The sequence below is a fragment of the Mariniluteicoccus flavus genome, from assembly GCF_054776655.1.
This window is the reverse complement of record NZ_BAAHBN010000001.1, coordinates 224,849-279,585: the sequence shown is the minus strand read 5'-3', so window position 1 is coordinate 279,585 and position 54,737 is coordinate 224,849. Positions and strand designations below refer to the sequence as shown.

Annotated in this window: 58 protein-coding genes and 2 pseudogenes (2 of these 60 running past the window's edge); 31 read left to right on the top strand and 29 right to left on the bottom strand. The window is 70.4% G+C overall.

The features are described 5' to 3' along the window. Nucleotides 1–631, bottom strand: partial view of a type I glutamate--ammonia ligase gene (glnA, locus tag ACYVAG_RS01375; protein WP_460765483.1) — the 5' portion only. It extends 791 nt beyond the left edge of the window; the window shows 631 of its 1,422 coding nt (coding positions 1–631); its start codon is at nt 629–631; its stop codon lies off the left edge, out of view. A gap of 110 nt (nt 632–741) precedes the next feature. Between glnA and ACYVAG_RS01370 the strand changes: the two genes are divergently transcribed. Genes ACYVAG_RS01370 through lnt form a run of 3 tightly spaced genes read left to right on the top strand, consistent with a single transcriptional unit; the run spans nt 742 to nt 3,314 of the window. Beyond that, entirely contained in the window at nt 742–1,170 is a 429-nt protein-coding gene (locus ACYVAG_RS01370) for an RDD family protein (protein WP_460765481.1), read from the top strand. Nucleotides 1,171–1,197: 27 nt separating this feature from the next. After that, nucleotides 1,198–1,716: a hypothetical protein gene (locus ACYVAG_RS01365; protein WP_460765479.1), complete on the top strand. Its 519-nt coding sequence runs from the start codon at nt 1,198–1,200 to the stop codon at nt 1,714–1,716. Continuing rightward, complete coding sequence (gene lnt / locus ACYVAG_RS01360) at nt 1,713–3,314, top strand: apolipoprotein N-acyltransferase (protein WP_460765477.1); 1,602 nt, start codon at nt 1,713–1,715, stop codon at nt 3,312–3,314. Before ACYVAG_RS01365 ends, lnt begins: the two co-directional genes overlap by 4 nt. On the opposite strand, the gene ACYVAG_RS01355 is transcribed toward lnt, so the two are convergent. The 8 genes from ACYVAG_RS01355 to lpdA all read right to left on the bottom strand — a co-directional run bounded on the left by ACYVAG_RS01355 (nt 3,244) and on the right by lpdA (nt 12,923). Beyond that, nucleotides 3,244–5,073 carry an ABC-F family ATP-binding cassette domain-containing protein gene (locus tag ACYVAG_RS01355; RefSeq protein WP_460765475.1) on the bottom strand — a complete coding sequence of 610 codons (1,830 nt, stop codon included), beginning with the start codon at nt 5,071–5,073 and terminating at the stop codon, nt 3,244–3,246. The genes lnt and ACYVAG_RS01355 overlap by 71 nt on opposite strands. Nucleotides 5,074–5,076: 3 nt before the next feature. After that, the gene (locus ACYVAG_RS01350; protein ID WP_460765473.1) at nt 5,077–5,856 is read right to left on the bottom strand and encodes a DUF4191 domain-containing protein; all 780 of its coding nucleotides are present in this window, start codon (nt 5,854–5,856) and stop codon (nt 5,077–5,079) included. Continuing rightward, a complete protein-coding gene (gene lipA, locus ACYVAG_RS01345) occupies nt 5,849–6,814 on the bottom strand; it encodes a lipoyl synthase (protein WP_460765471.1) in 966 nt (321 codons plus the stop codon). The genes ACYVAG_RS01350 and lipA overlap by 8 nt, the downstream gene beginning before the upstream one ends. A gap of 52 nt (nt 6,815–6,866) precedes the next feature. Beyond that, a complete protein-coding gene (locus ACYVAG_RS01340) occupies nt 6,867–7,589 on the bottom strand; it encodes a hypothetical protein (protein WP_460765469.1) in 723 nt (240 codons plus the stop codon). Further along, a complete protein-coding gene (locus ACYVAG_RS01335; protein WP_460765467.1) occupies nt 7,586–8,500 on the bottom strand; it encodes an ATP-binding cassette domain-containing protein in 915 nt (304 codons plus the stop codon). Before ACYVAG_RS01335 ends, ACYVAG_RS01340 begins: the two co-directional genes overlap by 4 nt. A gap of 58 nt (nt 8,501–8,558) precedes the next feature. Continuing rightward, nucleotides 8,559–9,275 (bottom strand): lipoyl(octanoyl) transferase LipB, encoded by a 717-nt coding sequence (gene lipB, locus ACYVAG_RS01330; RefSeq protein WP_460766800.1) that lies wholly within the window; start codon nt 9,273–9,275, stop codon nt 8,559–8,561. Nucleotides 9,276–9,474: 199 nt separating this feature from the next. Continuing rightward, on the bottom strand, nt 9,475–11,421 hold the full coding sequence (gene sucB, locus ACYVAG_RS01325; protein ID WP_460765465.1) for a 2-oxoglutarate dehydrogenase, E2 component, dihydrolipoamide succinyltransferase: 1,947 nt from the start codon (nt 11,419–11,421) through the stop codon (nt 9,475–9,477). A 119-nt stretch (nt 11,422–11,540) separates the two neighbouring features. Beyond that, nucleotides 11,541–12,923 carry a dihydrolipoyl dehydrogenase gene (gene lpdA, locus ACYVAG_RS01320; protein WP_460765463.1) on the bottom strand — a complete coding sequence of 461 codons (1,383 nt, stop codon included), beginning with the start codon at nt 12,921–12,923 and terminating at the stop codon, nt 11,541–11,543. A gap of 56 nt (nt 12,924–12,979) precedes the next feature. On the opposite strand from lpdA, the gene ACYVAG_RS01315 reads away from it, so the two are divergent. Genes ACYVAG_RS01315 through ACYVAG_RS01305 form a run of 3 tightly spaced genes read left to right on the top strand, consistent with a single transcriptional unit; the run spans nt 12,980 to nt 14,450 of the window. Beyond that, the gene (locus ACYVAG_RS01315; RefSeq protein ID WP_460765461.1) at nt 12,980–13,582 is read left to right on the top strand and encodes a DUF305 domain-containing protein; all 603 of its coding nucleotides are present in this window, start codon (nt 12,980–12,982) and stop codon (nt 13,580–13,582) included. A gap of 20 nt (nt 13,583–13,602) precedes the next feature. Further along, nucleotides 13,603–13,938 (top strand): hypothetical protein, encoded by a 336-nt coding sequence (locus tag ACYVAG_RS01310; RefSeq protein WP_460765459.1) that lies wholly within the window; start codon nt 13,603–13,605, stop codon nt 13,936–13,938. After that, a complete protein-coding gene (locus tag ACYVAG_RS01305) occupies nt 13,938–14,450 on the top strand; it encodes a GNAT family N-acetyltransferase (protein WP_460765457.1) in 513 nt (170 codons plus the stop codon). Before ACYVAG_RS01310 ends, ACYVAG_RS01305 begins: the two co-directional genes overlap by 1 nt. Nucleotides 14,451–15,069: 619 nt before the next feature. Here ACYVAG_RS01305 and ACYVAG_RS01300 read toward each other — a convergent pair. Further along, nucleotides 15,070–16,557 carry a leucyl aminopeptidase gene (locus tag ACYVAG_RS01300; protein WP_460765455.1) on the bottom strand — a complete coding sequence of 496 codons (1,488 nt, stop codon included), beginning with the start codon at nt 16,555–16,557 and terminating at the stop codon, nt 15,070–15,072. A 175-nt stretch (nt 16,558–16,732) separates the two neighbouring features. Here ACYVAG_RS01300 and gcvT point away from each other — a divergent pair, with 175 nt between their 5' ends. Beyond that, nucleotides 16,733–17,836, top strand: coding sequence for a glycine cleavage system aminomethyltransferase GcvT (gcvT, locus tag ACYVAG_RS01295; RefSeq protein WP_460765453.1), 1,104 nt, complete (start codon nt 16,733–16,735; stop codon nt 17,834–17,836). Between the two features lie 7 nt (nt 17,837–17,843). Next, nucleotides 17,844–18,659 carry a hypothetical protein gene (locus tag ACYVAG_RS01290; RefSeq protein ID WP_460765451.1) on the top strand — a complete coding sequence of 272 codons (816 nt, stop codon included), beginning with the start codon at nt 17,844–17,846 and terminating at the stop codon, nt 18,657–18,659. Here ACYVAG_RS01290 and ACYVAG_RS01285 read toward each other — a convergent pair. Together ACYVAG_RS01285 and ACYVAG_RS01280 are read right to left on the bottom strand one after the other, a co-directional pair. After that, a complete protein-coding gene (locus ACYVAG_RS01285; RefSeq protein WP_460765449.1) occupies nt 18,629–18,805 on the bottom strand; it encodes a hypothetical protein in 177 nt (58 codons plus the stop codon). The two genes, ACYVAG_RS01290 and ACYVAG_RS01285, sit on opposite strands and share 31 nt — an antisense overlap. Nucleotides 18,806–18,838: 33 nt before the next feature. Beyond that, nucleotides 18,839–19,426: a DUF3043 domain-containing protein gene (locus ACYVAG_RS01280; protein WP_460765447.1), complete on the bottom strand. Its 588-nt coding sequence runs from the start codon at nt 19,424–19,426 to the stop codon at nt 18,839–18,841. A 120-nt stretch (nt 19,427–19,546) separates the two neighbouring features. On the opposite strand from ACYVAG_RS01280, the pseudogene ACYVAG_RS01275 reads away from it, so the two are divergent. Both ACYVAG_RS01275 and pspAA read left to right on the top strand, forming a co-directional pair. Then, nucleotides 19,547–20,344, top strand: a pseudogene (locus ACYVAG_RS01275) (PspA/IM30 family protein); the annotation flags it as partial. Between the two features lie 161 nt (nt 20,345–20,505). Continuing rightward, nucleotides 20,506–20,796 (top strand): PspA-associated protein PspAA, encoded by a 291-nt coding sequence (gene pspAA / locus ACYVAG_RS01270; RefSeq protein ID WP_460765445.1) that lies wholly within the window; start codon nt 20,506–20,508, stop codon nt 20,794–20,796. A 45-nt stretch (nt 20,797–20,841) separates the two neighbouring features. Here the strand turns inward: pspAA and ACYVAG_RS01265 are convergent, their stop codons facing one another. Continuing rightward, on the bottom strand, nt 20,842–21,366 hold the full coding sequence (locus ACYVAG_RS01265) for a hypothetical protein (protein WP_460765443.1): 525 nt from the start codon (nt 21,364–21,366) through the stop codon (nt 20,842–20,844). A 69-nt stretch (nt 21,367–21,435) separates the two neighbouring features. On the opposite strand from ACYVAG_RS01265, the gene ACYVAG_RS01260 reads away from it, so the two are divergent. The 6 genes from ACYVAG_RS01260 to ACYVAG_RS01235 all read left to right on the top strand — a co-directional run bounded on the left by ACYVAG_RS01260 (nt 21,436) and on the right by ACYVAG_RS01235 (nt 27,683). After that, the gene (locus ACYVAG_RS01260) at nt 21,436–22,344 is read left to right on the top strand and encodes a glycerate kinase (RefSeq protein ID WP_460765441.1); all 909 of its coding nucleotides are present in this window, start codon (nt 21,436–21,438) and stop codon (nt 22,342–22,344) included. Nucleotides 22,345–22,462: 118 nt separating this feature from the next. Continuing rightward, the gene (locus ACYVAG_RS01255) at nt 22,463–22,813 is read left to right on the top strand and encodes a HesB/IscA family protein (RefSeq protein WP_460765439.1); all 351 of its coding nucleotides are present in this window, start codon (nt 22,463–22,465) and stop codon (nt 22,811–22,813) included. 212 nt (nt 22,814–23,025) lie between these two features. Next, complete coding sequence (gene ctaC / locus ACYVAG_RS01250) at nt 23,026–23,841, top strand: aa3-type cytochrome oxidase subunit II (protein ID WP_460765437.1); 816 nt, start codon at nt 23,026–23,028, stop codon at nt 23,839–23,841. Nucleotides 23,842–23,915: 74 nt separating this feature from the next. Continuing rightward, nucleotides 23,916–25,622, top strand: a complete 1,707-nt coding sequence (gene ctaD / locus ACYVAG_RS01245) for an aa3-type cytochrome oxidase subunit I (protein ID WP_460766798.1) — start codon at nt 23,916–23,918, stop codon at nt 25,620–25,622. Then, nucleotides 25,619–26,032, top strand: coding sequence for a cytochrome c oxidase subunit 4 (locus ACYVAG_RS01240; protein WP_460765435.1), 414 nt, complete (start codon nt 25,619–25,621; stop codon nt 26,030–26,032). Before ctaD ends, ACYVAG_RS01240 begins: the two co-directional genes overlap by 4 nt. Nucleotides 26,033–26,510: 478 nt before the next feature. After that, nucleotides 26,511–27,683 (top strand): trans-sulfuration enzyme family protein, encoded by a 1,173-nt coding sequence (locus ACYVAG_RS01235; RefSeq protein ID WP_460765433.1) that lies wholly within the window; start codon nt 26,511–26,513, stop codon nt 27,681–27,683. A 56-nt stretch (nt 27,684–27,739) separates the two neighbouring features. Here the strand turns inward: ACYVAG_RS01235 and ACYVAG_RS01230 are convergent, their stop codons facing one another. Then, a complete protein-coding gene (locus tag ACYVAG_RS01230; RefSeq protein ID WP_460765431.1) occupies nt 27,740–28,006 on the bottom strand; it encodes a hypothetical protein in 267 nt (88 codons plus the stop codon). Between the two features lie 25 nt (nt 28,007–28,031). Here ACYVAG_RS01230 and ACYVAG_RS01225 point away from each other — a divergent pair, with 25 nt between their 5' ends. Further along, nucleotides 28,032–28,496, top strand: a complete 465-nt coding sequence (locus ACYVAG_RS01225) for a hypothetical protein (protein ID WP_460765429.1) — start codon at nt 28,032–28,034, stop codon at nt 28,494–28,496. A 68-nt stretch (nt 28,497–28,564) separates the two neighbouring features. On the opposite strand, the gene ACYVAG_RS01220 is transcribed toward ACYVAG_RS01225, so the two are convergent. Further along, nucleotides 28,565–30,046 (bottom strand): GuaB1 family IMP dehydrogenase-related protein, encoded by a 1,482-nt coding sequence (locus ACYVAG_RS01220; RefSeq protein ID WP_460766796.1) that lies wholly within the window; start codon nt 30,044–30,046, stop codon nt 28,565–28,567. A 53-nt stretch (nt 30,047–30,099) separates the two neighbouring features. On the opposite strand from ACYVAG_RS01220, the gene ACYVAG_RS01215 reads away from it, so the two are divergent. After that, nucleotides 30,100–30,456 carry a zinc-ribbon domain-containing protein gene (locus ACYVAG_RS01215; protein WP_460765427.1) on the top strand — a complete coding sequence of 119 codons (357 nt, stop codon included), beginning with the start codon at nt 30,100–30,102 and terminating at the stop codon, nt 30,454–30,456. A gap of 242 nt (nt 30,457–30,698) precedes the next feature. Here the strand turns inward: ACYVAG_RS01215 and qcrB are convergent, their stop codons facing one another. The 4 genes from qcrB to ctaE are packed head-to-tail and all read right to left on the bottom strand — an operon-like array spanning nt 30,699 to nt 35,135. Beyond that, entirely contained in the window at nt 30,699–32,483 is a 1,785-nt protein-coding gene (gene qcrB / locus ACYVAG_RS01210; RefSeq protein WP_460765424.1) for a cytochrome bc1 complex cytochrome b subunit, read from the bottom strand. A 6-nt stretch (nt 32,484–32,489) separates the two neighbouring features. After that, the gene (gene qcrA, locus ACYVAG_RS01205) at nt 32,490–33,599 is read right to left on the bottom strand and encodes a cytochrome bc1 complex Rieske iron-sulfur subunit (protein ID WP_460765422.1); all 1,110 of its coding nucleotides are present in this window, start codon (nt 33,597–33,599) and stop codon (nt 32,490–32,492) included. 23 nt (nt 33,600–33,622) lie between these two features. Next, nucleotides 33,623–34,426 carry a cytochrome bc1 complex diheme cytochrome c subunit gene (gene qcrC / locus ACYVAG_RS01200; RefSeq protein WP_460765420.1) on the bottom strand — a complete coding sequence of 268 codons (804 nt, stop codon included), beginning with the start codon at nt 34,424–34,426 and terminating at the stop codon, nt 33,623–33,625. Between the two features lie 52 nt (nt 34,427–34,478). Continuing rightward, nucleotides 34,479–35,135 carry an aa3-type cytochrome oxidase subunit III gene (gene ctaE / locus ACYVAG_RS01195; protein ID WP_460765418.1) on the bottom strand — a complete coding sequence of 219 codons (657 nt, stop codon included), beginning with the start codon at nt 35,133–35,135 and terminating at the stop codon, nt 34,479–34,481. Nucleotides 35,136–35,300: 165 nt separating this feature from the next. Here ctaE and ACYVAG_RS01190 point away from each other — a divergent pair, with 165 nt between their 5' ends. The 3 genes from ACYVAG_RS01190 to trpD are packed head-to-tail and all read left to right on the top strand — an operon-like array spanning nt 35,301 to nt 37,775. Continuing rightward, nucleotides 35,301–36,326, top strand: a complete 1,026-nt coding sequence (locus ACYVAG_RS01190; protein ID WP_460765416.1) for a cytochrome c oxidase assembly protein — start codon at nt 35,301–35,303, stop codon at nt 36,324–36,326. Then, nucleotides 36,304–36,732: a response regulator transcription factor gene (locus ACYVAG_RS01185; protein ID WP_460765414.1), complete on the top strand. Its 429-nt coding sequence runs from the start codon at nt 36,304–36,306 to the stop codon at nt 36,730–36,732. The genes ACYVAG_RS01190 and ACYVAG_RS01185 overlap by 23 nt, the downstream gene beginning before the upstream one ends. 2 nt (nt 36,733–36,734) lie before the next feature. Next, complete coding sequence (gene trpD / locus ACYVAG_RS01180) at nt 36,735–37,775, top strand: anthranilate phosphoribosyltransferase (RefSeq protein WP_460766793.1); 1,041 nt, start codon at nt 36,735–36,737, stop codon at nt 37,773–37,775. A gap of 3 nt (nt 37,776–37,778) precedes the next feature. Here trpD and ACYVAG_RS01175 read toward each other — a convergent pair whose 3' ends face one another. The 3 genes and pseudogenes from ACYVAG_RS01175 to ACYVAG_RS01165 form a co-directional block, all read right to left on the bottom strand. Next, on the bottom strand, nt 37,779–38,432 hold the full coding sequence (locus tag ACYVAG_RS01175; protein ID WP_460765412.1) for a prepilin peptidase: 654 nt from the start codon (nt 38,430–38,432) through the stop codon (nt 37,779–37,781). A 9-nt stretch (nt 38,433–38,441) separates the two neighbouring features. Next, nucleotides 38,442–38,999 carry a hypothetical protein gene (locus ACYVAG_RS01170; RefSeq protein ID WP_460765410.1) on the bottom strand — a complete coding sequence of 186 codons (558 nt, stop codon included), beginning with the start codon at nt 38,997–38,999 and terminating at the stop codon, nt 38,442–38,444. A 308-nt stretch (nt 39,000–39,307) separates the two neighbouring features. Next, nucleotides 39,308–39,469, bottom strand: a pseudogene (locus tag ACYVAG_RS01165) (sunset domain-containing protein); the annotation flags it as partial. An 868-nt stretch (nt 39,470–40,337) separates the two neighbouring features. On the opposite strand from ACYVAG_RS01165, the gene ACYVAG_RS01160 reads away from it, so the two are divergent. Both ACYVAG_RS01160 and ACYVAG_RS01155 read left to right on the top strand, forming a co-directional pair. Beyond that, nucleotides 40,338–40,856: a peptidylprolyl isomerase gene (locus ACYVAG_RS01160; RefSeq protein ID WP_460765408.1), complete on the top strand. Its 519-nt coding sequence runs from the start codon at nt 40,338–40,340 to the stop codon at nt 40,854–40,856. Between the two features lie 7 nt (nt 40,857–40,863). Then, complete coding sequence (locus ACYVAG_RS01155) at nt 40,864–41,763, top strand: rhomboid family intramembrane serine protease (RefSeq protein ID WP_460765406.1); 900 nt, start codon at nt 40,864–40,866, stop codon at nt 41,761–41,763. A gap of 425 nt (nt 41,764–42,188) precedes the next feature. Here ACYVAG_RS01155 and ACYVAG_RS01150 read toward each other — a convergent pair whose 3' ends face one another. Beyond that, nucleotides 42,189–42,464 (bottom strand): Lrp/AsnC family transcriptional regulator, encoded by a 276-nt coding sequence (locus ACYVAG_RS01150; RefSeq protein WP_460765404.1) that lies wholly within the window; start codon nt 42,462–42,464, stop codon nt 42,189–42,191. Between the two features lie 36 nt (nt 42,465–42,500). Next, nucleotides 42,501–42,770: an SRPBCC family protein gene (locus tag ACYVAG_RS01145; RefSeq protein ID WP_460765402.1), complete on the bottom strand. Its 270-nt coding sequence runs from the start codon at nt 42,768–42,770 to the stop codon at nt 42,501–42,503. Between the two features lie 95 nt (nt 42,771–42,865). Here ACYVAG_RS01145 and ACYVAG_RS01140 point away from each other — a divergent pair, with 95 nt between their 5' ends. After that, the gene (locus tag ACYVAG_RS01140) at nt 42,866–43,498 is read left to right on the top strand and encodes an arsenate-mycothiol transferase ArsC (protein WP_460765400.1); all 633 of its coding nucleotides are present in this window, start codon (nt 42,866–42,868) and stop codon (nt 43,496–43,498) included. 154 nt (nt 43,499–43,652) lie between these two features. Here the strand turns inward: ACYVAG_RS01140 and ACYVAG_RS01135 are convergent, their stop codons facing one another. Beyond that, on the bottom strand, nt 43,653–45,329 hold the full coding sequence (locus tag ACYVAG_RS01135; RefSeq protein ID WP_460765398.1) for a DEDD exonuclease domain-containing protein: 1,677 nt from the start codon (nt 45,327–45,329) through the stop codon (nt 43,653–43,655). Nucleotides 45,330–45,573: 244 nt separating this feature from the next. Between ACYVAG_RS01135 and ACYVAG_RS01130 the strand changes: the two genes are divergently transcribed. The 4 genes from ACYVAG_RS01130 to ACYVAG_RS01115 all read left to right on the top strand — a co-directional run bounded on the left by ACYVAG_RS01130 (nt 45,574) and on the right by ACYVAG_RS01115 (nt 49,439). Further along, the gene (locus ACYVAG_RS01130; protein ID WP_460765396.1) at nt 45,574–45,804 is read left to right on the top strand and encodes a hypothetical protein; all 231 of its coding nucleotides are present in this window, start codon (nt 45,574–45,576) and stop codon (nt 45,802–45,804) included. Between the two features lie 173 nt (nt 45,805–45,977). Then, nucleotides 45,978–47,141 (top strand): C40 family peptidase, encoded by a 1,164-nt coding sequence (locus ACYVAG_RS01125; RefSeq protein WP_460765394.1) that lies wholly within the window; start codon nt 45,978–45,980, stop codon nt 47,139–47,141. Beyond that, nucleotides 47,125–48,306, top strand: coding sequence for a hypothetical protein (locus ACYVAG_RS01120; RefSeq protein ID WP_460765392.1), 1,182 nt, complete (start codon nt 47,125–47,127; stop codon nt 48,304–48,306). Before ACYVAG_RS01125 ends, ACYVAG_RS01120 begins: the two co-directional genes overlap by 17 nt. A 2-nt stretch (nt 48,307–48,308) precedes the next feature. Then, nucleotides 48,309–49,439 (top strand): glycosyltransferase family 4 protein, encoded by a 1,131-nt coding sequence (locus tag ACYVAG_RS01115; RefSeq protein WP_460765390.1) that lies wholly within the window; start codon nt 48,309–48,311, stop codon nt 49,437–49,439. A gap of 293 nt (nt 49,440–49,732) precedes the next feature. Here ACYVAG_RS01115 and ACYVAG_RS01110 read toward each other — a convergent pair whose 3' ends face one another. The 4 genes from ACYVAG_RS01110 to ACYVAG_RS01095 form a co-directional block, all read right to left on the bottom strand. After that, complete coding sequence (locus tag ACYVAG_RS01110; protein WP_460765388.1) at nt 49,733–50,338, bottom strand: MBL fold metallo-hydrolase; 606 nt, start codon at nt 50,336–50,338, stop codon at nt 49,733–49,735. After that, complete coding sequence (locus tag ACYVAG_RS01105; protein ID WP_460765386.1) at nt 50,335–51,453, bottom strand: S-(hydroxymethyl)mycothiol dehydrogenase; 1,119 nt, start codon at nt 51,451–51,453, stop codon at nt 50,335–50,337. The genes ACYVAG_RS01110 and ACYVAG_RS01105 overlap by 4 nt, the downstream gene beginning before the upstream one ends. Nucleotides 51,454–51,532: 79 nt before the next feature. Then, nucleotides 51,533–51,934, bottom strand: coding sequence for a hypothetical protein (locus tag ACYVAG_RS01100; RefSeq protein WP_460765384.1), 402 nt, complete (start codon nt 51,932–51,934; stop codon nt 51,533–51,535). A gap of 19 nt (nt 51,935–51,953) precedes the next feature. Beyond that, on the bottom strand, nt 51,954–52,754 hold the full coding sequence (locus ACYVAG_RS01095; RefSeq protein ID WP_460765382.1) for an alpha/beta hydrolase: 801 nt from the start codon (nt 52,752–52,754) through the stop codon (nt 51,954–51,956). A gap of 194 nt (nt 52,755–52,948) precedes the next feature. Here ACYVAG_RS01095 and ACYVAG_RS01090 point away from each other — a divergent pair, with 194 nt between their 5' ends. The 3 genes in view from ACYVAG_RS01090 to macS are tightly spaced (each overlapping or abutting the next) and all read left to right on the top strand, a layout consistent with a single transcriptional unit that may run on beyond the window. Beyond that, on the top strand, nt 52,949–53,713 hold the full coding sequence (locus ACYVAG_RS01090) for a lysophospholipid acyltransferase family protein (protein ID WP_460765380.1): 765 nt from the start codon (nt 52,949–52,951) through the stop codon (nt 53,711–53,713). Then, nucleotides 53,710–54,594 carry a lysophospholipid acyltransferase family protein gene (locus ACYVAG_RS01085; protein WP_460765378.1) on the top strand — a complete coding sequence of 295 codons (885 nt, stop codon included), beginning with the start codon at nt 53,710–53,712 and terminating at the stop codon, nt 54,592–54,594. Before ACYVAG_RS01090 ends, ACYVAG_RS01085 begins: the two co-directional genes overlap by 4 nt. Further along, nucleotides 54,591–54,737, top strand: the 5' portion of a protein-coding gene (macS, locus tag ACYVAG_RS01080; protein WP_460765376.1) for a MacS family sensor histidine kinase. 1,062 nt of this gene lie beyond the right edge of the window; the window shows 147 of its 1,209 coding nt (coding positions 1–147); it begins with the start codon at nt 54,591–54,593; the stop codon falls past the right edge of the window. Before ACYVAG_RS01085 ends, macS begins: the two co-directional genes overlap by 4 nt.

Below are 54,737 nucleotides of genomic sequence, written 5' to 3'. Positions count from 1 at the left end.
GCTCGACCGAGAGGCCGAGGTTCTCCATGTGGCGGACGATGTCGTCGCGCAGGTCACCGAAGTGGTCGGTCGGGGCGACGGGGAAATAACCGCCCTTGTACTTGACCTTGTAGCCGCGGTTGCCGCCCTCCTCCTCGCGACCGGTGTTCCAGGCGCCGGCGACCGAGTCGATGTGGTAGTAACCCGCGTTCTGCTTGGTCTCGAAGCGCACGTCGTCGAAGACGTAGAACTCGGCCTCGGGCGCGAAGTACGCGGTGTCACCGATGCCGGTCGACGCCATGTACGCCTCCGCCTTGCGCGCGATGTTGCGCGGGTCGCGGCTGTAGGCCTCCTTCGTCAGCGGATCGTGGACGAAGAAGTTCACACACAGCGTCTTCGACTTGCGGAACGGGTCGATGTACGCGGTGGTCGGGTCGGGCAGGAGCGCCATGTCCGACTCGTGGATCTTCTGGAAGCCACGCACCGAGGAGCCGTCGAAGCTCAGGCCGTCCTCGAACACCGACTCGTCGAACGCGCGGGCCGGCACGGTGAAGTGCTGCATCACGCCGGGCAGGTCGCAGAACCGGACGTCTACGGTCTCGACGTTCTCGTCCTTCAGGTAGGCCAGCAGGTCTTCGGCACCCTGGAACATGTTTCCTCCATGTGTGGTTGGTTACGTCGTCGACCCTACGGGGTCTCGATTTCCGGATCTTTGCGCCCGTGTTTCGGGCTTGTTACATGGCTTCTCGTAGGATCGCTCCGATGAGTGCCACGGAGATCGAGGAGAGTTGGCCGGGGGAGACCCTCGGCCTGCCGGAGACCGGACAGGGGTCCCTGGCGTCGTGGCGAGCACGCATCGCGGCGATCGTGGTCGACTGGGCGGTCTGTATGGTGATCGCCACCGCCGTCTTCGGCACCGGTGTGATCCGGGGCAACGACTGGCGCTCGTTCATGATCCTGGCGGTGTTCTGGCTCGAATCGACCGTGATGTCGGCGGTAGCCGGCGGGTCGTTCGGGCAGCTGCTGGCCCGCGTCGCCGTCGTTCGGCTCGACCGCGAACCCCTCGGGTTCCTGCGGGCGGCCTTCCGCCAGGCCATGGTCTGCCTCGCGCTGCCGGCCCTGGTGATCGGCATGCACCGCCGCGGGCTCCACGACCTCGTCAACGGGACGGTCGTCGTCAACCGCCGGTGAACCCGGCGTCGATACGGTGACACTGCCATGGACGCGGTGAAGAGGATCCTGCTGCTCGGGCTGGCCGTCACGCTGGCCCTACTGATACCCGCCATGCTCCAGGCCGGCCCCGAATACGGACGCTCGGTCGTCGGCGTGGCCCGGCGTACGGACGGGACGGTGGTGGTCGTCACTGCCTGGTGCATCGGCAACCGGCACGAGGACCTGCGGATCTCGGGGTACGCCGAGGCCCAGCTGGGCGAGGAGCTCTATCGGACCACAGGGCCGTCCAGCGACCCGCTGACGATGGTGACGATCGGTCAGCCGGCCCGCGACTTCGAGGTGAAGACCAACCGGCCGCTGCCGACGGGGCCGCTGGTCGCGTACAACGCGGGGGCACGACGCGACTGGCTGATCCGGCGCACCTATCCGTCGTCGGCGACGGCCTTCCTCGTCGGCGACCTGCCGGTGAGCGACGCCGTGATCCCCGAGAAGGTGATGGTCGGCCAGCTGAAGGTCGTGCCGCTCCACGAGATGGTGGCGGCCAAGTGCGTGAACCCGGGGTGACCCGCGATCAACCCGTTCTGTCGCTGCGGGCGGCGGTTCCGACCGCAGTGGTGGCGGGTCTCGCCATGGGTGCGGCGTTTCCCTCGATCGGTTGGTGGCCGCTCGCCTTCGTGGCCGTGGGGCTGTCGCTGGTCTGCCTTATCGGCCGAGCGGTCTGGGGGGCGGTGTTGGTGGGTTTCGCCTTCGGCGCGTCCTTCTGGTTCCCCCACGTGTCCTGGGTCGCGGGATTCCTCGGTGATCATCCGCTGCGTCAGGTTCCCTGGGTGGCGCTGGCGACCGCGGAGACCCTCCTCATGGGCGCGCTCACGCCCCCGATCGCCCTCGCGTACCGATGGCTGGGGCGCAGACGTGGCAGCTGGCCCGTGCGGCTGGTGGTCCTGCCCGTGCTGGTGGCCGGGGCCTGGACCACCCGGGAGCTGATCGTGGGGTCCTGGCCCTATGGCGGATTCCCCTGGGGACGTGTCGGGATGAGCCAATCCGGGAGCCCCATCGCGCCGGTCGCCTCGTGGGTCGGCGTGTCCGGGCTGGGATTCCTGATGGTGGTCCTCTGCGCCGCCGTGATCGAGGCGCTTCGGTGGACCATGCGTACGCCGCGGGTTGGCGGGGGCCGAAGGGCGGGCCTCGCGCGTTGGGCGGCGGTCCTCCCCTCGATCGGGCTGGCGGCAGGGCTGCTCCTGGCGCCCCAGTTCCCCACCACCCCTGCGGGCACCCTCCGCGTCGCAGCGGTGCAGGGCGACGGACCCGCGGCGTACGCGGACCAGCGCAGCCCGCACGCGGTGTTGGCCTCCCAACTCGCGGCATCCTCGTCACTGACGGCCGGCAGTGTCGATGTCGTCCTGTGGCCCGAGGGCGGGGTGGACAGCGACCCGCTGGCCGATCCCGCCACCGCCAAGGCCCTCAACGAGGCCGCCGCCCGCTTCGGTGCGCCGATCCTGATGAACGCGGCGGCGGCCGACGGCGGCGTGTCCCGCAACACGTCCTTCCTGTGGACGCCGAGCGGCCCGGTGGCGACGCATGCGAAGCGCCACCCCGTGCCCTTCGGGGAATATGTTCCCGACCGCCGGGTCTTCGGTGCGCTCGCGCCGAGTCTGGTCGACCTCCTCCAACGGGAGTACGCCGCCGGCATCGACGAGCCTGTCGTGCGGGTGGGACCGGTGGGCGTGGGCCTCGCCATCTGCTTCGACGTGGTCTTCGACGACGTCATCCGGGAAGGGGCTCACGGCGCCCAGGTGTTGATGTTCCAGACCAACAACGCCGACTTCCGCGGCACCGACGAGAACCTGCAACAGCTGGCCTTCGCCCGGATGCGCGCGATCGAGACCGGTCGCGGCGTGGTCAACCTCTCCACGACCGGCACCAGTCAGATCTTCGCTTCCGACGGCGCCCAGATCGCCGCACTGCCTCCGGGGCAGCCCGGGTTGATGATCGCCGAACTCGAACTGCGCGACGGGACCACCGCAGCGGTCGCGCTGGGCCGCCCCCTGGAGATCCTCATCATCGGCGGCACGCTCTCGGCGCTGGTCGCCCTCAGCCTGCGATCTCGGCGGCCTCGAGCCACTGGAGCTCGAGTTCGTCGTGTTCGTCGGTCAGCTCCGTGACCTTGGCCTGCAACTCGCCGAGTTTCACGTAGTCGGCGGCGGCGTCGGCCATCTCGGCGTGCAGCTTCTCGATGCGGGCGGTCAGCTTCTGCATCTGTTGCTCGGCGCGCGCCATGTCCTTCTTGGCCTGGCGGACCTCGGCGGGGGAGGCGCCGGCAGCGGGGGTGCTCTGCGTCTCGCCCGAGGGACCACCGCGATCGCCGGAGGCGCTGGACTTCGCCTCCCCCCTGTTCCTGGTGCGTCGGTGCTCGAGGTATTGGTCCACTCCGCCCGGCAGCAGCACGCACGTGCCGTCGCCCATCAGCGCGTATGTCACGTCGCACACCCGCTCGAGGAAATAGCGGTCGTGCGACACCACGATGAGCGTGCCGGGCCAGCCGTCGAGGTAGTCCTCGATGATCGTCAACGTGTCGATGTCGAGGTCGTTGGTCGGCTCGTCGAGCAGCAGCACGTTGGGCTCGGCCATCAACAGGCGCAGGAACTGCAGGCGTCTGCGCTCGCCGCCGGAGAGCTCACCGATGCGCGTGACGAGTTTGTCGCCGGTGAACCCGAACTCCTCGAGCAGCTGGCTGGCGGTGGCCTCGCGGCCCGTGGCCAGCTTCGTCTCCTGCTTGAGCCGGTTGACGTTGTCGAGCACGCGCTCGCCGTCGTCGAGCTCGCGGACGGCCTGGGTGAGGTGGCCGATGCGCAGCGTCTTGCCCTGCTTGACGCGGCCCGACGTGGGGGTGAGCGTGCCGTCGAGAAGTCGAAGCAGGGTGGACTTCCCGGCGCCGTTGACGCCGACCAGCCCCAAGCGGTCGCCGGGCCCGATCGACCAGTCGAGGTGGCGGAAGAGGCTCCTCGACTCGGTGTCGCGCGACGGCAACTCATATGACATGTCCGTCAGGTCGAACACGTCCTTGCCGAGCCGCGTCACCGAGAACTGCTGCAGGGCAAGGCGATCGCGCGGGGGAGGGACGTCCTCGATCAACTGGTTCGCGGCGTCGATGCGGAACTTCGGCTTCGACGTGCGGGCCGGGGCGCCGCGGCGCAGCCACGCCAATTCCTTGCGCACAAGGTTCTGGCGGCGCGCCTCGTTGGCCGCGGCCTGGCGCGAGCGCTCGGCCCGCGCGAGGACGTACGCCGCGTACCCGCCGTCATAGGGGTCCACCACACCGTCGTGGACCTCCCACACGCGCGTGCAGATCGCGTCGAGGAACCAGCGGTCGTGCGACACGACCAGCATCGCGACATTCCTTGCCTGCAACGTGTTCAGGTGTTCCGCCAGCCAGGCGACGGCCTCGACGTCGAGGTGGTTGGTGGGCTCGTCGAGCACCAATAGGTCGTGCTCGCCGAGCATGATCGCGACCAACGCCGTACGCCGCCGCTCGCCGCCCGACAGTCGCCCGACGGGGGCGTCGAGGTCGATGTCGGCGAGGAGGTGCTCGACGACGCCGCGACGATAGGAGTCCGACGCCCACACGTGATCGGGCTCTCCGCGGACGATGATGTCGCGCACGGTGTCGGTGGGGGCGTACGCATCCACCTGGTCCAGTGAGCCGATCGAGACGGCGCCGGTGCGGGTGACGCGGCCGGAGTCGGGCTGGACGCGGTCGGTGAGAATGCCCAGCAGGGTGGACTTTCCGTCGCCGTTGCGGCCGACGACGCCGATGACGTCGCCGCGCCCGAGGCCGAGCGTGACGCCGTCGAGGATGGTGCGGGTGGCGTACTGCTTGGTGACGCGCTCGGCGTTGATGAGGTTCGCTGCAGGAGTCGACACAGGTCAGCGACCGCGCATCCCCTTGCGGGAACCCTTCATGCTCGTCGGCACCGGCCCGCGCGGGATCGGCGCCTTCGGGCGCACCGCGTCGACGGCGCGCAGGCGCGACTTCACCTCGGTGATCTGGAACGCCTCGAGCGCCTTCGGCAGCTTCTTGACGTGCTCCGTCAGCTTCGACAGCGGCACCTGACCGGAACCCTCACCCATCTGGATCGTGTGGACGACCACGTTCAGCCCCGAGAACTTCTCGTGCTTCGCCTTCTCCTGCAGCAGCAGCTGCTTCGCGCGATGGGGGTCACCCTCGGACACCAGCACGATGCCGGCCGGGCCGATCGCGCGGTGGACGACGTCCTTGTGGCGCGTCATCGCGATGACGGGGTCGTGGATCCACTTGTTGCCGAGCATCTGCAGGGCGACTTCAGCCGAGCCGGCCTGGCCCATGTAGCGCGCGTACGTCGCCTTCTTCGTGCGGAGCGTCAGCACCCACAGGGCGAGCAGCAGGCCGAGCATCACGCCGGTGATCGCCACCATGACGCCGGTGAACCAGCCCGGCTGCCACAACGCCAGAACGAGCGCGACCAGCAGGATCGGCCCGAAGAAGCACGCCGCCATGATCCACGGGAGCGGCTTGTCGTATTCGTGGGTCAGGCGATAGGCCTCGCGGATCTGGCGTACGCGGCCCATGTCGGCCGGGTCGGTGGAGTTCTTGCGGCGAAGCTTCTCGGCCTTCGCGGCGGCCTTGGCCTGGGCCTGTCGTTCCTTGGCGCTGAGCTGCTCAGCCATGCACGGCTTCCTTCATCGTCTCGTCAGTCATTGCGGCGTTGCGGGCTTCCATCGCCTGACGGTAGAGGCGGCCTGCGCGGTAGGAGGACCGTACCAGCGGACCGCTCATGACGCCCACATAGCCGATCTGCTTCGCCTCCTCGCCGAGCTCGGTGAACTCGTCGGGGGTGACCCACCGGTCGATGGGGTGGTGGTTCGGCGTCGGCCGCAGGTATTGCGTGATCGTGATGATCTCGGCGCCCGCCCCGTGGAGGTCACGGAGGGCCTGGGAGATCTCCTCGCGGGTCTCGCCCATGCCGAGGATCAGGTTCGACTTGGTGACGAGTCCGGCGTCGCGCGCCTGCGTCAGGACGTCGAGCGAGCGCTCGTAGCGGAAGCCCGGGCGGATGCGCTTGAAGATGCGCGGCACGGTCTCGACGTTGTGGCCGAACACCTCCGGCTTCGCCTCGAACAGCTGCCCGAGCAGTTCCGGGCGCGCGTTGAAGTCGGGGGCGAGCATCTCGACGCCCACGCCCGGGTTCAGCTCGTGCACCTTGCGGATCGTCTCCGCGTACAGCCACGCGCCGAGGTCGGGCTGGTCGTCGCGGCAGACGCCGGTGATGGTCGCGTACTTCAGGCCCATCTTCTGGACCGACTCGGCCACGCGCATCGGCTCGGCCGTGTCGTAGGCCTCCGGCTTCTTCGACTCGATCTGGCAGAAGTCGCAGCGGCGCGTACAGGAGTCGCCGCCGATGAGGAACGTCGCCTCGCGGTCCTCCCAGCACTCGAAGATGTTGGGGCAGCCCGCCTCCTGGCACACGGTGTGGAGGTCCTCGTCCTTCACCAGCTGTTGCAGGTCGCGATATTCCGGCCCCATCTTCGCCGTGGTCTTGATCCACTTGGGCTTCTTCTCGATCGGGGTCTGCGCGTTGCGCACCTCGAGTCGGAGCAGCTTGCGGCCTTCGGGGGTAATAGTCACCGGGACATCGTACGCCTCCGACACCGTGCGACGAATGCGGCGGCGTACGCCCTCAGCGGACGTCGCGGCGGCGCAGGTCGAGCCAACACGCGGCGATCGCCGCGACGGTGATGAGGGCGAGGCAGAGTGCCGCGACAGGACGTGAGGGGATGCTCGAGGCGCCGAAGTAGTCGTCCCCGATGAAGCCCAGCAGCAGGGTCTCGAGCCCGATCCAGGTCGCGCGGCTTCCGTCGGAGGAACGGATCGCATACAGCACGAACTGCAGCAGGATGGCCACCCCCCACAGGAGGAGTCCCCCGAGCGCGCTCAGGATGCTGCGCCCGATCAGTGCCACAGTGAACCCCAGCACCGCAGCGAGACCCACCACGAGGACCGACCGGACCAGCCCGTCGAGGGCACCGAGTGACAACGCCCGACCGATCACCACAACCATGAACATCACCACACCTGACAGGGCCATCGTCGGGAGCAGCACCGCGAGCAGTTTGGCCGCCAGGACACCTCCGCGTAGGGGCTCGAAGGTGAGAAGCGTGCCGAGAGTGCCCGAGGAGGCCTCCGCGCCGATCGCGGCCGCAGCGACGAAGTAGGCCCAGATGGCGAAATAGGGGAGGTTGGCCACAGCCAGCGACTCGGCTTCGACAGTGCTGGCGATGCTGCGCAGGACGTACAGGGCGAAGGTGAGCGAGCCGAAGAGCCAGACGGAGAACAGCAGCGTCGTGATCCACGTCGTACGCCGGGTCACGAACTTCTCGAGTTCGGCGAGGAACAGTCTCATCGGGGGCCCGCCAATCGGTGGTCGGTGAGGGCGAAGTACGCCTGTTCGAGGTCGGGTGCTGCGGTCTCCAACCCCGTGAGCCAGAGGCCCTCCTGCGCGAGTTGGCGCGCGATCTCCGACGGCGGCGGTGTGCCGGTCACCTCCAGGCAGCCCTGGCCCGGGCGTACGGTCCAGCCGTGGCCGGTGAGCACCTGGGCCGCGCGGTCGGGCTCGTCGATGCGCAGGAGATGGGTCGGGACCTGGGTGTTCGCCGTGAGGCTCGCGACGTCGCCCTCGGCGAGCGTCCTGCCCTGGGCGATGACGGTGACGGTGTCGGCGACCTGGGCGATCTCGGCCAGGTGATGGCTCGAGACGAGCACGGCCCGTCCGGAATCGGCGAGCGTACGCATGAGCGTGCGCACCTCGTGCATGCCCTGGGGGTCGAGGCCGTTGGTGGGCTCGTCGAAGATGACCAGCTCGGGGCGCTTGAGCAGGCAGGCGGCGACCGCGATGCGCTGCTGAAGGCCCAGGGAATAGGTCGAATAGCGCTCGTCCTCGCGGCCGCGCAGCCCCACCGCCTCGAGGGCCTCGTCGACGCGCACGCGCGGCAGGCCGGCGGCGTCGGCCAACAGGCGCAGGTTCTTGCGCCCGCTGAAGCTGCCGGTGAAACGGGGCCGTTCGACGATGGCGCCGATGCGTTGCAGTGCGGCCGCGCGGCCCTGGGGCATCACCTCGCCGAGGAGGTGGAGCGTGCCCTCCTGCAGCCGCGTCAGCCCGAGGAGTGCGCGGATCGTGGTGGTATTGCCCGAGGCGTTGGGGCCGATGAGGCCGTGCACGCCGGTCGCGGGCACGTGGAGGTCGAGCCCGTTCAGGGCCATGCGCTGCCGATAGGCCTTCCGGAGTCCGGTGGCCTCGATGGCCCAGGTCGTCATGGCGCCAGCCTCGCACCAGAGTGGGTCGGGCGGCAGGGGACCTGAGACCGAGAAACGATCAGATCGTCAGGCCGTAGGTCACACCCTCGCTGGGTGCTTCATCGTGCTGGAGGTCGGGTGACGGCACGTACGCCTCCCAGCCCAGCATCTCGATCAGCCGCGGCTGGAGCGCGTCGGCGACCTCGTCGACGCTCGGGCAGGCGTCGTCGATCTCGGCCGCCATCGAGGTGACGCCCGCGTCGGCGATGCCGCAGGGGACGATCTTGCCGAAGTCACCCATGTCGGGCGCGACGTTGATCGCGAGGCCGTGCATGGTCGTGCTGTGGCTCACCCGGATGCCGATCTGGGCGATCTTGCGCTCGGGCAGGCCGCGCTCGGGGTCGGGGGAGAGCCAGACGCCGGAGCGGCCTGCCACGCGCCCCGTGGTGAGGCCGAAGCCCGCAAGCATGCGGATCATGGCCTCCTCGAGGCGGCGCACGTAGTCGACGACGCCGATGCCTTCCGGCAGCGTGACGATCGGGTAGGCCACGAGCTGGCCCGGGCCGTGCCACGTGATCTTGCCGCCGCGGTCGACGTCGACCACCGGCGTGCCGTCGATCGGGCGCTCGTGGTCCTGCGTACGCCGGCCCGCGGTGTAGACCGGCGGGTGCTCGAGGAACAGCACCTGGCCCGGCTCGCCCGCGACGACGCGGGCGTGGACCTCGCGCTGCAGATCCCACGCGGCGAGGTAGTCGACGGAGCCGAGGTGGCGGAATTCGAGCATGGGTGCGACTATACGCGCGAAGGCCGTCTGGTGCCGTCTGGCCGACGGTGCGGATCGCTGGGTGAACTCGCCCGATGATCCTCATGTGCTCGGCGCGTGCGAGTCGAGCACATGAGGATCATCGGGCATACACGACCAAGGATCGGCATCCCGGAAAACACGAGGGCCGGCACCCGAGCGGGTGCCGGCCCTCGTGAGGCTCACGGGCTGATCAGAGGCCGAACTCCGAGCCGAAGTCGCCCTCCTCCAGACGCTCCTTGATCGCCGTCAGGAAGCGGGCCGCGTCGGCGCCGTCGACCAGGCGGTGGTCGTAGGTGAGCGAGAGATACATCATGTCGCGCACCGCGATGGTCTCGCCCAGGTTCGTGTCGGTCATCACCATCGGACGCTTCACCAGCGCGCCCGTGCCGAGGATCGCGACCTGCGGCTGGTTGATGATCGGCGTGTCGAACAGGGTGCCGGCCGACCCGTAGTTCGTGATCGTGAACGTGCCGCCCATGAGGTCGTCGGGCGTCACCTTGCCCGAACGCGTCCGCGAGGCCAGGTCGGCGATCTTCTTCGCGATGCCGCCGATGTTCAGGTCACCCGCGTCCTTGATGACCGGCACCATCAGGCCGCGCTCGGTGTCGACCGCCATGCCGATGTGCTCGGCATCGCTGTAGGTCACCGTGCCGGCCTCGGTGTCGATGGTCGCGTTGACCTTCGGGTGCTGGCGAAGCGCCTCGACGGCCGCCTTCGTGATGAACGGCAGGTAGGACAGCGAGGCGCCGTTGCGCTGCTTGAAGTCGTCCTTCACCTGCGCGCGCAGGCGGCTGATCAGCGTCACGTCGACCTCGACGGTCGCCGTCAGCTGGGCCGAGACCTGCAGCGACTCGACCATGCGCTTGGCGATGGTCATGCGCATGCGGGACAGCTTCTCGGTCGTGCCGCGCTTGGCCTGCGCGTCGGCCGACGGCGCCGCGGATGCAGCCGCAGCGGGCTTTTCCTCGGCGGCCGGAGCCGGGGCTGCGGCGGCCTTCTTGGCCTCCTCGGCGGCAGCGAGCACGTCCTGCTTGCGGATGCGTCCACCCACGCCGGTGCCCTTGAGGTCGGCGAGGTCGACGCCGTGCTCGGCGGCGAGCTTGCGGACCAGCGGGGTCACGTACGCGGCCTCGTCGTCACCCGAGGCGCGCGGAGCGGCGGGCTTGGGCTTCTCCTGCTTCGGGGCCTCCTGCTTCGGGGCCTCCTTGGGCTTCTCCTGCTTCGGGGCCTCGTCGCCCGCCGGCGCGGGGATCGGCGCCTGGCCGCCCTCGTCGCCGGCCTCGGCCTGCGACTCGACCGACTCGACCGAACCGGCGTCCGAGCCCTGCTTGGTCTCGTCCTTGGCGGCCTTGTCGGGCTCGGGGGCCTCGTCCTGGGCCGCGCGCTGCGGCTCGGGCTCGTCATCGCCCTCGTCGTCGCCGCCGGCGGCATCGGCGTCGCCGACCACGCAGAGCACGCCGCCGACCTCGACGGTGTCGTCCTCGTTCACGCGGATGTCGGTGATGGTGCCGGCCACGGGGGAGGGAACCTCGGTGTCGACCTTGTCGGTCGAGATCTCGACGATCGGCTCGTCGACCTCGACGGTGTCGCCGATCTGCTTCAGCCAGCGCGAGACGGTGCCCTCGGTGACCGACTCGCCCAGCGCGGGCAGGGTCACCTCGGTGCCGGAGCCCGACGACTTCTTCGTGTCGGCCTTGGGCTTCGGCTGCTCCGCGGCGTCGGCCTGGCCCTCGGCCTCGGCCTCCTTGCGTGCCTCGGCGTCCAGCGACTCGTTGCGCTCGCCGGAGGGCTTGCGCTCCTCCTGGGCGTCGTCGGAGGACTCGGCGGCCTCGGGCTGCGACTCGTCGGCCGAGTCGTCCTTCGCCGAGTCGTCGCCGGAACCGCTGTCGGCCGATTCGCCCTCGTCGCCGATGATGACGAGCACGGCGCCGACCTCGACGGTCTCGTCCTCCTCGGCCTTGATCTCCAGGATCGTGCCGGCGACCGGGGACGGAACCTCGGTGTCGACCTTGTCGGTGGAGATCTCGACGAGCGCCTCGTCGACCTCGACGGTGTCACCCACCTGCTTCAGCCAGCGGGAAACGGTTCCTTCGGTGACGCTTTCGCCCAGTGCGGGGAGAGTTACAGAAGTCGACATGATGGGTTCGAGGCTCCTCGGGTCGTCAATGATGCTTGGAGATCACCCTATCGCCGCTGCCGACGTCGCGTCAGCAGGGGCGGTTCGGGTGAGTCCTTGGTCAGTTCTGGGCATCCAGCTCAGTTGTGGGCGTGCAGAGGCTTGCCCGCCAGGGCCAGGTGGGCCTCGCCGAGCGCCTCGTTCTGGGTCGGGTGGGCGTGGACGAGCGCGGCGACCTCCTCGGGGTACGCCTCCCAGCTCGTGATCACCTGGGCCTCGCCCACGAGTTCGCCGACGCGGGCGCCGATCATGGTGATGCCGACCACGGGCCCTCCCTTGCGGCGGATCACCTTGATGAAGCCCGCGGTCTTGAGGATCTGCGACCGCCCGTTGCCGCCGAGTTTGTAGGAGTAGGCCTCCACGTCGCCGTACGCCTCCTTCGCCGACTCCTCCGAGTGGCCCACCGAGGCGATCTCGGGATCGCAATAGGTCACCTTCGGGATCTCGACGTCGGCCACCAGGGTGGGCGCCTCGTGGAGCTTGCCCTCGCGATGGGCGATGTCCTCGGCGACGAAGAGGCCGTGGGCGAAGCCGCGATGGGCCAGCTGCAGGCCGCGGACGATGTCGCCCACCGCGTACGTGTTCTCCCGCGACGTGCGCAGCCGGTCGTCGACCGTGACGAAGCCGCGGTCGAGCGCGACGCCCGACTCCTCATAGCCCAGCCCGTCGGTCGCCGGCCCGCGCCCCACGGCCACGAGCAGCAGTTCGGCCTCGTGGGTCCTGCCGTCCTCGAGGGTCAGGCGTACGCCGCCGTCCATGACCTCGGCGGACTTCATCGGGGTGCCGGTGACGGCCTTGATGCCGCGCTTGCGGAACGCGCGGGCCAGGGTCTTGGACACCTCCACGTCCTCGGCGGGGACGAGGCGGTCGAAGGCCTCGACCACGGTGACCTCGACGCCGAGCGAGCGCCACGCCGACGCGAACTCGACGCCGATCACGCCGCCGCCCAGCACGATCGCGGAGGCCGGCAGCTGGTCGAGCCCCAGGGCGTGGTCGCTGGTGATGATGCGCTCGCCGTCGACCGGCAGGCCGAGTGTGCGCGAGAACGATCCCGACGCCAGCACCGTGTAGCGGCCCGTGAGCGTGCGGTCGCCCACGCGTACGCCGTCGGGGGTCAGGGTGCCCTCTCCGGCGATGGTCTCGATCGCGGGCTGGCCCACCAGCCCCGTGAGGCCCTTGTGGAGTCGGTCGACGACGCCGTCGGCGTACGCGCGCACGCCGCCGGGGTCGATGCGGTCGAGCGTCGCGTGGATGCCGAACTGGGCGCTCTCACGCGTCTGGTCGGCGATCTCGGCCGCGTGCAGCCAGGCCTTGGTCGGGATGCATCCACGGTGCAGGCATGTGCCGCCCACCTTGTCCTTCTCGACAAGCGCAACCGTGAGTCCCAGCTGGGCGGCCCGCAGGGCGGTCGCATAGCCGCCGCTGCCGGCGCCCAGCACTACAACGTCGTAGGTGGAAGTCATGGCTGCATGGTTGCAGGTTCCCCGACCGCCCGTGTGCAGGTTGTAGGGTGGACGCCATGAAGATGAGCATGCGAAGCCGGGGAGTACGCAGGATTCTGGCCGCGGCGTCCATCCCGCTGCTGCTGGCGGCGGCGGGCTGCAGCGGCCACGAGGGCCATGGCGGGGCAGCCCCGGCCGGGCCGGCGACCGCGGCGGCGGCCGATCACAACGACGCGGACGTGATGTTCGCGCAGATGATGATCCCCCACCACCAACAGGCGGTGGAGATGAGCGACATCCTGCTGGCGAAGCCGGGCGTACGCGACGACCTGGCCCAGCTGGCCCGCCAGATCAAGGGCGCCCAGCAACCCGAGATCGACACGATGACCGGCTGGCTGAAGACCTGGGGCGCGTCGTCGCACGGTGACCACGCCGGCCACGGCGGCATGGATGGCATGTTGACCCCCGCCGAGCTCGCTGCGCTGCGGTCCGCCGACACCGCCGCGGCGCAGAAGCAGTATGTGAGCGGCATGATCAAGCACCACGAGGGCGCCGTGACGATGGCGAAAGAGGTGCAGCAGAAGGGCCGTTCGGCGGACGTGAAGAAGATGGCCGACGACATCATCCGCACCCAGCAGGCCGAGATCACGACGATGAAGGGGATGCTCGCCACGTTGTGACCGCCTGCCATGATTGCCGCGTGGGGTGGTTCAGCAGGAAGCCGAGAGTCAGCCGGGAGCGTGCGCGCGAGAAGGCGGCGGTCGCCGACGCGGGGGAGTCGCACCTGACCGCGTGGGCCCGCGACCGGGAGGGCGTGGAGGCGTGGATCGAACCGCCGACCGCCATCTCGGGGGCATCGGTGCTGCTGGTCGCGTGGGACGGCGAGTCGACGCGGCGCACGGTCGCGTCGGCGGACGCGGGCCGCAAGCTGGCGGCGAAGCTGAAGATCCTGGCCCACGACGCGGGCCTGGTCTCCTATCCGCAGCGCATGCGGGACTACAACGCGCGCCAGAAACGGCGCGACGAGGCCAGCTGATGCGTACGCGGGCGGTCACGGTGGCCGACGCCGCCGAGCTCGCCGCGGTGTCGGCCGCGAACCGCGACTTCCTGGCCCCGTGGGAGCCGGTCCGCCCGGACTCGTGGTTCACCCAGGAAGGCCAGGCCGCGGCCATCGAGGGACTGCTCGGCCTCGAGCGCATGGGCCTCGCGCTGCCGCGCGTGATCGTCGACGACGCGGGCTCCATCGCGGGCCGCATCACCCTCAACAACGTCATCCGGGGCGCGTTCCGCTCGTGCCACCTCGGCTATTGGGTCGCAGAGGACGCCAACGGCCGCGGCTTCGCGACCGAGGCGGTCGCCGAACTGGTCACGGCCGCGTTCACCGACCTGGCGCTCCACCGCGTGGAGGCCAGCACGCTGGTCCACAACACGGGCTCCCAGACGGTGCTGCGCCGCAACGGCTTCACCGAGATCGGCCCGGCGCCGGGCTACCTGGAGATCGCGGGCGAATGGCAGGACCACGTGATGTTCCAGAGGCTGGTGGACTGAGCGGGGCGCGGGTGGCTTCGACTCGCTGGCGCTCGCTCAGCCAGCGTGGGGCCTGGCGCTCGCTCAGCCAGCGGGGGGCGGGTGGCTTCGACTCGCTGGCGCTCGCTCAGCCAGCGTGGGGCCTGCGCTCGCTCAGCCAGCGTGGGGCCTGGCGCTCGATCAGCCAGCGGGGGGCCTGGTGCTCGCTCAGCCAGCGGGGGCGCGGGTGGCTTCGACTCGCTGGCGCTCGCTCAGCCAGCGTGGGGCCTGCGCTCGCTCAGCCAGCGGGGGCGCGGGTGGCTTCGACTCGCTGGCGCTCGCTCAGCCAGCGTGAGGCCTGCGCTCGCTCAGCCAGCGGGGGCGCGGGTGGCTTCGACTCGCTGGCGCTCGCTCAGCCAGCGTGGGGCCTGCGCTCACTCAGCCAGCGTGAGAGACCCCCGCCCGCCCCGCGATCGACAAGGGTGCGGAGGCCGTGGAGCGCCGCGGGTGGGGTGTCGGACGGACGCGAGTTCGGTGAAGCGGCGTAAAGACGCCGCCGACAATCGAGACCCAAGAACGTTCGGCTCGGCGTCCAGCCGCAAGCCGAAGCTCGCGAAGCCGGACGCCGCACCCCACCACACACACCCAGATCAGGCAGAGATCAGCCCTGCATCGACCGCGCCAGTTCCACGAGGGTGCGTACCCCCACACCAGTTCCCCCCGCCGACGTATAACCGTGGGCACCCTTCTCGTTGAACGCCGGACCCGCGATGTCGAGGTGGGCCCAGTCGGTGTCCTCGTCGACGAACTTCCGCAGGAATCCCGCCGCGACCGACGCGCCGCCCATGCGCTCGCCGCCCGACTTCACGTCGGCGACCTTCGACTCGAGCGTCTCGCTGACCCACGCGGGGATCGGCAGGTGCCACGCGTCCTCGCCGGCCGCCTCGGCCGCGTCGAGCACGGTCGCCGCGACGAGGTCGTCGTCGGAGAAGACGCCGAAGGTGTGGCCGCCGAGCGCGACCATGCAGGCGCCGGTGAGCGTGGCGACGTCGACGACCAGGTCGGGGTCGTCCTCGTTGGCGCGGGCGAGTCCGTCGGCCATGACCAGGCGGCCCTCGGCGTCGGTGTTGTAGTTCTCGACGGTCGTGCCGCCATACATGGTGAGGACGTCCGACGGGCGGTACGCCTCCCCGCTCGGCATGTTCTCGGCCATGCATGCGTACGCCGTGACCTTGACCTTGAGGCTGAGGTCGGCGATCGCGCGGGTGGCCGCGATGACCGCCGCGGCGCCGCCCATGTCGCACTTCATGGTGTCCATGGACGCCGCGGGCTTGATGTCGAGGCCGCCCGAGTCGAACGTGATGCCCTTGCCCACGAGCACGAGGTGGGCCTTCGCGCCGCGCGGGGCGTACGACAGGCGCGTGAGGCGTGGCTTGCGCGACGAGCCGCCGCCGACTGCCAGCAGGCCGCCGTAGCCGCCCGCTGCCAGCGCCTTGTCGTCGAGCACGTCGACGGCGACCTTCGAGCCCTTGCAGTGGGCGCGGGCCGCCTCGGCGAACGACTCGGGGAACAGCAGGTTCGGGGGGATGTTGACCCACTCGCGGGCCGCGACGACGGCGGTCGCGATGGCCTCGGCCTCGACGACGGTCTCCTTGTCGGCCTTCGGCGACACGATCACGAGCTCGGCGATCTTGGTCTCGGCCGCGTCACCGGAGCGGACGCCGGCGTACGCGTAGGCACCCAGCACCGCGCCCTCGGTGACCGCGCGGAGGATCTCGGGCTCGGTCGCGTCCATATCGACGGCGACCTTGAGGCCGGTGCCGAGACCGGCCGCGGCGCGGACGGCCGCCCCGGCGGCCCGGCGCGCCTCCTCGAGCGTGGCCTGCTCGGCGGTGCCGACGCCGACGACGACCAGGCGGCCGTCGCCGAGCCCGGGGACGGCGACAGCCTTGCCGACCTTGGCCGAGAAGCCCATGCGGCCGGCGAGGTCGAGCACGCCGGCGCCGAAGCGCTTCGCGTACGCCTTGTCGAGGCCGCGATCGGAGGTGACCAGCGCAGGGGTCTCGCCGTGGCCGGCGACGACCAGCACGTCGGTGTCTGCGGGCGCGGACTTCGCGACGGTGACCTTGGGCAGCAGGGGTGTGGGCACGAGCACTTCCTTCGTTCTCGGGAACTGCCGGGCGGGACGCCCGACGAGACTGTGTGCCGGTCAGGCTACCCGTCGGGTTGTCGGGGGCCTGCGATAGGTTTCGCTGGGTCCACGAGACACGCGAACCACCACCTCCGGAGCACGATCCGGGGAGACACAGACAAGGAAGTCACAGATGTCGGAGCTGAAGCAGTCACCCCTGCACCAGTGCCATGTCGAGGCCGGCGCCAAGTTCGCCGAGTTCGGCGGCTGGTCGATGCCGCTGGAGTACGCGGGGGGCGGCGTCCTCGCCGAACACCACGGCGTGCGTGACGCGGTCGGCATCTTCGACGTCTCCCACCTCGGCAAGGCGCGGGTGAAGGGCGCCGGCGCTGTCGAGTTCCTGAACTCCCGGCTGACGAACGACCTGAACAAGATCGGCGACGGCGCGGCCCAATACACGCTGCTGTGCCAGGACGACGGCGGCGTGATCGACGACCTGATCGCCTACCGCTTCTCCGACGACGAGGTCTTCCTGATCCCGAACGCGGCCAACACGACCACGGTCGTAGAGACGCTGCGCCGTGGGCTGCCCGACGGCCTCGAGCTCACCAACGAGCACGACGACTTCGCCGTGATCGCGGTGCAGGGCCCGAAGTCCGACGAGGTGCTGGAGGCGATGGGCCTGCCGACCGGCCACGACTACATGTCGTTCGACGTGGCCGACCTCGACGGCGTACGCCTGACCGTGTGCCGCACGGGCTATACGGGGGAGCGCGGCTATGAGCTCGTCGTCCCGTGGGCCGACGCGGTCGGCGTCTGGGGCGCGGTGATGGCCGCGGGCGAGTCCCACGGCATCCGCCCGGCGGGTCTGGGCGCGCGCGACACGCTGCGTACCGAAATGGGCTATCCGCTGCACGGCCAGGACATCTCGCCGTCGATCACGCCGGTCCAGGCGCGCCTCGGCTGGGCCGTGGGCTGGAAGAAGGAGTCGTTCGACGGCCACGAGGCCCTGCGCGCCGAGAAGGAGGCCAAGCCGAAGCGGCTGCTGCGCGGGCTGAAGGCGTTGGGGCGCGGCATCCCGCGCGCCCACATGACCCTGGTCGACGGCGAGGGCGCCACCATCGGTGAGGTCACGTCCGGCACGTTCTCGCCGACCCTCAAGACCGGCATCGCGCTCGCGCTCGTCGACGCCGCGGTTGCCGAGGGCGACACCGTGAAGGTCCAGGTCCGCAACCGCACCGAGGACTTCGAGGTCGTCAAGCCCCCGTTCGTCACGCCGGGCGTCCGCGAGTCCTGAGGTAGCCGTGACCACGCGCCCGCCCGGACCGGCTGCGCCCCGCGGTGAGGGGCCGAACGACGACCCCGTCACCGCGGTTGGCGAGCGGCTCAGCGCGCGCGGGCGGGCCCACGAGGTCCGCGACGGGCTGCTCGTCCTCGATTCGGGCGTGGCCCAGCGCGTCGAGGACCTGGCGTACGCGTACGGGCGCGAACGGGCGTCGGGTGCGCGTCCCGACGAGGCGGCCGAGCGCGTGGTGCAGGCGCTCGATGACCGCGAGCGACACCTGCGGGCCGACGGGGGCACGGGCCACGTGCGCCTGCGCGTGACCCACCCCGACGAGCTCGACCCGGCCTACACGCTGCCCGGCCCGGCAGGGCTGATCGTCTATCCGGTGCTCGACGAACCCGACACCGCCACACGGCTCGGGGCCGCCCAGGTCGAGGCGCGCGGAGGCCTCGAGCCCGTCTGCGTCGCCGCGATGGGACCGACGCTCGCCGAGCCCGTCCGCATCGAGGCGGCCTCGGCGGGGCAGTGGCTTCCGGGGTGGCGCGTGACGGGCGACATCTACACCGCGTCACGGCTGTTGGATGTCGGGGCGCTGCTGCGGGAGGTCGGCGCCGACCCGAGCGCGCGTCACTTGGTCGTCGCGCCCAGCTCGCGCGAGGTGTGGGTCTTCCCGGTCACCGGCGACCCGCGGGCGCCCATGTGGGCGCGCCGCCACGCCGAACGCGCGTACGCGGAGTCGCGCGGACGGTTGTCGCGGGCGGTGTATGCGTGGGACGGCGCCCGGCTGACCGAACTCGAGGGCGATCAGCCCGGCAGCAGCGACATCGGGCCGTAGACGACCCGGTCGCCCTCCTTCAGCGTCACCTCGGTGACGCCGTCGTCGGCGAGGTCCTCATAGGCCTCGGTCAGCCACGCCTCCGCATCGGCCTGCGTGGCGAACGTCGCGTCGATGGCTCCCGTGTCGGGCTCCCAGGTCCACATGTCGTCTCGTGCCCCCTGTCAGAACGTGGCGGGTCAGAACTTCGCGCCGCGCTCGATGCGCGGGGCGGGCTGGCGCAGGCGACGCATCTGGATGGCGCGGTTCCAGCCATACATCATGATGCCCTTGCCCTTGGTGGAGGCGCCGGGGTGACGCTCGGCGAGCAGGCGCTTGTAGCGGCGCCACAGGAGAGCGAGGTCGAGCAGCACCAGCGCGAGGAAGCCATACATCAGCACGAGCGTGACGTAGGTGGCCTGCGGCCACATGGTCTGGAGGAACGTCAGGGCGAGCATCAGCATCATCGCGGGCAGGAGGAACTCGCCGAGGTTCCAGCGGGCGTCGACCATGTCGCGCATGAGCTGCTTCTCGGGGGTCGCGTCGCGGGCCTCGAGTGCTGCCATGCGGCGCTCGCGGTTGGCCTTGGACGCGGCCTTCTTCGCCTCCTTGGGCGTCAGCTGCGGGTTCACGCGCTGCAGGCGCGCGCGCTCGGCGTCGCGGCGGCGCGGGGTCGGGGCGCCCTTCTTGCGGGGGCCCTTCGAGGGAGTCTCCTCCACCACCGGATCGATGATTTCCGGCTCGGCGGGCGGCGCGTCCTTGGAGTAGGGACGGAACAGTCGAGCCATGGCGAAACCTCGCGATCGTCGGGGAGAACCTTGGAATTGTCCCCCATCCGTCCCCGGATTCCAATCCAGCGCGCGGGGGACCCTGTCCCACGTTGGCCTCGTACGCCTACGCTTGGGCGCATGAGCGGATTCATGCAGCGGATGTCGACCGTGTTCAGGGCTAAGGCCGACAAGGCCCTGGACCGGGTCGAGGACCCCCGAGAGACCCTTGACTACTCCTACCAGCGCCAGCTCGAGCTGCTGCAGAAGGTACGCCGCGGCGTCGCCGATGTCGCCACCTCGCGCAAGCGCGTCGAGCTCCAGGCCACCCAGCTGAACCAGCAGCTCGACAAGTTGTCGACGCAGGCCCAGAAGGCCCTCGAGGTCGGTCGCGAAGACCTTGCACGCGAGGCCCTGACCCGCAAGTCGGGGCTGCAGCAGCAGCTCGGCGACCTGCAGACCCAGCACGCCCAGCTGCAGGGGGAGGAGGAGAAGCTCGTCAAGGCCTCCCAGCGACTGCAGGCCAAGGTCGACTCCTTCCGCACCCGCAAGGAGACCATCAAGGCGACCTATTCCGCCGCCGAGGCCCAGACGCGCATCAACGAGGCGTTCTCCGGCATCGGTGAGGAGATGGGCGATGTCGGCCTCGCGATCCAGCGGGCCGAGGACAAGACCGCCCAGATGCAGGCCCGCGCCGGCGCCATGGACGAGCTGCTCGCCTCGGGCGTCCTGGAGGACTCGACGGGTGGCGGCCAGGACGACATCGCCCGCGAGCTCGAGGCGCTGTCGTCGGGCTCCGACGTCGAGAACGAGCTGGCCCGCATGAAGGCCCAGATCGGCTCCGGGCCCGCCGGCCAGCGTCAGGCACTGGAGGGCGGTGCCCCCGGTCAGGGAGCGCCGCAGCAGCACGGCCAGCAGGCATACCCGCAGCAGGGCCAGCAGGCCCACCCGCAGCAGCCCCCGCAGGGCTATCCGCAGCAGGGCCAGCAGGCCCCGCAGCAGGGTGGTCACGCGATGCCGGCCGGGCCCGGTGGCCAGGGCGACGGGCCCGAGTTCCGCGCCTACCCGCAGCAACCGCAGCAGGGTGGGGAGGGTCAGCGATGATCGTGCGCATCCTCAACGAGGGCCAGTACCGCATCGACGACTCCCACCTGGGCGAGCTGAACGAGTGTGACGACGCCATCGAGCGCGCGGTCGACTCGAACGACCAGGACCGCCTCACGGCGGCCCTGAACACCTTGATCACGAAGATCGGCGAGATCGGTGAGGTGCTGCCCGACGACGACCTCCACGACTCCGACCTGATCGTCCCCGACGCCGAGTCGACGATCGAGGAGATCCGGGTGTGGCTGGACGACTCGGGTTCGGACGAGGGTCTGATCCCGGGCTGACTCCTCGTCTCGCTGGCGCTCGCTCGGAGAACGTGAGGCCGGCACTCAGTTGTTCGGGTAGATCCCGACCTCGACCCAGCTGAACATAGCCACGCAGAACCCCGCTGTGGCCAGGATCGCCGCGGCGACCCACCACCGCACCGCTCCCGCCCTGCTCGCCCCTCGGAACCCGAGGGCGGCCCATGCCGGTCCCAGACCGGCGAGCGCGCCGCACGCGAGCAGGGCGGGCAGCATTTTCCAGGTGTCGACGGGCGCGCACGTCTGGCTGCACGCCTGGATCATCGCCACGAACCAGAGGCACACCGCGGCACAGACGCCGCCCACGCCCGCCACGGTCGGCAGGACCGCCCGCGCCCACCGTGGTTGGCGCCGCCACAGGAAGTTGACCGGCACGGCGGCGACCATCGCGAGCGAGCCGATGACGGCCAGGATCGACATCACGATGTAGCCCCCGGCGCCCTCGGCGATCATCGCGTCGAGCCACGTGTAGGCGTTGCCCACCGCGTACAGGCCGATGAGGGCCGCGACGGCGGCGAGCACGAGCTGGCGGGGGGACATGCGCTGAGCCATGGGCCCCACCGTACTGCGCTCCTCGACTCGCTCCGCTCGCTCGGAGAACGGGACCACTAGGCTCACCCCATGCGCATCCTCGTCGCCACCGACCGGCAGGGCACCCTCACGTCGTTCGAGGCCGGCGAGGCCATCGCCCTGGGGTGGCGCGATGCCGACCCCCTGGCCGAACTGGCCGTCGCGCCCATCGGGGCGGCGGGGGAGGGCTTCCTGGAGGCCGCCCACCAGGTGCTGGCCGCGGGTGACGTGGCCGTCCCCGCCGACGGGCGCGCGATCGCCGCCGCGCTCCTCGACCGGCCCGCCCGCCTGTTCATCGACCTCGGGACGGTGCCCTCGGAGACCCACGACGCCGGGGAGTGGCTGCTGGTCGCGCTCGGGGCCGAGATCACGCGCGAGGGGGACGGCGTACGCGTCGACCTGGAGCGCGCCCGCGACCTGGTGGCCGCGACCGAACTCGCGGGCGTGGTCGCCGATGGCGAACTCGACCGCCACCTCCTCGGACTGCGCGGCATCACCGCCGTACGCGGCCGCGAGCGCGGCGAGGACGCGGCGACCATGCTCGCCACCGACGGCGCGCTGGAGGCGTTCACGCGGGCGGTCGGCCGCGCCCCCGAGCCGGGCGACGGTGCGGCGGGCGGGTCGGCGTACGCGATCACGGCCCTGGGCGGCCGGCTCGTGACCGGACCGGCCGTGTGTGCGGACCGGCTGGAGCTGGGTTCCACGGCCGCGGCGGCCGACCTCGTCATCACCGGCGCCACGAGCTTCGACTTCGGCTCGCGCGGCGGCGGCGTGATGCAGCACGTCGCCGACTTCGCGCAGTCCACCCTCACCCCCTGCATCGCGCTGGCCGGGCGCGTCGTCATCGGCGGCCGCGAGATGCGCACGATGGGGATCGAGTCCGCGTACGCGGCGTCCGGCCCGGGCGCGGCGGAGCTGCGCGCGCTGGGGGAGCGGGTCTCGCGCACCTGGCGCTGGTGACGGCGAGCCAGATGTTCGATCCTGCGTACGCGGGGGAATACACTGTGCGGCAGTGCTGTTGTCACCCGACGACGGCTGAGAGCACAGCCACCAACACACTGAACTCCTGGAGGCAGACATGACCACCACCGAGGCACCGACGACCGACGGCCTGATCCTGACCGACGGCGCGGCCGGCAAGGTCAAGGACCTGCTCGAGCGCGAGGGTCGCGACGACCTGGCGCTGCGCGTCGCCGTGCAGCCGGGCGGCTGCTCCGGCCTGCGCTACGAGCTGTATTTCGACGACCGCAACCTCGACGGCGACGTCGTGAAGGACTACGACGGCGTACGCGTGGTCACCGACCGCATGAGCGCGCCCTATCTCTCGGGCGCCTCGATCGACTTCGTCGACACCATCGAGAAGCAGGGCTTCACGATCGACAACCCCAACGCGCAGGGTTCCTGCGCCTGCGGTGACTCGTTCAACTGAGCCGCCTGTAACACTCGTCACACCAGCCCCCGTTGCCCCTCGCGGCGACGGGGGCTGGTGCATCCCTGGGGGCCGGATCACGGCTTGGTACCAAGGCTCCGAGCGCCGTCGTTCGGCGCGACGGGTCGGGCGAAATAGGTTAGTGTGACTGCGACTAGAGTGGCGCGATCTTCGCCGCTCCGGGACACAAGGAAGGGCGTGACGTGAGTCTGATGAACCGAGGTCGTCGCTGGACCACAGCAGGTGTGCTGGGTCTGGCCGCGCTGGCGATGAGCGGGTGTGCCGAGGCCGGTCCCGGCCGCGCCCACCTGGTCGGGCTCCCCGACCCGTCCACCGACCGCGCGCCCGCCATCGGCAACCTCTGGGTGGGCTCGTGGATCGCGTCCATGGCCATCGGCGTCCTCGTCTGGGGCCTGATGATCTGGGCGTTCTTCCGCTACCGCCGGCGTCACGTCAACGAGATCCCGAAGCAGACGCGCTACAACCTGCCGCTCGAGGTCATGTACACGATCGTGCCCTTCCTCATCATCGGCGTGCTGTTCTTCTGGACCGTCAAGACCCAGAACCACATCACCGACAAGTCCCAGACCTCGGCCCACACGGTCGACGTGGTGGGCCAGAAGTGGTCGTGGACGTTCAACTACAACGAGGCCGGGGTCTGGGACTCCGGCACGATCGAGAAGACGCCCGACCTCTATCTGCCGGTCAACAAGACCGTGACCTTCAACCTGAACTCGCCCGACGTGATCCACTCGTTCTGGGTCCCGACCTTCTACATGAAGCTCGACGTGATCCCGGGCCGCACCAACTCGTTCCAGGTGACGCCGAACAAGGAGGGCGTGTTCGCCGGCAAGTGCGCCGAGCTGTGCGGCACCTACCACTCGGCGATGCTCTTCAACGTCCACGTCGTCAGCCAGGCCGAGTTCGACAAGAAGATGGCCGACCTGAAGGCGAACGGCCAGACAGGCAAGATCTCCGGCTCCCTCGGCGCGAACGCGCTCGCGGGCGCCAAGAAGGAAGGTGAGTGACCGTGGCGACCCTCGGACGCGTGGCTGACGCCACGAGCACGGCCCCGCGCGAGCGCAGGCTGGGCGCGCTCGTCATGGAGATGGTGACGACCACCGACCACAAGCTGCTCGGCAAGATGTACCTGGTCACCGCCTTCCTGTTCTTCCTCATCGCCGGTGTCATGGCGCTGTTCATCCGCGCCGAGCTGGCGTTCCCCGGCATGCAGTTCATGCAGCTGGAGACGTTCAACCAGATGTTCACGATGCACGGCACGATCATGCTGCTGATGTTCGCGACCCCGGCTTTCGCCGGCTTCGCGAACTTCGTCATGCCGCTGCAGATCGGCGCCCCCGACGTCGCTTTCCCGCGTCTGAACGCGTTCTCCTACTGGGTCTACGTCGTCGGCTCGCTGATCGTGTGCTCCGGCTTCCTGACCCCCGAGGGCGCGGCCTCGTTCGGCTGGTTCGCGTACGCGCCCCTCTCCGACGCGGTGAACTCACCCGGCGTCGGCGGCGACCTGTGGCTGATGGGCCTCTATCTGGTCGGCCTCTCGTCGATCCTCGGCGCGGTGAACTTCATCACGACGATCACGACGCTCCGCGCGCCCGGCCTGACGATGTTCCGCATGTCGATCTTCACGTGGAACGTCCTGGTGACGTCGCTGCTGGTCCTCATCGTGTTCCCGGTCCTCGCCGCCGGCCTGCTGGTCCTCGAGGCGGACCGTCGCCTCGGCACCCATGTCTTCGACGCCGCGAACGGCGGCCCGATCCTGTGGCAGCACCTGTTCTGGTTCTTCGGTCACCCCGAGGTCTATGTCCTCGCGCTGCCGTTCTTCGGCATCATCACCGAGGTGCTGCCCGTGTTCTCCCGCAAGCCGATCTTCGGCTACGTGGGCCTCGTCGCCGCGACGCTGTCGATCGCCGCCCTGTCGGTCGCCGTGTGGGCCCACCACATGTTCGTGACCGGCGCGGTGTCCCTGCCGTTCTTCTCCTTCATGACGTTCCTCATCGCGGTCCCGACCGGCGTGAAGTTCTTCAACTGGATCGGCACCATGTGGCGCGGCTCCATCAGCTTCGACACCCCGATGCTGTGGGCCGCCGGCTTCCTCACGACGTTCCTCTTCGGCGGTCTGACCGGCGTGATCCTCGCCTCGCCCCCGATGGACTTCCAGGTCTCCGACTCCTACTTCGTCGTCGCCCACTTCCACTATGTGCTGTTCGGCACCGTGGTGTTCGCGATGTTCGCCGGCTTCTATTTCTGGTGGCCGAAGATGACGGGCCGCATGTTGAACGAGACGTGGGGCAAGGTCCACTTCTGGATCCTGTTCTTCGCCTTCCACACCACGTTCCTCGTGCAGCACTGGCTCGGCATCGAGGGCATGCCCCGACGCTACGCCGACTACCTCCCCAACGAGGGCTTCACGCTGCTGAACCAGATCTCCACGGTCGGCGCGTTCATGCTGGGCGTCTCGTTCCTGCCGTTCTTCTGGAACCTCTGGATCACGCGCAACGCACCCAAGGTGACGGTCGACGACCCGTGGGGCTGGGGCCGCTCGATGGAGTGGGCGACGTCCTGCCCGCCGCCGAAGAAGAACTTCACCACGCTCCCGCGCATCCGCTCGGAGTCGCCGGCGTTCGACCTGCACCATCCCGAGGTCGCGCTCCGTGAATATGGCGACGAGCCGGCCCCCAAGGACGGCCTGATCGATGCGGGCGAGGACCAGGGCCGCGTCGACCTGCTGCGCGAGCGCATCGGCGCCGGCAACGAGAGCGACAACGAGAGCAAGGGTGGTCACCGATGAAGAAGGAAGCCTGGGTCTATCTCCCGCTCGCGGGGTTCTTCCTGTTCATGACGCCGATCTACTACTTCCTCGGTCGATTCGACGACGGCAAGGTGGAGTGGGCGGGCGTACTCGCCCTCGCCCTGACCGGCGTGATGATCCTCATGATCGGCGGCTTCTTCTCCCTCACCGGAGCGAAGATGGACCTGCGTCCCGAGGACCGCAAGGAGGCCGAGGTCGTCGAAGGAGCGGGCGACATCGGCTTCTTCCCGCCGAGCTCGATCTGGCCCTTCGCGTGCGCCGTCATTGCCGGCCTGGTGTTCCTCGGGCCGGTCTTCGGCTGGTGGCTCACGATCATCGGCTTCGGCCTGGGCGTGTGGGCCCTGTCGGGCTGGATCTACCAGTACTACCGGGGAGAGTACGAGCACTGAGTTGAATTGCGTCGCTCCGCGACGCGATCGGCCTCGCGCGCGGTTTCCGGTGTCTTCGGACGCTCTTCGCAACGCGGCCCTCGTTTCTGGATCGGTTCCGGTCTGGTTGCGGGGGCCCCGTTGCTCATCGGTCCTCCAGACACCGGGCGCGCGAGTCCCAAGGGCTCCCCACTCACGTTGGCTGAGCGAGCGCAGCGAGTCGAAGCCTCACCTTCTCCGAGCGAGCGCAGCGAGTCGAAGCCTCACGTTCTCCGAGCGAGCGCCAGCGAGTCGAGGAGTTCACGCTGGCTGAGCGAGCGCCAGCGAGTCGAAGCCACCTTGACCCTGGACGTTGGCTGAGCGAGCGCCAGCGAGTCGAAGCCACCTTGACCCTGGACGTTGGCTGAGCGAGCGCCAGCGAGTCGAAGCCACCGCTCATTCTTCCGCCTACTCCCCGGTTTCGTGGACCTTCTTGCGCGTCGTGCGGCAGGGTGGCCCTATGACCGACCTCACCCTCGCCCCTGACACCCTCGCCGTCCACGCCGGGCGGGACGACCTGACGGGGCTGGGCGTACACGCCCTTCCGCTCGATCTCTCTTCGACCTATCCGTTGGGCGGGGTCGAGGTGGGTGGGGACGCGTACGAGGCGCTCGCCGGGGGCGGGACTCCCGAGGGGCTGGACTCGCTGGTCTATCAGCGCCTCTGGAACCCGACGGTGGCCCGGTTCGAGGCCGCGCTCGCCGTGCTCGAGCACTGCGCGCAGGCCGTCGCGTTCGGATCCGGGATGGCGGCGATCGGTGCGTCCATCCAGGCGGCGATGCAGCAGTCCGGCGGCCGCCATGTCGTCGCGCTGCGGCCGCTGTACGGCGGCACCGACCACGTCCTCGCCACCGGCCTCTATGGCACCGAGACGACGTTCTGCCGCCGCGTCGAGGAGGTCGCCGACGCGGTGCGCGCCGACACGTGCCTGGTCATCGCCGAGACGCCGGCCAACCCGACGCTGGAGCTGGTCGACCTCCGCGCGCTGGTGGCGGCGGCCGGCGACGCGCCCGTGCTGGTCGACAACACGTTCGCCACGCCCGTGCTGCAGAACCCCGCCGACTTCGGGGTGGCGATGGTGATGCACTCGGCGACCAAATACCTCGGCGGCCATGGCGACGTGATCGGGGGAGTGATCGCGGGCTCGGCCGACTGGTGCGCGGCGATCCGCCGTGTCCGCGCCCTCACCGGGGCACTGGCCCACCCGCTGGCGGCCTACCTGAGCCACCGCGGCCTGGCCACCCTGCCCGTCCGTCTCCGCGCCCAGCAGGAGGGGGCCAAGGTGGTGGCTGGCTTTCTCGCCGAGCACGACGCCGTGGCGCGGGTCCACTACCCGGGCCTGCCGGACGGTGACCCGCACGGGCTCGTCGGGACGCAGATGCGCGGGCCGGGCGCCATGCTCGCGATCGACCTGCGCACGCATGAGGCCGCCGCCCGCCTCGTCGAGCGCGTACGCCTGTTCACGCACGCCGTCTCGCTCGGCGGGGTGGACTCCCTGATCCAACACCCCGCCGCCCTCACCCACCGGCCGGTCGCGCCGGCCGAGCGCCCCGGGGCCGGCGTCGTACGCCTGTCGATCGGGCTGGAGGACCCGGCCGACCTGGTCACCGATCTCGACCGGGCGCTGACCTGATCCTGGACGTCTTCTTCAACCCCTGAACGGTTCCCGGGGCCCGGGAACTGACCTGATCATGGAATAGCCTTCTTCGAGGCCCCGAGCACGGGGCGACGATCGAGGGGAAGGGCATCCATGCAGACCAAGACCATCGCCGCCATCGCCGGGGCGCTCGTGTTGACCGGGCTCACGGCCTGTGGCGGCGGGAGCGGCACCGCCGCGCCGCCGGTGGCCCCGCCGCCCGCCCCGCCGTCGGCGCCGGCCACCAGCGCCCCCGCGAGCACGTCAGCCCCCAGCGCCAGCGCGACGAAGGCCTCGGCCTCGGCGTCGGCGTCCTCCACCGGGTCAGCCGCTCCGGGAGGTGCCGTGGACAAGTCCAAGGTCACCCCTGACGGCACGACGCTGAAGGTCGGCGAGACGGGAACCTCGGTCTATGAGTCGTCGAAGAAGGAGACCGTCGTCTCCATGAAGGCCGTCAAGATCGAGAAGGGCTCGAAGGAGGACCTCGCGAACTTCAAGATCGACGACGCCGCGCTCAAGCAGGCCACGCCCTACTACGTGACGATGGAATACGCGTACGTCAACGGCGAAGTGATCAAGAGCCCCTACCTGAACGTGAAGCTGAAGGCCGCCGACGCGTCGGGCGCCTCGCTGTCGTCGGTGCTGCTGATGGGCAAGTTCGAGAAGTGCGACAGCAAGAAGCTGACGCAGTTCGGCGCGGGTGCCACGCAGACCGAGTGCCGCGTCTTCATGGCGCCTCCCGGGTCTGAGGTCAAGCAGGTCATGTGGGTCGGCGACTACAAGGGCAAGGGCCTCATCTGGAAGGCGTGATCCTTGCTCCCGGAACGTACGCGAGGGCCGCACCGATCACGGTGCGGCCCTCGCGGGTGTTCCGGGGATCAGCCCCAGGACGCGTGCAGCGGGCGCCCCTCCTCATAGCCCGAGGGCGACTGGATGCCGACGGTCGCGAGGTCGGCGAACTCCGCCAGCGTGCGTGCGCCGGCGTACGTGCACGAGGAGCGCACACCCGACACGATGAAGTCGATCAGGTCCTCGACGCCGGGACGCTGGGGGTCGAGATACATCTTCGAGCTCGAGATGCCCTCCTCGAACAGGCCCGCGCGGGCCCGATCGAATCCCGACTGGTCCCGCGTACGCATCTTCACCGCGCGCGCCGACGCCATGCCGAACGACTCCTTGTACTGACGTCCGTTCGCGTCGGTGAACAGGTCGCCCGTGGACTCATGGGTTCCGGCGAACCAGGAGCCGATCATGACCGAACCGGCGCCCGCGGCGAGCGCGAGGGCGACGTCGCGGGGGTGGCGTACGCCGCCGTCGGCCCACACCGAGCGGCCGGCGGCGGTGGCCGCCTCGGCACACTCGAGCACGGCGCTGAACTGGGGCCGACCGACGCCGGTCTGCATGCGGGTCGTGCACATCGCGCCCGGGCCGACGCCGACCTTGCAGACGTCGGCGCCCGCATCGATGAGGTCGTTCGTGCCGTCGGCGGTCACGACGTTGCCGGCGACGATGCGTACGCCGCGGCCGTGGGCGTCGCGCGCGCGGGCCACGAGGCCCAGGGCCTCGATCATCTTCTCCTGGTGGCCGTGGGCGGTGTCGACGACCAGCACGTCGGCGCCCGCCTCGAGCAGGCGCGTGGCGCGGCCGGCGACGTCGCCGTTGATGCCGACCGCGGCACCGACGCGCAGGCGGCCCTCTGAGTCGAGGGCGGGGGCGTACAGAGCGGAGCGCAGGGCACCCTTGCGGGTCATGATGCCGACCAAGCGTTCTCCGTCGACGACGAGGGCGGCGTCCTGGTGGTGGGCCGACAGCGCGTCGAAGACCTCTTGGGGCGAGGCGTCCGAGGACACCCGCAGGACGTCGCGGTTCATGACCTCGTGGACCTGGGCGAACCGGTCGTGTTCGGCGGCGTCGGACGGGTGGACGATGCCGACGGGCTTCAGGTCGCCGTCGCGGCGGTCGCCCTCGACGACCACGACGAAGCCGTGGGCGCGCTTGGGCAGGAGGCTGAGGGCCTCGCCGACGGTCGTGGACGGTGAGACGGTGACGGGGGTGTCGAAGACCGTGTGTGCGTCCTTGACCCGGGCCATCGCGCTGCTCACGACGTCGGTCGGGATGTCCTGGGGGATGATCGCGATGCCGCCGCGGCGGGCGACGGTCTCGGCCATGCGACGGCCCGAGATCGCGGTCATGTTGGCGACGACCAGCGGCAGGGGAGTGGCGACGCCGTCGGTCGAGGTGAGGTCGACATCGAGGCGGCTCGTCACCCCGGAGCGGCGCGGCGCCATGAACACATCGCTGTAGGTCAGGTCATGGGTCGGGCGGTTGTTGTTCAGAAAACGCACGCCCGATTGTCTCATGCGTACGCCGGGGAGCCGATTCATGTCGACTTTTCGCACGCTAGGGTTGGTGCATGATCATCTTCGGAACGGCCGGCTATGCCAAGGTCCTCGGCGTCATGATGGCGCTGTGCGGTCGCTGCAACAACCACGCGGAGCACCACGTCGTGAAGCGGGGCACGAAGTTCAGCCTGTTCTTCATCCCGCTGTTCCCGGTGTCGGGGCACTATGCGCTCGAGTGCGGCATCTGCGGCCAGCAGCGTCGGCTCACCAAGGACGAGGCGGAGTCGCTCGCGGCGGGCCACGGCCAGCAGCAGGTGCCGCAGCAGGGGTACGCGCCGCAGCAGGGCTATGACCAGCAGCCGCAGCAGCACAACCCGTGGCAGAACCTGAACCAGCCGCCGGCACAGAACCCGAACGACTACCGCTGAGCGGTCCCGACCCCGAACGCGGGTGCAGCTGACGAGGTCAGCGGCACCCGCGTTCTTCGTTTGTGAGCGCGGGGGAACGAAAACCGCACACCTGTGCCCGACACGCTGGGTGCTTGGGTGCCTGGGCTGTGGAATGCGCACAGTTGTGCAGTTATCACGGCGGGAGACGGTGTTCGAAACGCCGAACGCGGGTGCCGCTGACTGAGTCAGCCGCACCCGCGCCCTGATGGAGCGGTCAGGTCTTATCGATCGACCTTATTGACCTGGTCCTTGCCGTGGCCCGCGAGCTCGTGGCCGCGCGACTTGCCGGCCAGCTCGTCGTGGCCGTCGTCGTGCGGGCCATGACCGTTGTGTCCGTGGCCGTTCATGTGGTCACGGGCCTCGGCCAGCTCGGCCGCGGTCGGCTTGCGGAGGTTGTCGCGATAGAACCAGTTCTGGAAACGCACCCGGTTCTTCGACGCCCCACCCTTCATCTTGACGCCGCTGGCGTCCTCGGTCGCGCCGGCCTCGATCGGCAGGACCTCGTCGTGCTGAGTGAGGGCGTACGCCTCGTCGTCGCGGACCGGCAGGTGGCCCTCGAAGTATTCGCCCTCGGGGGAGCGCTCCATGTGGCCCGACGGCGAGCCGTGGAGGAGGCGCTCCTCCTTCTGGCGCTGGATGCCGAGGCAGATGCGCTTGGTGATGATGAAGGCGATGATCGGCGCGACGATCCACGCGACGCGCAGGAAGTAGGTGACCGCGTTGAGCGACACGTGGAATTTCGTGGCGATGATGTCGTTGCCGCCGCCGATGAGGAACATCAGATACATCGTGATGGCGCCGGCGCCCAGGGCCGTGCGGGTCGGGTTCTGGTAGGGGTACTGCAGCAGGTGGTGCTCCCGCTTGTCACCCGAGATCCACTGCTCGATGAACGGATAGAGCGCCATCGAGGTGAACAGCAGGCCGAGCACGCCCAGCCCGGGGATCGCGATGTTCCACGACCAGGTCGAGAACACGCCCGCGCCGTTGAAGTGCCACTCCCAGTTCGGCATGATGCGGACCGCGCCCTCGGCCGGACCCATGTACCAGTCCGGCTGGGAACCGGCGGTGACCTGGGCGGGGTTGTAGGGCCCGTACATCCAGACCGGGTTGATCTGGAACAGCGCGCCGAAGAGCGTGATCACGCCGGACACGATGAAGAAGAAGCCGCCGGCCTTGGCCGCGTACACGGGGAACAGCGGGTAGCCGACCACGTTCTTCTCCGTACGCCCGGGGCCGGGGTATTGCGTGTGCTTGTGGTAGACGACCAGCGCCATGTGGGCGGCGATCAGGCCCAGCAGGAGGCCCGGCACCAGCAGGATGTGGACCATGTAGAGGCGCGGGATGATCAGGTCACCGGGGAACTCCCCGCCAAAGACGAAGAACTCGGCCCACGTGCCGATCACGGGGATCGAGCGGATCATGCCGTCGACGAAGCGCAGGCCCGTGCCGGACAGGAGGTCGTCGGGGAGCGAATAGCCCGCGAAACCCTCGACCATGCCCATCGACACGAGGCCGACACCGAGGAGCCAGTTGAGCTCGCGGGGCTTGCGGAACGCGCCGGTGAAGAACACGCGGAGCGCGTGGGCGAACATCGCGGCGATGAACATCATCGCGGCCCAGTGGTGCATCTGGCGGATCAGCAGGCCGCCGCGTACGTCGTGGGACAGCGCCAGCGTGGAGGCGAAGGCCTCCGACATCGGCAGGCCCTTGAGGAGCTGGTAGGAGCCCTCGTAGTGGACCTCGCCCATCGACGGCTTGAACCAGATCGTCAGGAAGATGCCGGTGAGCAGCAGGATGATGAACGAATAGAGCGCGATCTCGCCGAGCAGGAACGACCAGTGGTCGGGGAAGACCTTGCGGAGGTTCTTCTTGCCCATGGCGGCGAGGCCGAGGCGGTCATCGGCCCACGTCGCCGGGCCGGCCAGCGGCTTCAGCGGGTGGGATCCGCGCGGGGTCGAGGGGGCGACGGACTCGTCGGTCTCGACGACCTGTGCAGGCTTTGCCATCAGAGATCACTCACCCTTGTCTTCGGGGTAGAACTGGCGCTCGGGGTAGCTCGGGCCGACCGGAACCGTGAAGTCGCGCGTGGCGATCAGGTAGCCGTCCTTGTCGGTCGTGATCGGCAGCTGCGGCAGGGCCCGCGCGGCGGGGCCGAAGACGACCTTGCCGGCGTCGCCGAGGTCGAAGGTCGACTGGTGGCACGGGCAGAGCAGGTGGTGGGTCTGCTGCTCCCACAGGGAGATCGGGCAGCCCACGTGGGTGCAGATCTTCGAATAGCAGAGGATGCCGTTGACGTCCCAGTCCTTGCGGGTGTCGGGCACCTTGATCGAGTTCGGGTCCATGCGGACGATGATGATCGCCGCCTTGGCCTTCTCGACCTGGTGGTGGTGGCCCACGAGCTCCTTCAGCTTCTCGGGCTCGGCGTTGATCAACTGGCCGATCTCGAGGTCCGCGGCCTTGATGCGCTGGTAGGTCACGTCGTTGACCAGGTACATCGGGGCCTCGGGCGTGCCCTCGTGCCACAGCGTCTTCTCGATCGTGTTCTTGATGCGCGACGGCGTCGGCCAGGGGCCGAGGTCGGCGAGCGTCACGAGCGGAGCCAGGGCCGTGAGGCCCAGCGCTCCGGCCATCGCGCCCAGGATGGTGCGACGGGAGCCGGTGATGCCGGAGTCGGCGAGGCCCTTGTCGACCTCGGCCATCGTGGCCTGCTTGTCCGCGTCGGACGAGTGGGCGACGTGGCGCTCCTCGATGATCTCGTGGTCGGCCATGATCAGGCGCGCCCACTGGACCGCACCCATGCCGATGAGCAGCACGGCGAGGCCGAGCGTGAGGCCCAGACCGAGGTGGAGCGCCGAGGCGTGCAGCGGGCCGAAGTCGATCGTGGCGCCGTTGGGGCCGCCCGGCACCGCGAAATAGATCACGATGAAGGCGATCGCCAGCAGGGGAGCGAGGCCGAACATCGTCAGCACCTGACGGGTCGCGCGACGGCCGGCGGCGGCGTCGGCGTCGGCGTAACGCTCGATGTGCTCCTCGAGGCCGGGGTCGGCGACGGGACGGGTCTCGACGACGCCGGTGTTCGGGTCGACGCGGTCGACCTCGTGGCGCGGCTCAGGGGCGTTCATGGGTTCCTTGTCGACGTGGGTGCTCACTTGGCCCGCGCTCCCTTCGAGGCGAGCCAGCCGGCGAACAGCAGGCAGCCGCCGATGCCGAGGACCCAGACCCAGAAGCCCTCGGCCACGGGGCCGATGCCGCCGAAGTCGATGCCGCCGTAGGAGGGCTGCTCGTGGAGGTGGTTCAGGTAGCCGATGATCTCCTTGACGTCCTGATCGGTCAGGTTCTCCTTGGAGAAGACGGGCATCTGCTGGGGGCCGGTGCGGAGCGCCTCATAGATGTGGCGCCCCTCGACGCCCTCGAGCGTGGGGGCGTACTTGCCCTCGGGCAGCGCGCCGCCCATGCCGGCGAAGTTGTGGCAGGCCGAGCAGTTGGTGCGGAAGAGCTCGCCGCCGCGGGCGATCTCCTCATGGCTGAGGCCGGTGGCCGCGTACTGCTCGGGGGCGGGGATGGCCGGACCGGGGCCGAGCGAGGCGATGTACGCGGCCAGCGCGAGGGTCTCCTTCTCGGAATACAGGTTCTCCTTGCGGGGAGCCTGGGCGCCCGGGCGGGCCATCGGCATGCGGCCGGTGCTGACCTGGAAGTCGACGGCGGCGGCACCGACGCCCACGAGCGAGGGGCCCTGCGAGGTTCCCTCGGCGTTCAGACCGTGGCACGACGAGCACCCGACGGCGAACAGCTGCTTGCCCTCCTCGACCTGCTGGGTCTTGGCGGTGTCGGCGGACGACTTGCTGGCGGGCGCGAAGCCTGCGTACAGCGCCCCCATGAGGAAGAGCGCCATCACCAGCATGAGCGGCTTGGCCGCCGGGTGTCGCCGTCGAGCTGACAGGAATCTCACTGCGGGTCCCCTTCGATGGGTTGAGGTGGGCGGTGGGTGTGGGGCGTGCGCGTCACGCGAGGAAGTAGATGACGCCGAACAGGATGATCCAGACGACGTCGACGAAGTGCCAGTAGTAGGACACGACGACGGCCGAGACGGCCTGCTCGTGGGTGAAGCGGCGCGCCAGGTAGGTGCGGCCCAGCATGAACAGGAAGGCGAGGAGACCGCCGGTCACGTGGAGGCCGTGGAAACCGGTGGCGAGGTAGAACAGCGAGCCGTAGACGTCCGACGACAGCGTCATGCCCTCGTGGAACAGGGTCGCGTACTCGTAGACCTGGCCGCCGATGAACACCGCACCCATGAGGAAGGTGATGATGTACCAGAACCGCAACTTCTTGACGTTGCCCTTCTCGGCCGCGAACACGCCGAGCTGGCAGGTGACCGACGACGCGACGAGGATGATCGTGTTGACCAGCGCGAACGGGACGTTCAGCAGCGAATGGCCGTGGCGCCACATCTCACCGCCGGTGGTGGCGTTGGTCACCGACCGGATCGTGAAGTACGCCGCGAACAGCGCCGCGAAGAACATCAGCTCCGACGCGAGCCAGATGATGGTGCCGACGGCGACCATGTCGGGCCGCCCCTTCACCCCGCTCAGGCGCGACTTGGCGATCGGGTGCAGCGACCCGGTCGGAAGGGCATGCGTCGAATCGGAAGAAGTAGCCACGGGAGCATTATTGCCATACTTTCCGCTCGGGTCACCCCAACCCGGAAGTTCGGGCACAAGCGCAACCAAGATGTGTCTTGCGTCCCTGTGAGTGGGGTCACGCGTCTCGTGTGAGGCGGATCACGAGAACCGCCGCCTGCGGCCGATCGGCGTAGGGTTGGGCCCATGTTCCCCGGCCTCGTTCCCCTGCACGCCAATCCGGAGAACCAGCCCGACCCCCTGACGCTGGAGCGCCTGTTCACCACGTTCACGTGGGACTGGTTCATCATCGCGGTGGCCGCGCTGGCCATCGGGCTGTACGCGTGGGGCGTCTGGGTCCTGCGTCGCCGTGGGGACCACTGGCCGATCGGGCGAACCGTGTCCTGGATGGTCGGCGGCGTCGGCTCGGGGCTGCTGGCGACGCTGACGGCACTGGGGGCGTACGACACGGTGCTGGTGAGCATCCACATGGTGCAGCACATGGTGCTGTCGATGTTCGCGCCGATCTTCCTGGCGCTCGGGGCCCCCATGACGTTGATGCTGCGGACCTTCCCGCCGAAGGCCCACAAGGTGCTCCTGACGATCCTGCACACCGGCATCGGCAAGGTCGTCTTCTTCCCGCCGCTGGTGTACGCGCTGTTCGTCCTGAACCCGTGGGCGCTCTATTTCACCCCGCTCTACGACCTGACGCTGCGCAGCGAGTTCTGGCACAACTGGCTCCACGGCCACTTCGTCATCACGGGCTGCATGTTCTTCTGGACCCTGCTCGGCACCGACCCCATCCCCTATCGGCTGCCCTACATCATGCGCGTGATCATGTTGATGGCCACGCTGCCCTTCCACTCGTTCCTCGGCGTCATCATCATGGGCTCCAACGAGCTGATCGGCGAGGAGTGGTATCTCTCCTTCGAGCGGACGTGGGGCCCGAGCCTCGCCGACGACCAGTATGTGGCGGGCGGGATCCTGTGGGGGACCGGCGACTTCGTGATCCTGGTCATCATGGCCGTGCTGTTCGTGCAGTGGTTCCGCGAGAGCCAGCGCGAGGCCAAGCGCGAGGACCGGCGCCTGGACCGGCTCGAGGCGGCCGAGCGGCGTCGCGCTCCGGGCGCTGAGCGGTCGGCGGGCACGGCCGCACGACGTGACTATGATGACGACGAGTCCACCACCACCGAAGCGACCGAGGATGACCATGAGCGCAGAACAGTCGGCTGAGCGGCAGGCCACGGTCCTGCTCTATTCCGATGACCGGACGATCCGCGAGCAGGTCCGCCTGGCGATGGGCACGCGGGTGGCCGCCGACGTCCCGGCCGTACGCGTGGTCGAGTGCGCCACCCCGGCGGCCGTCGTCGCGACGATGGACGCCGGTGGCATCGACCTCTGCGTCCTCGACGGCGAAGCCGTCCCCGAGGGCGGCATGGGCCTGTGCCGCCAGCTCAAGGACGAGATTCCCAACTGCCCGCCCGTGCTGCTGATCGTCGGCCGCGTGCAGGACGCCTGGCTGGCCACCTGGTCGCGCGCCGACGGCGTCGTCGCCCACCCCGTCGACCCGGTACGCCTGCCCGCCGAGGTCGCCACGCTGCTGCGTACGCGACTGAGCGGCGTGCCCGCCCGCGCGTGACCATCGAGCTGCGCTGGCCCGACGTCCTCACCGGGTTGGTCACCGGGCGTGACCTGACCCGCGACGAGGCCCGCTGGGCCATGCGGGAGATCCTCGAGGGCCACGCGAGCCCCGTGCAGCTCGCGGCGTTCGCCGTGGCGCTGCGGGCCAAGGGCGAAACGGTCGGAGAGTTGGAGAGCCTGGCCGAGGTCATGCTCGAGCTCGCGACGCCGATCACGCTCGACCGTGAGGCCGTCGACGTGGTCGGCACCGGCGGCGATCGCGCCAACACCGTCAACATCTCCACGATGGCCGCCGTCACGGTGGCCGCCGCTGGGGGACGCGTCGTCAAGCACGGCAACAGGGCTGCGTCGTCGGCCTGCGGGACCGCGGACGTGCTAGAGGAACTGGGCGTCGTGCTCGATGTGGCGCCGGAGAAGCAGCCCGAGGTGATGGCGGCCACCGGCATCGTGTTCCTGTTCGCGCCGCGCTACCACGCGTCGCTCCGCCATGCGGCGGCCACGCGGCGCGAGCTCGCCATCTCGACGGCGTTCAACTCGCTGGGCCCCCTCGCGAACCCGGCCCGCCCGATGGCGCAGGCCGTCGGCATCGCCGACCCACGCATGGCGGCTCTGGTCGCCGGAGTGCTGGCCTCGCGCGGGGCGCGGGGACTGGTGTTCCACGGGGGCGACGGGCTCGACGAACTCACCACGACGACGGTGTCGCGGGTCTGGGTGATCGGGGACGGATCGGTGCGGGAGGCGACCCTGGACCCCCGCGACCTCGGCATCGAGCGCGCGGTCGTCGACGACCTCGTGGGCGGGACGCCTGCGGTGAACGCGCGGATCGCGCGGGAGGTGTTCGCGGGCGCGCCCGGCGCGGTGCGCGACATCGTGACGCTCAACGCGGCCGCCGCGCTGCTCGCGCTGGAGGGGCCGAGCGGTGACGACCTGGTGGCCCAGTTGGCGCCGCGGGTGGAGCGTGCCCGGGTCGCGCTGGACGACGGTTCGGTCACGCGGAAGCTGGACGACTGGATCGCGGCCACGCGAGCGGCGGCAGGCTGAGCCTCACCGTCCCAGGCTGAGCGCGACCACGGCGAGCCACGGGCCCGCCAGCAGCGCGGGGCCATAGGGGAACGGGCCGCGGCGCCCGATCGCTGCGCGGAGGACCCCCACGACCGCGCCGAGGAGCGTCCCGAGGAGGACGGCGGTGAAGGCGTGACTGGGTGACACGGCGCCGGCGGCAGCCCCGAGGACGGGAGCCAGGCGTACGTCACCGAACCCGAGGCCGCCGGTGAGTCGCCAGAACAGCCAGAAGAACGCGCCGGTGGTTCCGGCCGCGACGAGGGCGTCCACGGTCGCGCGCGGACCCGCGGTGAAGGGGAGTGCGGCGACGCCCAACGCCGTGGCCAGCCAGAGGGCGTGGGTGAGCCGCAGGGGCAGCCAGGTCGTGCGCGCGTCGACCAGCGCCAGGAGGACGCCCACCGTCGCGAGGCCGACCCAGACCGGCCGCGCCGGACCCGGGACCAACAGGAGGGCGCTGCAGGAGAGGGCGACCAGCGCGGCTGCGACCCAGGCGGGCCGGGCGCCGCGGAGGTCGCGGTAGGGGGTCTTGGTGTCGGCGTCGGCGCCGGAAGGTTCGGGGAGGGCCGTCAGCACGGGGTCCCACAGGAGGCGGGTGGCACCGCCCGCGGCCAGCGCAGCGAGCGCGGTCGTCAGCACGGCCCGACTCTAGGCCGCGAGGGAGGTCACGATCGCCGGATCGACGATCACGTCGTCGGGGGTGGGGAACCCGTGGGCCCGCAGGGCCGCGCGGGACCGGTGTTGGACGAGCAGGGTCGTCGACCGTTGGTGACCCGCGAGGATCGCACGGGTGCGGAGCGAGGTGAGGTCGAGCATCTCCGCGACCTCGGGCACGGTGCGGCCCGTCAACAGCAGGGTGCGGCAGGCGTACGCGGTCTCCCGCGCCGGGACGACGAGGCAGCGGTCCTTGCGGACCCGCGCGGTGTCTGTCGCCATCAGGGCCGCGGCGTCGCGCGGGGCGAGCCTGGGACGCAGGCGCCCCCCGCGTCCGCACACGAGCGTCCGGACCACGGCGTCCTGCACGCCGGCCAGGCCGGCGATGACCCGCCAGGGCAGCGCCTCGGTCATCATCAGGTTCTGCACGTGGGCCCGGAAGGGGGCCGCGAGGACCCACGCGTGCCGCTCGCCGGGTTCGTCGTCCTCGCCGGCCTCGTCGGCGAGGTCGAGCTCCCAGTGCGGTCGCAGCAGTGTCGTCTCGTTGCCCATGTCGGCCCCCTCCCGGTGGGGGCACCGTGCCCCTCATGTGAGAAGGCCTGCGGGGGGAGGGCGATGTGAGTGGGGGCGGACGCGGGACAACACCGGAGGGGATCGGGACAACACTCTCCTCCTCGTCTCGCTGCGCTCGCTCGGAGAACGTGAGGCTGCGCGTACCCGGAGAACGCGAGGCTGCGCGTACCCGGAGAACGTGAGGCTGCGCGTACCCGGAGAACGTGAGGCTGCGCGTACCCGGAGAACGACAGCGCCCCCTCCGCCGGGGGCGGAGGGGGCGCTGGGGAGTTCAGGCGATCAGCGGATCAACGCTGGGCCTTGGTGAAGCCGGCCTTCTCGGCGGCCTGCTCGTTCTTGAACCAGACGTCGGCGATGGTGCGCTCATAGCCACCGGTCTCCTCGGTGTGGTATTTCATCGAGCGCTCGTTGCCCTTGATGGTGAAGCCGGCCGGGGGCTCGGAGCCCACGAAGGCGTCATCGCCGTACTTCGAGCGGTCCACCGTCTGGCCAGTGTCGGTCAGCGGGGCGTCGACCGGCTCGCTGAACGACTGCGTCGTGGTGGAGTCGGTCTTGGCGTTGGTGTAGGCCGACGCGTTGTGGGCCTGCCAGTCGGAGTCGCTCGAGGAGCCGAACTGCTTCCACAGGAAATAGCCCAGGGCGCCGAGGACGGCGAGGATGCCGGTCGTGCGGACCGTCTTGGCCAGCGCGCCACCCGACTTCTGCTTCTTGGCCTGCTTCTGCAGCGCGCGCACCTGACGGAGCTGGTCCTTGTGGAGGCGCTTCATGTCCTTCTTCGGAAGCGCGAGGTCGCCACGCAGGGCGGCCAGCGCGGCGAGCCCGCGGTGCTGGGCCTCCTGGGCGTTCTCGTCGTTGATGAGCTGCTCGAGCGCGTCGCCGAGGCGGGGCAGCATCTCCTCATAGCGCTGCTGGGCGACGGCGCGCGCCGGGGCCAGCTTCTCGGACGCCTGGGCCGCGTACACGACACCCTTGGCCTTCGCTCCCTCGGCGAGGGGGGCCAGCTTGCTGAGGCCGTCCTCGACAAGCGGCGTCAGCTTGGTGCGGCCCTGGTCGAACAGGGGGCTGAGGCGGCTCTTGGCGTCGGCGATCATGGCTGCTCGGGTGCCCGCGGCCGTGTGAGTGTTCTCTGCGGCGGCGTTGACTTTGACCTTCACGATTCCTCCGTGTGGGTTTGGGTTGCTCCGGATGGAGTGGAGTCCACCGTACCGAGGGGTCACAAGGCGCCGTCGGCCGCCCCGTCGGCGGCGGGCGGGCGTACGGTTCGCCGACCGTGCCAAGATGGGCAGGCACACCAGACATCCGAACAAGGAGTGAGACGTGGCCAAGACCGCGACCCTGCACACGAACCACGGTGACATCGTCATCAACCTCTTCGACACCCACGCGCCGAAGACCGTCGACAACTTCGTCGGCCTCGCGACGGGCCAGAAGGAGTACGCCGACCCCAAGACCGGCGCGCAGACCACCGGCAACTTCTATGACGGCCTGATCTTCCACCGCGTGATCGACGGCTTCATGATCCAGGGCGGCTGCCCGCTGGGCACCGGCACCGGCGATCCGGGCTACAAGTTCGGCGACGAGTTCCACCCCGACCTGGCCTTCAACAAGCCCTACCTGCTGGCGATGGCGAACGCCGGGCCCGGCACCAACGGCTCGCAGTTCTTCATCACCGTTGCGCCGACGCCCCACCTGAACCGTCGCCACACGATCTTCGGCGAGGTCGCCGACCAGGCGTCGCGCGACGTCGTCGACGCCATCGGCAAGGTGCGCACCGCCCGCGGTGACCGCCCGGTCGAGGACGTCGTCATGAACTCCGTCGAGGTCACCGAGGCCTGATCCACCGATGAGCGACGAGAGGCCCGACTTCACCTGGGACGAGTTCTCCAAGCGCGCGGGCAGTGGCCCGGCGCCGAGTGACGACGCTCGTTTCGTGCCGTGCTATCGCCACCGCGACCGCACCACCGGCATCACCTGCCAGCGGTGTGACAAGCCCATCTGCGGTGAGTGCATGCGCCCGGCATCGGTCGGCTTCCAGTGCCCCGACTGTGTCGGGCCCTCGTCGTCCGCCGGGGGAGGCGCCCCGCGGCGCGGACCCCGGCGTACGCCCGGCCCGCTCGCGGGTGTGCTGGGCGGGCGCGGTCCCGTCTCGACGACCGTGGCATTGATGGTCATCACCGGCGCGGTGGCGATCATCGACCTCGTGTCGCGCGGGGCGGCGTCGTGGTTCCTGGCGTTCTCCGACCCGTTGATCGCTCAGGGCCAGCTGTGGCGCCTGGTGACGGGCATCTTCCTCGCCGGCGGGTTGCTGCAGCTCCTGATCAACCTGCTGTTCATCTGGTTCGTCGGCACGAGCGTCGAGGCCGAGATCGGGCGCTGGCGCATGCTGGGCGTGCTGGTGGTGTCGTCACTGGGAGCGTCGGCGGCGTTGATGCTGCTGGCGAACGTGCGGCTGATGCCCATGCAATATGCGGTGATCCTCGGCCTGCTGGCCGCCGTCGCGGCGGTGAAGCTCGTGCGGGGCGAGGACATCCGCGGCGACCTGATCCTGCTCGGGCTCATGGTCGTCTGGAGCCTCGCGATGGGCTCGGTCGGCTGGATCGCCCAGGTCGGCGCCATCCTCGCGGGCGGCGCGGCCGGCATGGTGCTGGCGAAGGCACGCGACAGCCGGGCGGAGACGCTGGGGCTGGTTGCGGTGGGACTGGTCTGCGTGGTGGGCGCGCTGGCGCCGGCGCTGCTGGGCTGAGGTTGGCGTACGGGCCGTCGCGTGGGCCTGGCCGCGTGGGCACCGCCGGCCAAATTGGCCCAACTTGCGCACCTGAGTGCTTGAGTTGGGTGAGCGCCCCGGCGTGTCGACGCAACTCGTGCACATGCGACGACCGTGCGGTGCGGGCGATGTTCCCGGGGGGTGAAAAGTGCACGGGTGTGCTCTTTTCGTGGCTTGGGCGGGGGGTGCGTGGGCGTGTTGCGCACGGGTGTGCACTTTTCGTGGCCTGGGCGGGGGATGCGTGGGCGTGTTGCGCACGGGTGTGCACTTTTCGTGGCCTGGGCGGGGGATGCGTGGGCGTGTTGCGCACGGGTGTGCACTTTTCGCGGCCTGGGCGGGCACTCGTCAGCGTGTTGCGCGCACGTGTGCACTTTTCACACGCGACAACGACGCGTACGCCGGGCTCAGTCGCCCAGCGAGAAGGCTGCGTCCAGGTCGTGGCTCGAATAGGCCCGGAACGCGATGTGGGTCTCGGTGTCGGTGACTCCCGGCACCTTGTTGAGGCGATCGGCGACGACCGCCGCGACCTCGTCGTGGTTGCGCACGCGCACCATGGCGATCAGGTCGATGCGGCCGGTGACCGAATAGACCTCGGTGACGCCGGGGAGCGCGGCGATCTGCTCCGCGACCTCGGGGATGCGGGCGACGTCGGCCTGGATGAACACAATCGCGGTGACCATGGGGGAATCCTAGGGCGTGTCTGCCGCGAGCTGCCCTCAGGCCCGCTCGGCCGCGACCTTCAGGCGCCCCAGACCCTTCTCGAAGTCGATGATCTCCATCGTCCCCTCGCCGGCCTTCTTGTTGCCGCGCCAGGCGTACCGTTGCCCGACGCCCGACTGGGCCCCCGAGTAGGTGCGGTTCAGGGCGGGGTCGGTGTCCTCCCACGGTGACCAGTCCACCCAGCGGTGGAGGTCGGTGATGAGCGCGAGCACGCGCGCGGCGGGAGCGTCGACGGTGATCGAGCGCGTGACGGTGTAGTTGCCCATGGGGTGCATCGTAGGGACTCGGCGTCGGGACGGGGTCGGTCGCCTGAGGGTGTCAATGCGGTGACCAAAAGATGAACACAGCGTAAACTGATCGCATGATGAAGACGCCCACCGCCGCCAGCTATGCCCACGTCGTGGAGGACCTCGCCGAGCGGTATGCCGACACGTTCGACCGCGACGAGGTCGCCGCGGCCGTGGAGGAGGCACGCGCCGCCATCGAGCCGACCGCCAAGCACCCGGACTTCCTCGAGGTGCTCGTGGCCAAGCACGCCCGCGACCACCTGCTGGCCCGCGCGCGCCACGACGGGCGCGTGGCGAAGGTCGTGCCGGAAGTGCTGTTCGTCTGTGTCCACAACACCGGTCGCTCCCAGATGGCCGCGGCCATCGCCGAACACCTCGCGGGCGAGCACGTGCACGTGCGCTCGGCGGGACTGCAGCCCGGTTCCGGACTCAACCCCGTCGTCGTGGAGGCCCTCGCCGAGGTCGGCATCAATCTCGACCACGCGTACCCGTCGGGCCGCGCGGGCGACGTGGTCCATGCCGCCGACGTCGTGGTCGACATGGGCGCCGACCTGCCCGAGATGGTTGGCCGCCGCGTCGTCGAGTGGGACGTCGCCGACCCCGACCACCAGCCGCTCGCGGTGGTGCGGAAGATCCGTGACGACCTGCAGGCGCGGGTGGCGGGGTTGCTGGAGGAACTGGGCGTACGCGGGGTTGGGTCGGCTTAGCTCTCCTCGACTCGCTTCGCTCGCTCGGAGAACGTGGGGGACCGCGTTCACCCGGAGAACGTGGGGAACCGCGTTCGCTCGGAGAACGTGGGGGACCGCATTCACCCGGAGAACGTTCTCCGAGCGAGGCCGCCTGCGGCCGAGACGAGGAGCCTCACCCCGCCAGCGCATGGCGCGCCAGGTCTCCCTCCGCCAGCCCCGCATGGAGCGGCCACGCCCAGTCGCCCTCGATCTCCATCAGGCGTACGCCCGGGCGCTCCAGCCACGCCGCGATGCGCTCGGCCTCCTCGATGGTCGCCGCGGGAAGGGGCGCCGGCGGCGCCGTCACCGTCTCGGCCATCAGCACGGCCTCGCGGGCGATCACCTGCGGCACCTCGCCGGGCCGCGCCACCGCCGCGGCCGCCAGTCGCGCGTGGCGCACCACGTGGATCTCCCACGATCCACCCACCCGCTCGGCCGCCACGATCTGGGGGCAGGCCGCCAGGCTCGCCACGCGGTGATGTCGCTGGGCGCTGCGGGCCCACGTCTCGAGCCGTGAGCGCACCGTCGCCGCCTCCTCGAACCGCTCCTCGTCCACGAGTCGGCGCAGCCGCGGCCGGGCCGCGGTGATGACCGGCCGCACGTCGGAGGCCAGGGCCCCGCGTACGCGCTCGACCACCCCCGCGTACGCCTCCGGCGGCGACTCCAGCAGGCAGGGCGCGAGGCAACGCCCGAGCTCGGCGAGGACGCAGGCCCCCGACGGCGTACGCGCCGACAGCCGCCGTGTGCACTGGCGGATCGGGAACGCCTCGTGGAGCGCGAGCAGCACGTCCTCGGCGGTCTGGCGCGACCGGAACGGGCCGAAATAGGTCGCACCGTCATCGGCGACCCGCCGCACCAGCGACAGGCGCGGGAACGGCTCGTCGGTGATCTTGAGCCACTGCACCTTGCGCGGGAACTTCGAGCGCCGGTTGTAGCGCGGCGCGTGGGCCTCGATCAGGCGCAGCTCCGTGATCTCGGCGTGGAGCGGCGTCGCGCACTCGACCGCGCGTACGCCGTCGGCCACGCGCACCATCTCGTCCATGCGGCGCCGCGACTCGGCGGCGGTGAAATAGCTGCGTACGCGGGTGCGGATGTTCACCGACTTGCCGACGTAGAGGACCTCGTCGTCGTGGGTGAACAGATAGCAACCGGGGCCCTCGGGCAGTCCCTCGGCCCAGCGGCGCTTCGCGCGGCGCTCGGGCGACACGCGGCGCGTCATCTCGCGGAGCTCGTCGAAGGTGTGGACGCCGAGGTTGCCGACGCGCTCGAGCAGCCCGTGAAGGACGTCGACCGTGGCGCGCGCATCGGACAGGGCCCGGTGGTTGGGCGTCGTGGTCGCGTGGAAGTGGTGGGCGAGCGTCGCGAGCTTGTGGTTGGGGACCTCGTCGCGGAGCATCGCGCACCGCGCCAGCGCCACTGTGTCGAGCACGGGGTTGTTGGGCCAGGCGTAGCCGTGGGTCGCGCACGCCCGCTTGAGGAAGCCGATGTCGAACCCCGCGTTGTGGGCGACGAGCACGCCGTCGCGGCTGAACTCGAGCCACGCCGGCATGACCTCGGCGAGCGCGGGGGCGTCGAGGACCATCGCGTTCGTGATGCCGGTGAGGGCCTGGATCAGCGGCGGGATGGCGGAGTTCGGGTTGACGAGCGTCTGGAACTCGCCCAGGACCTCACCGCCCCGGACCTTCACCGCGCCGATCTCGGTGATGGTGTCGTCGCCGGAGCTGCCGGTCGTCTCGAGGTCGACGACGATGAAGGTGACCTGGGACAGGGGAGTGCCGAGGTCGTCGAAGGCGGGCTGGTTCAAGGACATGTGGAGGACGGTAGAGACGGCCTCTGACAATTCTCGTTGCGTCGCTCCTCGACTCGCTGCGCTCGCTCGGAGAGCGTGTCTGGCTTCGACTCGGCCGCGGGCGGCCTCGCTCAGCCAACGTGTCGGGTCGCTCGGAGAGTGTGTCTGGCTTCGACTCGGCCGCGGGCGGCCTCGCTCAGCCAACGTGTCGGTTCGCTCGGAGAGCGTTTCAGGATTGTCGGACCCCCCTGCGAGCCTCTTCGACATGGAGAATCTCACTGTTGACTGTGCCACCTGCACCGCCCGCGACATCGGCTGCGGCGACTGCGTCATCTCGGTCCTGCTCGGCTTCCCCGAGGTGGGCGCGCCCACGCGGGTCGAGCTCGACGGCGACGAGCGTGCCGCGCTCGACGCCCTCGCCTTGTCGGGACTCGTGCCCCCGCTGCGACTCGTCGAGGGGGAGGGGCGGCCCGACGCGACACGCCGGCGGGCCTGACGCCCGCCCCACCGCGGTCCGACGCGACACGCCATGGGTTGCCTGTGACACAAGCGTGACCTAGGGTCTACACGGCGGCAGCAGCCGCTCGCCGAATCCGCGCAGACCGGGCCACTTCCCCAGCCCGTCACCCCGCTGAAGGTCCGGCTGGGTGTACGAATGAAGGGAATTGCGTGTCCACACGCATGTCGAAGGGCGTCCGTTCGGGCCTGATCAGCCTGTCCGCAGCCGCAGTCATCCTCACGTCCGTCCCCGCGGCCCACGCCGACCCCGACGCCGTCGCGAAGGCCCGCGCCGAGGTCGAGTCGCTGTCGATGCAGGCGGCCGCCCACGACCAGGAGGCGCTCGGCGCCCAGCAGCAGCTCGAGGACGCCCAGGCGCGCCTGAAGAACCGCGAGGCCGATGTTGCGGCCCAGACCGGCCGCGTCGACGCCATGCGCCGCCAGGTGAGCCAGGTCGCCCTGTCGCAATATCAGCAGGGCAGCGTCAACCCCGTCACCCAGATCTTCCTGCGCTCCGACGTGGACGGCTTCATGAGCCAGTTCGCGACCATCCAGCAGGTCGGCGCGAACCAGAACAGCCTGCTCCAGGACTTCCAGTCCCAGCAGGCCAACCTCGCCGACATGAAGCGCGGCGCTGCGACCGATGTCGCCACCATCGACCAGGCCGGCAAGCAGGCCAAGCAGGCCCAGGACAACGCCCAGACGAAGCTCGCCGCGGCCCGCAAGGTGCTCGACAGGCTGTCGGCCGAGGAGCGTGCCCGCCTCGAGGCCGAGCGCCAGCGCGAGGAGCGCGAGGCCGCGGCCCAGGCCGAGCGCGCCGCGACCGCCGTCACCAACGACACCTCTCGTGCGGGAGGGCGCTCGACGCCCACCGCCGCCCCGACCTCTGCCGCGCCGAGCGCGCGCCCCTCCGCCTCGGCCACGCCGACCCGCGGCGCCACCTCGAAGGCGCCGGCCCCCGCGCCCGCTCCCGCCGCGCCCGTGCCCCCCGGATCCGGCCGCGGCGCCACCGCGATCGCCTTCGCCAAGGCCCAGCTCGGCAAGCCCTACATCTACGGCGGCGTCGGCCCCGCGGGCTATGACTGCTCCGGCCTCACGATGAAGGCGTGGGCCGCCGCCGGCGTCTCCCTCCCACGCGTCTCGGGCGCCCAGGCCAGCGCCGGCCGCCGCGTCTCCCTCGGCGACCTCCAGCCCGGCGACCTCGTGCTCTACGGCAGCCTCAGCCACGTCGGCCTCTATGTCGGCAACGGCGTCGTCATCCACGCCCCCCACACAGGCTCGAACGTGCGTTACACGACGCTGAGCGGCTTCAGCTTCGGTGTCCGCGTCGGCTGAGTCCCGCGTACGCCCCTCGGCCCCCGGCCGCATCCTCGCGATGCTGCTGGGGGTCGTCGCGTTGTTCCCGGCGTGTACGCAAACCCCTGCGCCGCCACCCCCGCCCGCGACGCAGCGGGCCAGCGCGGCCAGCGCCTCCCTCGCGGATCCCGCCGCCCTCCTGCTCCGCGACCCGGTCGATGCCACCGACCCCGGCGCCGAGCCCGTCATCGCGATGGTGCGCGCCAACCTCGCACAGTTCGAGGTCGCCGCCACCGACCTCGGCCGCACCGCGCCGCTGACCCCCGCCCGCCGCGCGATCCTCGGCCCCACCGCGACCGTCCGCGCCCTCCGCGCCGCCACCCGCGTCGAGGGCGAGGCCCGGCCCGTCGCCCACACGATCTGGGTCACGACCACCACCGACGCGCAGGGCCGACCGCGGCTCGCCGGACTCGCCGACGCGCCCACCCCGGCGACCGACCCGGTGCCCCTGTGGCTCCTCGAGCCCGTCACCGTCGCCCGCGCCCCGGGCGCGGCGGTCGTGGCCACGCGAACCCACGACCCCGCTTCCTGGCTCGACGGGCTCCAGCGCGCCGCCGTCGACCTCCGCGCCGCCGGCCTGAGTCCCGCGACCCTCGTCGCCGAGCTCCCGTCCAACACCCACCAACTCGAGCGCCTCGTCGCGACACCGGCGCTGCGCACCGTCGGCGCCGCCTGCTGGGCCTTCGGTGACGGCACCCGCATCGTCGTCAATCCCGGCCCCGGCGCCGCCACGACCGGATCGGGCCGCCAGTTCCTCCTCACCCACGAGTCGGTCCACGCCGCCACCGACTCGCCCCACCACCGCTGGCCGGCCTGGTTCGTCGAGGGGTACGCAGACCACGTCGCCGCTGCGGCCCACCCCGACGTCGCCGCGGTGCTCGACGCCCAACTCGGCGCCGCCCTGCGGGCTGGTGCCCCCGCCAGCCTCCCGACCGATGCCGAGCTCGACCCGACCCGCGCCGACGTGGCCACCGCGTACGCCCGCGCGCGCATCGGCGTACGCGTCCTCGGCGACGCAGCGACGCGCATCCAGGCCGATCTCAGCGAGGGGGCCACGTTCGACGACGCGCTGCGCAAGAATGGCTGGACGCAGGACCGGCTGGCCGCGGCGACCGCCGCGGAGCTCGGCCGGCGGAAGGGGTGAGGGTGAGCGCGACCACGTTGGTGATCACCAACGACTTCCCGCCGCGCATCGGCGGGATCGAGTCGTTCGTCCGCGTGCTCTGCGACCTGCTCGACCACGACGTCGTCGTCCTGACGCGCGAGGAGGAGGGCGGGGCCGCGTACGACGCCGGGCTGCCGTTCCCCGTCGTCCGCCTGCCCGGCACGCTCCTGCCGACCGGTCGCGTCGCGGCCGAGGCGGAGCGCCTGATCGACGCCCACGGGTGCACGCGCGTCGTGTTCGGCGCGGCGGCGCCGCTTGGCCTGCTCGCGCGACGGCTGCGTACGCGGGGCATCGTCCGCATGCTCGCCATCACCCACGGCCACGAGATCTGGTGGTCGTCGGTGCCGGGATTCCGCACGCTCATGCGGCGCATCGGGGCGTCGGTCGACCACGTCAGCTATATCTCCGACTTCACCGCCGGCCTGATCCGTCCTGCGCTCGCGCCGGCCGCGCGCCACGCGATGGTACGCCTGTCCCCGCCCGTCGACACCGCGCTGTTCCGCCCGGACGAGACGCGTCCGGCGCGGCCCACCGCCGTCGCCGCGGGCCGCATGGTCAAGCAGAAAGGCTTCGACACCTTGGTCGACGCCTGGGCCGACGTCGTACGCCGGTGGCCGGCCGACGCGCCCAGGCCGGAACTCGTGCTCGTCGGGGGCGGGCCCGAGAAGACGGCGCTGACCGCGCAGGTCGCCCGGCTGGGACTCACCGACACCGTCACGTTCGCCGGGTCGGTCGCCCACGCCGCGATGCCGGCGGTGCTGCAGGCGGCGCACGTCTTCGCGCTGCCGGTGCGTACGCGCCGCGCCGGGCTGAACCCCGAAGGCCTGGGGCTGGTGTTCCTCGAGGCCGCCGCCTGCGGTCTCGCGGTGATCGCGGGCAACTCCGGCGGCGCGTCGGAGACGCTGGTGGCGGGGGAGACCGGCCACCTCGTCGAGCCCGACGACGCGCCGGCCCTCGCCCGGCACCTGCTGGCCCTGCTCACCGACCTCGACGCGGCCGAGCGGATGGGCCGGGTCGGCCGACAGCACGCCAAGGAGCACTTCTCGGCCGACCGGGCTCGCCGCACGCTGCGTACGGTGCTGGACCTGGGCCAGAGTCCCCACGTTGCCTGAGCGAGGCCGCCGGCCCCCACGCTGCCTGAGCGAGGCCAGAGTCCCCACGTTGCCTGAGCGAGGCCGCCGGCCCCCACGTTGCCTGAGCGAGGCCGCTTGCGGCCGAGTCGAAGGTGGCTTCGACTCGCTGGCGCTCGCTCAGCCAGCGTGGGGGTGGCCGGCCAGCGTGGGGTGGCTTCGACTCGCTGGCGCTCGCTCAGCCAGCGTGGGGGTGGACGGCCAGCGTGGGTGGCTTCGACTCGCTGGCGCTCGCTCAGCCAGCGTGGGGGTGGCCGGCCAGCGTCGGGTGGCTGCTAACGCCCCAGCGCCTCCGCCTCCGCGCCGATCGTCGTCGAGTCGCCGTGGCCCGTGTGGACCACGGTCTCGTCGGGCAGCGCGAACAGCTTCGTCCGGATCGACTCGGTGATCACGTCCTCGCTCGAGAACGACCGGCCCGTCGCCCCAGGGCCTCCCGCGAACAGCGTGTCGCCGGAGAACAGCACGCCGTCGGCCGGCAGATAGAGGCACACCGCGCCCGGCGCGTGGCCCGGCGTGTGGATCACGCGGACCTCCTCGCCCGCGACCACGAGCTTCTCGCCGTCGCGGAGGTCGCGGTCCCACGCGGTGCCGGGGTGGGTGAGGTCCCACAGCGGCCGGTCGTCCGGGTGGAGCAGGATCGGCGCCTCCACCCGCTCGGCGAGCTCGTGGACCACGCGTACGTGGTCGTCGTGGGCGTGCGTGCACACGATCGCGAGCACGCGGCGGTCACCGACGACCTCCAGGATGCCCTCGACCGAGTGGGGCGCGTCGATGACGAGGCACTCCTCGTCGTCGCCGATGACCCACACGTTGTTGTCGACCTCGTGGGTCTCGCCATCGAGCGAGAAGGTGCCTGAGGTGGTGCCGTGGTCGATCCTCATGCGTTCTCCTTCGTGTTCTCGGCGTCGATCATCACGACCGAGCGCAGCACGTCGCCGGCGTGCATCTTGTCGAACGCCGCCTCGACGTCGCCGATCGCAATCTTCTCGGTCACGAACGCGTCGAGCGGCAGGCGGCCCTGCAGGTGGAGGTCGATCAACATGGGGAAGTCGCGCGAGGGCAGGCAGTCGCCATACCAGGACGACTTCACCGAGCCGCCGTGGCCGAAGACCTCCAGCAGCGGGATCTCCCACGTCATCTCCGGCGTGGGTACGCCGACCAGCACCGCCGTGCCCGCGAGGTCACGCGCGTGGAAGGCCTGGGTGAAGGTCTCGGGCCGGCCGACGGCGTCGATGACGACATCGGCGCCGAACGTGTCGGTCAGCTCGCGGATCTTCTCGACGACGTCGCCGTCCGACTTCGGGTCGATGGTGTGCGTCGCGCCGAGGCCGAGCGCCTTCTCGAGCTTGCGCGGGTCGGTGTCGACAGCGATCACCTTGGACGCGCCGGCGAGGGCGGCGCCCACGACCGACGCCATGCCGACACCGCCGCAGCCGATGACGGCGACGGAGTCGCCCCGGCGTACGCCCCCGGTGTTCAGGGCCGCGCCGATGCCGGCCATGACGCCGCAGCCGAGCAGGCCGGCGACCTCGGGGGCCGCGGCGGGGTCGACCTTGGTGCACTGGCCGGCGGCGACGAGGGTCTTCTCGATGAAGGCGCCGATGCCGAGGGCGGGGGACAGCTCGGTGCCGTCGTCGGCGAGGGTCATCTTCTGTTCGGCGTTGTGGGTGTCGAAGCAATACCAGGGCTCGCCCTTGGCGCACGCGCGGCACTGGCCGCAGACGGCGCGCCAGTTCAGCACCACGTAGTCGCCCGGCGCGACGTCGGTCACACCCTCGCCGACCGACTCGACGACACCGGCGGCCTCGTGGCCCAGCAGGAACGGGAACTCGTCGTTGATGCCGCCCTCGCGGTAGTGGAGGTCGGTGTGGCAGACGCCGCACGCCTGCACCTTCACGACGGCCTCACCGGGGCCGGGGTCGGGGACGACGATGTCGACGAGCTCGACGTCGGCGCCTTTCGAACGGGCGATGACACCCTTCACTGTCTGGGGCATGAGATCTCCTCCTGGTGGTCGGTCACCGTCCAGTCTCTCGGAACGTGCCACGAGCAGGAAGCGGGGGGTCGACCGGCCCTCACACCACCGCCCCGTCACCGTCCCCCGGGTCGCGGTCCCTCGGCAGTTTCATGAACCCGATCCCCAGCGCCGCCACGAACGCCGCGATCGCCAGATAGACCAGGATCGACGGCAGCGACACCCCCACGATGGTGAGCACCAACACCGCCACCACGTACGCCGCGCAGGCCCACCCGACCGCCGCCAGCGCCGACGGCTTCCGCGGCCCGGGTAGCGGCTCCGGCTTCCAGTCCTTCTCCGGCGGCTCGTCGGGCTCGGCGGCCTCGATCTCGTCGCCGAGGTTCAGCCAGCCCTGCTCGGGCTCCTTCAAGCGGGTCGACTCGATCTGGGCGACGATGGCGGCGAAGTCGCGGTCGAAGTCCTCCGGGCGTCGGCCCGGCTCGGGGCGGTTGTCGGTCACGTCGCGCTCCGGCGTACGCCTAGGCCCGGGCGCCCGCGTGTCGGCGGAAGAACTCGGCCGACTCGCGGAAGATGTCGTCGGCGTCGTGGTCGAGGGTGGCGACATGGTGGCTGCGGTGGAGCAGCCGCTCGCTGAGCTCGTCGGACGCCACGCCCGAGCGGATCAGGTCGGCCGACGACGCGTCCACGACGTTGTCGGTGACCGACCGGAACAGCAGGATCGGCTGGTCGACCTTCGCCAGGTCGCCGCGCACGGTCTCCCACAGCTTCATCTGCGACGCCAGGGCGCGCAGGGGCGTGCGCCGATAGCCATATTCACTGACCCCCGGCTTCGCGATGTCGTCGCTGATGCCGGCGATCGACGGCACGAACCGCGACAGAACCGGCAAGGCGAGCAGGCGCTTGTCGGTCAGCCCGATGCAGGGGTTGACCAGCGCGATCGCGCGCACGGCATCCCCGTGCTGTTCGGCCAGCCGCAGCGCCAGTGCGCCGCCCATCGACAGGCCCGCGACGAAGACGACGCTGCACTCGCGCGACAGCTCCCGCAACGCGGCATCGACGGCTGCGTACCAGTCCTCCCACTGCGTCAGGTTCATGTCCTGCCAGCGCGTGCCGTGACCCGGCAGCAGGGGCACGCGTACGCGGAAGCCGTCGGCCTCGAGGTGTTTCGCCCACGCCACCATGCTGGTCGGGGAGCCGGTGAACCCATGACACAGCAGTACGCCGGCCTCGCCGTCACCCCCGGCGTACGGGGTCGCGTGGCGGGCGACGGCCGCGTCGTGGTCGGCGTCGACGTTCTTCTTGATCGGCAGGATTCCCACGCACGCATCGTAGTCGCAGGACCGACGGCGCTCCTCGTCTCGGCCGCAGGCGGCCTCGCTCGGAGAACGTGAGGGGGTCGGCGCTCGTCGTCTCGGCCGCAGGCGGCCTCGGTCGGAGAACGTGAGGGGGTCGGCGCTCGTCGTCTTTCCAGGACCGGCGGCGGTAGGGTGTCGCCCGAGAGGCAGGGGAGACGTTGTATTACTGGCTGTTCAAGTGGCTGTTGTTCGCACCCTTCATCAAGCACGCCTGGAGGCCGTGGGTGGAGGGGCGCGAGAACGTGCCCGCGAAGGGACCGGCGGTCCTGGTCTCGAACCACCTGTCTTACTACGACACCCTGGTGCTTCCCGCGTCCATCCCGCCGAAGCTGATCTTCCCGGCGAAGGCCGAGCTGTTCAAGCAGAAGACGGTGGGCGGCAAGGTCGTGGCGTGGTTCCTCCGCCACGTCGGCATGCTCCCGATGGACCGCTCCGGCGGCCACGCCAGCGGCGCGAGCCTCGACCAAGTCTCCCAGGTGTTGGCCGACGGCAACCTGCTCGGCATCTATCCCGAGGGCACGCGCTCGCCCGATGGCCGCCTCTACAAGGGCAAGACCGGCGTCGCGCGCCTCGTCCTGCAACACCGCGTGCCGGTCGTGCCGGTCGGCACCGTCGGCACCGAGGTCGTGAAGGGCGTGTTAGGCATCCCGACGCTGCGCCGCCCCGGCATCCGCATCGGCGAGCCCCTCGACTTCTCGCAGTATTACGACCGACCCGGCGACCGCGAGGTCCTGCGCTGGGTCACCGACGAGATCATGGCCGCGATCCAGCGGCTCACCGGCCAGGAATATGTCGACGTCTACGCCACCAGCGTGAAGTCCGGCGCGCTCGACGGCCGCAACATCGAGGAGAAGGTCCAGGAGCGTCCGGGCCTCGGCCTGCGCGTCCCGCCGACCACGGCCGAGCTGGAGGAGCGACCATGACCGAGCCCGAACAGACCCCCGAGCCCGAACAGCCCGAACAGACCCCCAACGCCGACGACCAGACCGGTACGCCGGGGCTGGCGTTCATCGACCCCGACACCGGCCGCGTGGGGGAGGGCGGGGGCCGCTCATTGTATTGGCTGTTCAAGAACATCCTCATCGGCCCCGGCATGAAGCGCGTCTTCCGGCCCATCGTCGAGGGCGCCGAGAACGTGCCGGTCCACGGCCCCGCGATCATCGCCGCCAACCACCTCTCGGTCGCCGACTGGCTGTTCACGCCGCTCGCGCTGCGCCGCCGCATCACCTACGTCGCGAAGAGCGACTATTTCACCGGCACCGGCATCAAGGGGTTCGTCCAGCGCCGCTTCTTCGCGGGCACGGGCCAGGTCCCCATCGACCGCGCGGGCGGCAAGGCGTCCGAGGGCGCGCTCAAGGCCGGCCTGCGCGTGCTCCGCCGCGGCGAGCTGTTCGGCATCTTCCCCGAGGGCACCCGCTCCCACGACGGCCGGCTCTACAAGGGCCGCACGGGTGTGGCCCGCCTCGCGCTCGAGGCCCGCGTCCCCGTCATCCCCACCGCCGTCATCAACACCGACATCATCGCGCCGGCCAACAAGCACTTCGGCCGCGTCGTCACGCCCATCGTGAAGTTCGGCGAGCCGCTCGACTTCTCGCGCTATGAGGGCATGGCCGACGACCGCTTCATCCTGCGCTCGATCACCGACGAGATCATGTATGCGGTCATGGAGCTGTCGGGCCAGGAATACGTCGACGAGTACGCGACGGTGGCCCGCGAGAAGGCCAAGGACGCCGAGAAGGCCAAGGACGCCGAGAAGGCCAAGGACGCCGACAAGTCCAAGGAATCGAAGGACGCCACGGAGTGACCCTTCCGGTCCCTCCCCAGGCCTCCCGCGGCCTTCGCCAGATGCTGCCGCAGCGCCTCGGCCAGCCCGACCCGCGCGCGTACGCCGGGCCCGATCCCATCGAGCCGTTCTTCCGCGTGCTCGGCCACCTGCGCTGGCTGGCG

Coding starts and splice junctions, on each gene's coding strand:
- ACYVAG_RS01145 (WP_460765402.1), bottom strand. CDS start 42,770: ATGGGCAACTACACCGTCACGCGCTCGATCACCGTCGACGCTCCCGCC.
- ACYVAG_RS01285 (WP_460765449.1), bottom strand. CDS start 18,805: ATGTGGACCTGGGAGCCCGACACGGGAGCCATCGACGCGACGTTCGCC.
- ctaD (WP_460766798.1), top strand. CDS start 23,916: ATGGAGATGGTGACGACCACCGACCACAAGCTGCTCGGCAAGATGTAC.
- ACYVAG_RS01315 (WP_460765461.1), top strand. CDS start 12,980: ATGAAGATGAGCATGCGAAGCCGGGGAGTACGCAGGATTCTGGCCGCG.
- ACYVAG_RS01340 (WP_460765469.1), bottom strand. CDS start 7,589: ATGAGACTGTTCCTCGCCGAACTCGAGAAGTTCGTGACCCGGCGTACG.
- ACYVAG_RS01150 (WP_460765404.1), bottom strand. CDS start 42,464: ATGGTCACCGCGATTGTGTTCATCCAGGCCGACGTCGCCCGCATCCCC.
- gcvT (WP_460765453.1), top strand. CDS start 16,733: ATGTCGGAGCTGAAGCAGTCACCCCTGCACCAGTGCCATGTCGAGGCC.
- ACYVAG_RS01105 (WP_460765386.1), bottom strand. CDS start 51,453: ATGCCCCAGACAGTGAAGGGTGTCATCGCCCGTTCGAAAGGCGCCGAC.
- ACYVAG_RS01265 (WP_460765443.1), bottom strand. CDS start 21,366: ATGGCTCAGCGCATGTCCCCCCGCCAGCTCGTGCTCGCCGCCGTCGCG.
- ACYVAG_RS01130 (WP_460765396.1), top strand. CDS start 45,574: ATGGAGAATCTCACTGTTGACTGTGCCACCTGCACCGCCCGCGACATC.
- ACYVAG_RS01260 (WP_460765441.1), top strand. CDS start 21,436: ATGCGCATCCTCGTCGCCACCGACCGGCAGGGCACCCTCACGTCGTTC.
- ACYVAG_RS01365 (WP_460765479.1), top strand. CDS start 1,198: ATGGACGCGGTGAAGAGGATCCTGCTGCTCGGGCTGGCCGTCACGCTG.
- ACYVAG_RS01335 (WP_460765467.1), bottom strand. CDS start 8,500: ATGACGACCTGGGCCATCGAGGCCACCGGACTCCGGAAGGCCTATCGG.
- ACYVAG_RS01135 (WP_460765398.1), bottom strand. CDS start 45,329: ATGTCCTTGAACCAGCCCGCCTTCGACGACCTCGGCACTCCCCTGTCC.
- ACYVAG_RS01185 (WP_460765414.1), top strand. CDS start 36,304: ATGAGCGCAGAACAGTCGGCTGAGCGGCAGGCCACGGTCCTGCTCTAT.
- ACYVAG_RS01215 (WP_460765427.1), top strand. CDS start 30,100: ATGATCATCTTCGGAACGGCCGGCTATGCCAAGGTCCTCGGCGTCATG.
- qcrA (WP_460765422.1), bottom strand. CDS start 33,599: ATGAACGCCCCTGAGCCGCGCCACGAGGTCGACCGCGTCGACCCGAAC.
- ACYVAG_RS01155 (WP_460765406.1), top strand. CDS start 40,864: ATGAGCGACGAGAGGCCCGACTTCACCTGGGACGAGTTCTCCAAGCGC.
- ACYVAG_RS01190 (WP_460765416.1), top strand. CDS start 35,301: ATGTTCCCCGGCCTCGTTCCCCTGCACGCCAATCCGGAGAACCAGCCC.
- ACYVAG_RS01350 (WP_460765473.1), bottom strand. CDS start 5,856: ATGGCTGAGCAGCTCAGCGCCAAGGAACGACAGGCCCAGGCCAAGGCC.
- ACYVAG_RS01280 (WP_460765447.1), bottom strand. CDS start 19,426: ATGGCTCGACTGTTCCGTCCCTACTCCAAGGACGCGCCGCCCGCCGAG.
- ACYVAG_RS01110 (WP_460765388.1), bottom strand. CDS start 50,338: ATGAGGATCGACCACGGCACCACCTCAGGCACCTTCTCGCTCGATGGC.
- ACYVAG_RS01140 (WP_460765400.1), top strand. CDS start 42,866: ATGATGAAGACGCCCACCGCCGCCAGCTATGCCCACGTCGTGGAGGAC.
- ACYVAG_RS01235 (WP_460765433.1), top strand. CDS start 26,511: ATGACCGACCTCACCCTCGCCCCTGACACCCTCGCCGTCCACGCCGGG.
- ACYVAG_RS01370 (WP_460765481.1), top strand. CDS start 742: ATGAGTGCCACGGAGATCGAGGAGAGTTGGCCGGGGGAGACCCTCGGC.
- ACYVAG_RS01305 (WP_460765457.1), top strand. CDS start 13,938: ATGCGTACGCGGGCGGTCACGGTGGCCGACGCCGCCGAGCTCGCCGCG.
- pspAA (WP_460765445.1), top strand. CDS start 20,506: ATGATCGTGCGCATCCTCAACGAGGGCCAGTACCGCATCGACGACTCC.
- ACYVAG_RS01085 (WP_460765378.1), top strand. CDS start 53,710: ATGACCGAGCCCGAACAGACCCCCGAGCCCGAACAGCCCGAACAGACC.
- sucB (WP_460765465.1), bottom strand. CDS start 11,421: ATGTCGACTTCTGTAACTCTCCCCGCACTGGGCGAAAGCGTCACCGAA.
- ACYVAG_RS01220 (WP_460766796.1), bottom strand. CDS start 30,046: ATGAGACAATCGGGCGTGCGTTTTCTGAACAACAACCGCCCGACCCAT.
- qcrB (WP_460765424.1), bottom strand. CDS start 32,483: ATGGCAAAGCCTGCACAGGTCGTCGAGACCGACGAGTCCGTCGCCCCC.
- ctaC (WP_460765437.1), top strand. CDS start 23,026: ATGAACCGAGGTCGTCGCTGGACCACAGCAGGTGTGCTGGGTCTGGCC.
- ACYVAG_RS01255 (WP_460765439.1), top strand. CDS start 22,463: ATGACCACCACCGAGGCACCGACGACCGACGGCCTGATCCTGACCGAC.
- ACYVAG_RS01170 (WP_460765410.1), bottom strand. CDS start 38,999: ATGGGCAACGAGACGACACTGCTGCGACCGCACTGGGAGCTCGACCTC.
- lpdA (WP_460765463.1), bottom strand. CDS start 12,923: ATGACTTCCACCTACGACGTTGTAGTGCTGGGCGCCGGCAGCGGCGGC.
- ACYVAG_RS01240 (WP_460765435.1), top strand. CDS start 25,619: ATGAAGAAGGAAGCCTGGGTCTATCTCCCGCTCGCGGGGTTCTTCCTG.